At 54.8% G+C, this 52,083-nt stretch carries 55 protein-coding genes, 1 tRNA gene and 2 pseudogenes (1 of these 58 only partly in view); 33 read left to right on the top strand and 25 right to left on the bottom strand.

Features of this window, described 5'->3' with window-relative positions; genetic code table 11:
• Nucleotides 1-8 precede the first annotated feature (8 nt).
• Nucleotides 9-85: transfer RNA gene (locus tag BOP96_RS02220), tRNA-Pro, on the top strand.
• A 170-nt stretch (nt 86-255) separates the two neighbouring features.
• Here BOP96_RS02220 and BOP96_RS02215 read toward each other — a convergent pair.
• Nucleotides 256-1,575, bottom strand: a complete 1,320-nt coding sequence (locus BOP96_RS02215; RefSeq protein ID WP_060765296.1) for a site-specific integrase — start codon at nt 1,573-1,575, stop codon at nt 256-258.
• Nucleotides 1,572-3,458 (bottom strand): MobH family relaxase, encoded by a 1,887-nt coding sequence (mobH, locus tag BOP96_RS02210; protein WP_060765297.1) that lies wholly within the window; start codon nt 3,456-3,458, stop codon nt 1,572-1,574. The genes BOP96_RS02215 and mobH overlap by 4 nt, the downstream gene beginning before the upstream one ends.
• Nucleotides 3,459-3,535: 77 nt before the next feature.
• Here mobH and BOP96_RS02205 point away from each other — a divergent pair, with 77 nt between their 5' ends.
• Both BOP96_RS02205 and BOP96_RS02200 read left to right on the top strand, forming a co-directional pair.
• Entirely contained in the window at nt 3,536-4,153 is a 618-nt protein-coding gene (locus BOP96_RS02205; RefSeq protein WP_170949786.1) for a hypothetical protein, read from the top strand.
• Between the two features lie 238 nt (nt 4,154-4,391).
• A complete protein-coding gene (locus tag BOP96_RS02200) occupies nt 4,392-4,736 on the top strand; it encodes a DUF3742 family protein (RefSeq protein WP_060765298.1) in 345 nt (114 codons plus the stop codon).
• Nucleotides 4,737-4,779: 43 nt separating this feature from the next.
• Here the strand turns inward: BOP96_RS02200 and BOP96_RS02195 are convergent, their stop codons facing one another.
• Genes BOP96_RS02195 through BOP96_RS02175 form a run of 5 tightly spaced genes read right to left on the bottom strand, consistent with a single transcriptional unit; the run spans nt 4,780 to nt 9,449 of the window.
• Complete coding sequence (locus BOP96_RS02195; RefSeq protein ID WP_060766622.1) at nt 4,780-6,315, bottom strand: conjugal transfer protein TraG N-terminal domain-containing protein; 1,536 nt, start codon at nt 6,313-6,315, stop codon at nt 4,780-4,782.
• Complete coding sequence (locus BOP96_RS02190) at nt 6,312-6,692, bottom strand: hypothetical protein (protein ID WP_060765392.1); 381 nt, start codon at nt 6,690-6,692, stop codon at nt 6,312-6,314. Before BOP96_RS02190 ends, BOP96_RS02195 begins: the two co-directional genes overlap by 4 nt.
• Nucleotides 6,693-6,700: 8 nt before the next feature.
• The gene (locus BOP96_RS02185; RefSeq protein ID WP_373420025.1) at nt 6,701-8,086 is read right to left on the bottom strand and encodes an integrating conjugative element protein; all 1,386 of its coding nucleotides are present in this window, start codon (nt 8,084-8,086) and stop codon (nt 6,701-6,703) included.
• Nucleotides 8,083-9,024 (bottom strand): TIGR03756 family integrating conjugative element protein, encoded by a 942-nt coding sequence (locus BOP96_RS02180; RefSeq protein ID WP_057725835.1) that lies wholly within the window; start codon nt 9,022-9,024, stop codon nt 8,083-8,085. Before BOP96_RS02180 ends, BOP96_RS02185 begins: the two co-directional genes overlap by 4 nt.
• The gene (locus tag BOP96_RS02175) at nt 9,021-9,449 is read right to left on the bottom strand and encodes a TIGR03757 family integrating conjugative element protein (RefSeq protein WP_081088260.1); all 429 of its coding nucleotides are present in this window, start codon (nt 9,447-9,449) and stop codon (nt 9,021-9,023) included. Before BOP96_RS02175 ends, BOP96_RS02180 begins: the two co-directional genes overlap by 4 nt.
• 208 nt (nt 9,450-9,657) lie before the next feature.
• Between BOP96_RS02175 and BOP96_RS02170 the strand changes: the two genes are divergently transcribed.
• The 9 genes and pseudogenes from BOP96_RS02170 to BOP96_RS02130 all read left to right on the top strand — a co-directional run bounded on the left by BOP96_RS02170 (nt 9,658) and on the right by BOP96_RS02130 (nt 20,864).
• Nucleotides 9,658-10,086: a LexA family protein gene (locus BOP96_RS02170; RefSeq protein ID WP_060765465.1), complete on the top strand. Its 429-nt coding sequence runs from the start codon at nt 9,658-9,660 to the stop codon at nt 10,084-10,086.
• Nucleotides 10,076-10,414 (top strand): annotated as a pseudogene (locus tag BOP96_RS02165) (Y-family DNA polymerase); the annotation flags it as partial. The gene BOP96_RS02170 and the pseudogene BOP96_RS02165, both read left to right, overlap by 11 nt.
• Nucleotides 10,415-10,472: 58 nt before the next feature.
• Complete coding sequence (locus tag BOP96_RS02160; protein WP_060766620.1) at nt 10,473-11,786, top strand: site-specific integrase; 1,314 nt, start codon at nt 10,473-10,475, stop codon at nt 11,784-11,786.
• Entirely contained in the window at nt 11,779-13,515 is a 1,737-nt protein-coding gene (locus BOP96_RS02155) for a hypothetical protein (RefSeq protein ID WP_060766619.1), read from the top strand. The genes BOP96_RS02160 and BOP96_RS02155 overlap by 8 nt, the downstream gene beginning before the upstream one ends.
• Nucleotides 13,512-15,533 (top strand): hypothetical protein, encoded by a 2,022-nt coding sequence (locus BOP96_RS30375; protein WP_230957525.1) that lies wholly within the window; start codon nt 13,512-13,514, stop codon nt 15,531-15,533. Before BOP96_RS02155 ends, BOP96_RS30375 begins: the two co-directional genes overlap by 4 nt.
• Entirely contained in the window at nt 15,523-15,969 is a 447-nt protein-coding gene (locus BOP96_RS02145) for a hypothetical protein (protein WP_060765380.1), read from the top strand. The genes BOP96_RS30375 and BOP96_RS02145 overlap by 11 nt, the downstream gene beginning before the upstream one ends.
• A 260-nt stretch (nt 15,970-16,229) precedes the next feature.
• Nucleotides 16,230-17,789 (top strand): carbamoyltransferase C-terminal domain-containing protein, encoded by a 1,560-nt coding sequence (locus BOP96_RS02140; protein WP_196492182.1) that lies wholly within the window; start codon nt 16,230-16,232, stop codon nt 17,787-17,789.
• 102 nt (nt 17,790-17,891) lie between these two features.
• Nucleotides 17,892-18,725 carry a glycosyltransferase family 32 protein gene (locus BOP96_RS02135; protein WP_060765378.1) on the top strand — a complete coding sequence of 278 codons (834 nt, stop codon included), beginning with the start codon at nt 17,892-17,894 and terminating at the stop codon, nt 18,723-18,725.
• Between the two features lie 24 nt (nt 18,726-18,749).
• The gene (locus BOP96_RS02130) at nt 18,750-20,864 is read left to right on the top strand and encodes a family 16 glycosylhydrolase (protein WP_060765377.1); all 2,115 of its coding nucleotides are present in this window, start codon (nt 18,750-18,752) and stop codon (nt 20,862-20,864) included.
• 503 nt (nt 20,865-21,367) lie between these two features.
• Here the strand turns inward: BOP96_RS02130 and BOP96_RS02125 are convergent.
• On the bottom strand, nt 21,368-21,676 hold the full coding sequence (locus tag BOP96_RS02125; RefSeq protein ID WP_060765376.1) for a hypothetical protein: 309 nt from the start codon (nt 21,674-21,676) through the stop codon (nt 21,368-21,370).
• 260 nt (nt 21,677-21,936) lie between these two features.
• On the opposite strand from BOP96_RS02125, the gene BOP96_RS02120 reads away from it, so the two are divergent.
• The gene (locus tag BOP96_RS02120) at nt 21,937-24,339 is read left to right on the top strand and encodes an AAA family ATPase (RefSeq protein ID WP_060765375.1); all 2,403 of its coding nucleotides are present in this window, start codon (nt 21,937-21,939) and stop codon (nt 24,337-24,339) included.
• Entirely contained in the window at nt 24,336-26,267 is a 1,932-nt protein-coding gene (locus BOP96_RS02115; protein WP_060765374.1) for a UvrD-helicase domain-containing protein, read from the top strand. The genes BOP96_RS02120 and BOP96_RS02115 overlap by 4 nt, the downstream gene beginning before the upstream one ends.
• Before the next feature lie 231 nt (nt 26,268-26,498).
• On the opposite strand, the gene BOP96_RS02110 is transcribed toward BOP96_RS02115, so the two are convergent.
• Entirely contained in the window at nt 26,499-27,089 is a 591-nt protein-coding gene (locus tag BOP96_RS02110; RefSeq protein ID WP_096143128.1) for a hypothetical protein, read from the bottom strand.
• A gap of 393 nt (nt 27,090-27,482) precedes the next feature.
• Between BOP96_RS02110 and BOP96_RS02105 the strand changes: the two are divergent.
• From BOP96_RS02105 to BOP96_RS02050, 13 genes and pseudogenes are all read left to right on the top strand, one after another.
• Nucleotides 27,483-28,451 (top strand): annotated as a pseudogene (locus BOP96_RS02105) (DUF4113 domain-containing protein); the annotation flags it as partial.
• Between the two features lie 26 nt (nt 28,452-28,477).
• Nucleotides 28,478-29,119 carry an SOS response-associated peptidase gene (locus tag BOP96_RS02100; RefSeq protein WP_060765371.1) on the top strand — a complete coding sequence of 214 codons (642 nt, stop codon included), beginning with the start codon at nt 28,478-28,480 and terminating at the stop codon, nt 29,117-29,119.
• A 52-nt stretch (nt 29,120-29,171) separates the two neighbouring features.
• On the top strand, nt 29,172-29,369 hold the full coding sequence (locus BOP96_RS02095) for a hypothetical protein (RefSeq protein ID WP_060765370.1): 198 nt from the start codon (nt 29,172-29,174) through the stop codon (nt 29,367-29,369).
• Between the two features lie 308 nt (nt 29,370-29,677).
• The gene (locus BOP96_RS02090) at nt 29,678-29,932 is read left to right on the top strand and encodes an AbrB/MazE/SpoVT family DNA-binding domain-containing protein (RefSeq protein ID WP_060765369.1); all 255 of its coding nucleotides are present in this window, start codon (nt 29,678-29,680) and stop codon (nt 29,930-29,932) included.
• Nucleotides 29,929-30,276: a type II toxin-antitoxin system ChpB family toxin gene (locus BOP96_RS02085; protein ID WP_060765368.1), complete on the top strand. Its 348-nt coding sequence runs from the start codon at nt 29,929-29,931 to the stop codon at nt 30,274-30,276. The genes BOP96_RS02090 and BOP96_RS02085 overlap by 4 nt, the downstream gene beginning before the upstream one ends.
• Nucleotides 30,277-30,379: 103 nt before the next feature.
• Nucleotides 30,380-30,601 carry a hypothetical protein gene (locus BOP96_RS02080; protein ID WP_060765367.1) on the top strand — a complete coding sequence of 74 codons (222 nt, stop codon included), beginning with the start codon at nt 30,380-30,382 and terminating at the stop codon, nt 30,599-30,601.
• 15 nt (nt 30,602-30,616) lie between these two features.
• Nucleotides 30,617-31,030 carry a hypothetical protein gene (locus BOP96_RS02075; RefSeq protein ID WP_060765366.1) on the top strand — a complete coding sequence of 138 codons (414 nt, stop codon included), beginning with the start codon at nt 30,617-30,619 and terminating at the stop codon, nt 31,028-31,030.
• A 113-nt stretch (nt 31,031-31,143) separates the two neighbouring features.
• On the top strand, nt 31,144-31,332 hold the full coding sequence (locus tag BOP96_RS02070; RefSeq protein WP_060765365.1) for a hypothetical protein: 189 nt from the start codon (nt 31,144-31,146) through the stop codon (nt 31,330-31,332).
• Between the two features lie 13 nt (nt 31,333-31,345).
• Nucleotides 31,346-31,486 carry a hypothetical protein gene (locus BOP96_RS30005; RefSeq protein WP_155717078.1) on the top strand — a complete coding sequence of 47 codons (141 nt, stop codon included), beginning with the start codon at nt 31,346-31,348 and terminating at the stop codon, nt 31,484-31,486.
• Between the two features lie 26 nt (nt 31,487-31,512).
• The gene (locus BOP96_RS02065; RefSeq protein ID WP_060765364.1) at nt 31,513-32,040 is read left to right on the top strand and encodes a hypothetical protein; all 528 of its coding nucleotides are present in this window, start codon (nt 31,513-31,515) and stop codon (nt 32,038-32,040) included.
• 58 nt (nt 32,041-32,098) lie between these two features.
• Nucleotides 32,099-32,614 carry a hypothetical protein gene (locus BOP96_RS02060; RefSeq protein WP_060765363.1) on the top strand — a complete coding sequence of 172 codons (516 nt, stop codon included), beginning with the start codon at nt 32,099-32,101 and terminating at the stop codon, nt 32,612-32,614.
• A 13-nt stretch (nt 32,615-32,627) separates the two neighbouring features.
• Nucleotides 32,628-32,879 (top strand): hypothetical protein, encoded by a 252-nt coding sequence (locus BOP96_RS02055; RefSeq protein WP_057710720.1) that lies wholly within the window; start codon nt 32,628-32,630, stop codon nt 32,877-32,879.
• A 337-nt stretch (nt 32,880-33,216) separates the two neighbouring features.
• A complete protein-coding gene (locus BOP96_RS02050) occupies nt 33,217-33,417 on the top strand; it encodes a hypothetical protein (RefSeq protein WP_060765362.1) in 201 nt (66 codons plus the stop codon).
• Here the strand turns inward: BOP96_RS02050 and BOP96_RS02045 are convergent.
• From BOP96_RS02045 to BOP96_RS01970, 16 genes are all read right to left on the bottom strand, one after another.
• Nucleotides 33,414-34,373 carry a tyrosine-type recombinase/integrase gene (locus tag BOP96_RS02045; protein ID WP_060765361.1) on the bottom strand — a complete coding sequence of 320 codons (960 nt, stop codon included), beginning with the start codon at nt 34,371-34,373 and terminating at the stop codon, nt 33,414-33,416. The genes BOP96_RS02050 and BOP96_RS02045 overlap by 4 nt on opposite strands.
• A complete protein-coding gene (locus tag BOP96_RS02040) occupies nt 34,370-34,921 on the bottom strand; it encodes a GNAT family N-acetyltransferase (protein WP_060765360.1) in 552 nt (183 codons plus the stop codon). Before BOP96_RS02040 ends, BOP96_RS02045 begins: the two co-directional genes overlap by 4 nt.
• A 207-nt stretch (nt 34,922-35,128) precedes the next feature.
• Nucleotides 35,129-35,737 carry a DsbA family protein gene (locus BOP96_RS02035; RefSeq protein WP_233477465.1) on the bottom strand — a complete coding sequence of 203 codons (609 nt, stop codon included), beginning with the start codon at nt 35,735-35,737 and terminating at the stop codon, nt 35,129-35,131.
• 53 nt (nt 35,738-35,790) lie between these two features.
• Nucleotides 35,791-36,087: a hypothetical protein gene (locus BOP96_RS02030; RefSeq protein WP_032877928.1), complete on the bottom strand. Its 297-nt coding sequence runs from the start codon at nt 36,085-36,087 to the stop codon at nt 35,791-35,793.
• On the bottom strand, nt 36,084-39,047 hold the full coding sequence (locus tag BOP96_RS02025) for a conjugative transfer ATPase (RefSeq protein ID WP_060765385.1): 2,964 nt from the start codon (nt 39,045-39,047) through the stop codon (nt 36,084-36,086). Before BOP96_RS02025 ends, BOP96_RS02030 begins: the two co-directional genes overlap by 4 nt.
• Nucleotides 39,047-39,475 carry a TIGR03751 family conjugal transfer lipoprotein gene (locus tag BOP96_RS02020; protein ID WP_060765384.1) on the bottom strand — a complete coding sequence of 143 codons (429 nt, stop codon included), beginning with the start codon at nt 39,473-39,475 and terminating at the stop codon, nt 39,047-39,049. Before BOP96_RS02020 ends, BOP96_RS02025 begins: the two co-directional genes overlap by 1 nt.
• Nucleotides 39,453-40,943: a TIGR03752 family integrating conjugative element protein gene (locus tag BOP96_RS02015; protein WP_060765383.1), complete on the bottom strand. Its 1,491-nt coding sequence runs from the start codon at nt 40,941-40,943 to the stop codon at nt 39,453-39,455. The genes BOP96_RS02020 and BOP96_RS02015 overlap by 23 nt, the downstream gene beginning before the upstream one ends.
• Nucleotides 40,933-41,835: a TIGR03749 family integrating conjugative element protein gene (locus BOP96_RS02010; RefSeq protein ID WP_060766616.1), complete on the bottom strand. Its 903-nt coding sequence runs from the start codon at nt 41,833-41,835 to the stop codon at nt 40,933-40,935. The genes BOP96_RS02015 and BOP96_RS02010 overlap by 11 nt, the downstream gene beginning before the upstream one ends.
• Complete coding sequence (locus BOP96_RS02005) at nt 41,835-42,488, bottom strand: PFL_4703 family integrating conjugative element protein (protein WP_060765275.1); 654 nt, start codon at nt 42,486-42,488, stop codon at nt 41,835-41,837. Before BOP96_RS02005 ends, BOP96_RS02010 begins: the two co-directional genes overlap by 1 nt.
• Complete coding sequence (locus tag BOP96_RS02000; RefSeq protein ID WP_008437403.1) at nt 42,485-42,865, bottom strand: TIGR03750 family conjugal transfer protein; 381 nt, start codon at nt 42,863-42,865, stop codon at nt 42,485-42,487. The genes BOP96_RS02005 and BOP96_RS02000 overlap by 4 nt, the downstream gene beginning before the upstream one ends.
• Before the next feature lie 13 nt (nt 42,866-42,878).
• Complete coding sequence (locus tag BOP96_RS01995; RefSeq protein ID WP_060765276.1) at nt 42,879-43,217, bottom strand: TIGR03745 family integrating conjugative element membrane protein; 339 nt, start codon at nt 43,215-43,217, stop codon at nt 42,879-42,881.
• An 18-nt stretch (nt 43,218-43,235) separates the two neighbouring features.
• Nucleotides 43,236-43,475, bottom strand: a complete 240-nt coding sequence (locus BOP96_RS01990) for a TIGR03758 family integrating conjugative element protein (protein ID WP_032877922.1) — start codon at nt 43,473-43,475, stop codon at nt 43,236-43,238.
• The gene (locus tag BOP96_RS01985; protein WP_230957537.1) at nt 43,472-43,786 is read right to left on the bottom strand and encodes an integrative conjugative element protein, RAQPRD family; all 315 of its coding nucleotides are present in this window, start codon (nt 43,784-43,786) and stop codon (nt 43,472-43,474) included. The genes BOP96_RS01990 and BOP96_RS01985 overlap by 4 nt, the downstream gene beginning before the upstream one ends.
• Nucleotides 43,787-43,937: 151 nt before the next feature.
• On the bottom strand, nt 43,938-44,249 hold the full coding sequence (locus tag BOP96_RS01980; protein ID WP_060765277.1) for a hypothetical protein: 312 nt from the start codon (nt 44,247-44,249) through the stop codon (nt 43,938-43,940).
• Between the two features lie 590 nt (nt 44,250-44,839).
• Nucleotides 44,840-45,466: a LysE family translocator gene (locus tag BOP96_RS01975; RefSeq protein WP_060766615.1), complete on the bottom strand. Its 627-nt coding sequence runs from the start codon at nt 45,464-45,466 to the stop codon at nt 44,840-44,842.
• An 84-nt stretch (nt 45,467-45,550) separates the two neighbouring features.
• A complete protein-coding gene (locus BOP96_RS01970) occupies nt 45,551-46,264 on the bottom strand; it encodes an autoinducer binding domain-containing protein (RefSeq protein ID WP_060765279.1) in 714 nt (237 codons plus the stop codon).
• Nucleotides 46,265-46,653: 389 nt separating this feature from the next.
• Here BOP96_RS01970 and trpC point away from each other — a divergent pair, with 389 nt between their 5' ends.
• The 6 genes in view from trpC to BOP96_RS01940 are tightly spaced (at most 10 nt apart) and all read left to right on the top strand, a layout consistent with a single transcriptional unit that may run on beyond the window.
• Nucleotides 46,654-47,442: an indole-3-glycerol phosphate synthase TrpC gene (trpC, locus tag BOP96_RS01965; RefSeq protein WP_060766614.1), complete on the top strand. Its 789-nt coding sequence runs from the start codon at nt 46,654-46,656 to the stop codon at nt 47,440-47,442.
• Nucleotides 47,443-47,447: 5 nt separating this feature from the next.
• The gene (locus BOP96_RS01960; protein ID WP_073451716.1) at nt 47,448-48,497 is read left to right on the top strand and encodes a Gfo/Idh/MocA family oxidoreductase; all 1,050 of its coding nucleotides are present in this window, start codon (nt 47,448-47,450) and stop codon (nt 48,495-48,497) included.
• Between the two features lie 10 nt (nt 48,498-48,507).
• The gene (locus tag BOP96_RS01955; RefSeq protein ID WP_073451714.1) at nt 48,508-49,641 is read left to right on the top strand and encodes a DegT/DnrJ/EryC1/StrS family aminotransferase; all 1,134 of its coding nucleotides are present in this window, start codon (nt 48,508-48,510) and stop codon (nt 49,639-49,641) included.
• Nucleotides 49,638-50,753, top strand: a complete 1,116-nt coding sequence (locus tag BOP96_RS01950) for a DegT/DnrJ/EryC1/StrS family aminotransferase (RefSeq protein ID WP_060766612.1) — start codon at nt 49,638-49,640, stop codon at nt 50,751-50,753. Before BOP96_RS01955 ends, BOP96_RS01950 begins: the two co-directional genes overlap by 4 nt.
• Nucleotides 50,737-51,606 (top strand): sugar phosphate isomerase/epimerase family protein, encoded by an 870-nt coding sequence (locus BOP96_RS01945; protein WP_060765283.1) that lies wholly within the window; start codon nt 50,737-50,739, stop codon nt 51,604-51,606. Before BOP96_RS01950 ends, BOP96_RS01945 begins: the two co-directional genes overlap by 17 nt.
• Nucleotides 51,590-52,083: the start of a M20 family metallopeptidase gene (locus BOP96_RS01940; protein WP_073451712.1), read on the top strand. The gene runs 781 nt beyond the window's last position; only the first 494 of its 1,275 coding nucleotides appear in the window; its start codon is at nt 51,590-51,592; its stop codon lies beyond the right edge, outside the window. Before BOP96_RS01945 ends, BOP96_RS01940 begins: the two co-directional genes overlap by 17 nt.

Raw genomic sequence — 52,083 nt, 5'->3', positions numbered from 1 at the left:
GCGCATTCCGGGGTATAGCGCAGTCCGGTAGCGCGCCTGCTTTGGGAGCAGGATGTCGGGAGTTCGAATCCCCCTACCCCGACCATATTTAATGAAAAAAGGCGTCTTTATGGCGCCTTTTTTTGTGCCTTGAGCAAAGTCGTGCCGTTCGTCGGGAAAAAATCCGGATTTCGACTTGGTGCTTTATTCCGGGCATGCGAAAGCCTCTGGCCAACCAGAATTCCCTATAGCCAGTGCGCTTTGATTATGAGCGTACTAGGGCGATGCTCTGGAAAATGATGAGCTTCGCATTGAATGCTCAGTTGAGGTGCGTTTCCTGAATGTGCCGACACCAAGCCCGCTCGCCATTAGCGTCAATAGTAGACTCTGCTCTACTTGATCTACTGGTGGTTCCATAGAGCATGTCATTGACTCGCGATGCAGTTGCGCAGATGCGAGCTCGAGAGCCTTCTGTAGCGCGCTTCGGCCAGTCGACTTGGTCCGCCGATCAATACTGACCTCTGTGCTGCTAGATTGTTGTGGAGCTGGCAGCTTCTTGGGCTCTGGTTGAGCGGTTTCCTGTGAATGCACACCTATTTTGGCGGGTAAGGGGGCAGAGGGTGTGCCACTTGGATCAACCCGCCTCACTCGGCTCAGAGCGCCCTGAGTCAGACTCCGCTCATGCAGAACAGCACGCATATGGTCGTAGTCCGCCTCGATGTAATTCATCGTTGTCGCTAGATTCGAGTGATTCAGCAGGCTTTTCGTGAGATGAATGTTTCGCTCAGGCTGCTTCATCAGGTCTGTTGCTAATGTGTGCCTGAAGCGGTGAGGGGTCATGCGCACGCCGATCTTATCGGTGAGCTTGCCGTACATTGACTCCACCTGGTCGATGTTCATTTCCTTGCCATGGAAGTGACGAGAGAATCTGTTGACGTTGAACAGCTGATCGTCTGGTGAGAAACCGATTTTCTCGGCCTCTCCCAGGATCCTGGATAAGTGTGGAGCGAGTCCTTCCATAATGGGGAGGAAAAACTCCCGATGGGTCTTCTCTGTTTCACCTCGGACCAAGATCATCTGGCTGTCCCAGTCGATATCTTTGTAGCGCAGGCACAGCAGGGCATTCAGACGTATGCCTGTGTAATAAAACATCTCGAAGACGCTGAGCCAGAACCAGGCAGGTGTGATCTGGCTACGTTCATGCGTACAACGTTCTTGGCCTACAAGGGATATGAGCCAGTTGCGTGCTCGTTGGATGGCGTCTCCATTGATTGTCTTGCTGGCTCGCTTTGGTGGGATAACGCTGGTTTTCTTGAATGGGTTGATCGTGGTATGGGTCATCAGGCCGTGTTCTATGGCGTAGCCCCAAACAGTTCGAAGGTGATTTGAATAGGTGTTCCAGCTGCGTTTGGATAACCCGCTCTCAAGGATTTTTTTTCGCCATGTCAGAACCGCACGATGATCGATCTCCTCAACTGAGGCCGTTCCGAAATGCTTAAGTAGTGCTTTGGTCGAGGCACGATAGATCTTTGCACTGGCAGGCCGCAGATCATGGGCAAAGATGTATTCCTCCGTCAGATTCGAGGGCGTCGTCATTGTGGCGGCTCCGTTACTTCTGACTTCAAGGACAGGCTGATATTGTCGAAGGGGACCTCAGAGAAGATTGTTCGCGGGTCTAGAAGTAAGTACCCCTTGAGCTGCTTGGATTTTCGAGGTCCAACAACGTCGCAGGTCCAAATATTCAGACTCTTATGTGTTTTTCGATGAAGTTTTTGTTTCTCGAAACTGCGCTGAACAAGCTGCCAGGCGCTGACTTGCTGTACCTTGGCCTGCTGTTCGATGTGGGGGAACTCAAGGACGTAGCGCTTGAATATTCCAGGCGTTACCAGCATAGCGGTCCCTGCTACGGTATGAACTAGCGCTTTGGTGTCGTTGATAATGATGGTCCGGGATGCGATGCCTTTCTTAAGCCATTCAACAAATCCCTGACCGATCTCGGTGTTATTGCTAGGCATCGGAGTGACTTCTTCGATTATTGCTAAAGGCGCACCTCCTTGATTGGAGGTTTGGGAAGGCTGGATGTCATCCAGTTTCGGAGGCGCGGTATGTGCCGCTGAGACCTCTTTATTTTTGGTGTCTTCTGATGGCTCATTGATATTACCAAGGAGCGCCAGTAGCTCGTCAAATTCATCGGTACTGCTCGAGGAATGCTGCGGGTGGTCGAACGGTGATGGCTGTGCCGGTGCTAAAGGCGCCGGCACAGGGCTGGATTGAATGTCCGAAGGCAATTTTTTTGCCGGTGTGGCGATGTTATTTTCAGCTGCAGAGTCTTCTGCCGGGTTGCCAGCTTCCACCTCAAGAGTCCCAGCGTAAGCTGCGGGCCGATCACTTGGATCATTCCAGATCAGTGCCGGTGAGAGCTTCAGCAGGGTGAAGGTGTTTCGCCAGCCACGACCATTGTCTATCGTGGCTTTCCAGATTGCCTTGTCTTGGGCATTGGTTTGGATTACCCCCTGATCTTGCAGCATGTTGAAGAAAGGCGCATTCGAACTGGGTACACCTTCAACGCCTTGGGTCAGCAAATAGGCTCGCAATTGATCAGCAATAGGCTTACTAACCAGCCAAAGAGCATCCTGTGTCAGCCAACCATCTGACGGTCCATCGGGTTGATTCAGTTTGAATGTATCTCGGACCAGGTGACGCAACCCATCTGCCAATTGACGCTGCAAAGACTGTTTGGGCGCGGACAGCGCGCGGGCTGGATTTCCCCCGAGTTCCTGTGCGACGGACGCCTGATCGGCCTTGACCACGATCTCTCCCAAAATGCCGGCATGTTCGTACTGACCAGCCAAAATGAAGATTAACTGCGACCACACTTCGGGGAAATTACTGAGCCAATCTAAGATTTCTGAGGAGAGGATCTGCGCGTAGATCAGTGCGGCAGCGGCTCCGTGAAGTTGGTAGTTGCGTCCTTTCACGTAGCGGAATCGATAGGGACGATCGATTGGACCGTGCCAGGGGTGCCAGGTTTTACCTCCTACCAGCTCGACGTGCACGTCGACGGCGATCTTGCCCAGGTCGTGTATAAGAGCGCCATAAGCCGCGGCGGCAGTCCAGGCCTCAGCCTGCGCTGATTGAGACTCCGGCGGTGCGCCTATAGGTAGCAGGTAGCTCTGTCGAATTTTCAAGGCATAGGCGACGATTTCAAGCCCGTGATCAAGCATGCCGCCAGGGTGCGCATGATGGTGGTTTTGCGAAGCTGGGAGCTGCTGGACCAACTCCGCGTAGCGCTCAAGTGGACGCCGATAGAGTTCGACAAACTGTGAGCGAGATAACGATGCGCGCTGCCAAATGTTCTCCAGTAGTTTCTGACGGCGTGGCGATGCCAGTAGTGCTTGGCTAGAGGTCGGCTGTATAAAACCGTTAGGGGAGGGGCTTTGGGCGGGTAGCCCTTTATTGCGGCGGAAAATAGAGAACATCGCCTGCTCCGTAAATGATTCATGGGGCAGGCTTTTCTCCTATCAAAGGGGGAGCGAGCAAGGGGAAAGGATCACTGGTGGTCTCGGGTATTTCTTTTGGCGAAGAGCCATCTTTCTATGGTGGTGACGGAGAAAGGAATGCAGAATTATCGTCGTTTCGGTCTAAGGGCACGGTGCCGCAGATCGACCATGTGAGGAAAAAAATGATGGTTTCACTTCGCTACGCTACGAAATCAACCTCAGATAATGTTTGGGCACTTTGTGATTTGATACGTGACAATAAGTGTGACGAGATCATTCTTTTTGCTAGCGTAGGGAATGATATTGAGGATGAAGAAGCAAGGTGGAACAACAACCTTCCTCTGGTTGTCGCCTTAGCTAAATATATTATTCCTCACGTTGATAGCGTCTTGGTCGTTTTTGATGGAGTGTTTCTAACCGCTGCGCGTTCCGCTCGTTATGGTGAAGTACGTGAACTGCTGGATGTAGCTATTGCGTCTGACAAGGTTTATTACTCTGGGCAGAGAGCCCCACTTACTAGCGAAATGACGCCTGATCAGGCAGTTTCAACGCTTCTCCATTTAGGTCCTATCCAACCCTTGACGTCTGAATCCAGAGCCGTTTACTTTTCTTTGCTTAGTAATTTGACAGAAGCCGAGTTAGTTGAAAATTTTCCGACTCGGGAGATGCGTTGATGAGATTGGACCTTTTTCCCGCTGAAAGCGGCCCTTTCGGGTAAGGCTTTTACCCTTGTGAACCATTCCATTCGCTTCTACAGAACCCTTTACCTTTTGGGCCATTTCTGCAGCGAAAATGGGACGGCGCTAGGTGCCAAGGGTAACGGCCGTTTGTCTCATGATCTTGCGGCAGAGAAAAAACGGTATTATAAGTAATGTCATATCGCCCCTAGATGGGGTTAGAAGGAGACGCACCATGACCACTCAGACCTCTCAGGGAGTAGCAAGTCGCTTAGGCTATGGCCTGGGTCAGGCTGCGCGCCTCGTTTGGTGCAGTCAGAGCCGCACGTTGCGTTGGGTCAAGCGTTTGGCGGTGGCGTTGGTGCTGTTGTATTTTTCAGTGGGGATGTTTCATTGGATTGCCAGTGTATTCATGGGTGTCCTGGCCACAGTACTGATATTGCTAGCAATCGTGAAAGGGAATTTTTCTGTCCTAGAAGGTCAGCCTGGGGCCGTTGAGTCGGAAGATGGCTTTCGATACGGCCTATCTGGTTATGGTCAATATTCGAACGGTGCACGGATTGACTCTGATGATGAATAGTTGAGGATGCCGCTAACACATCCTCACTAACTTGACCAATCTTCTAAGTTTTTTTGCTTGAAATGTCACCCAGGGCCTGTTTCGCTAGTCCACCCCCTTGGGAGCCAGCTTTTTGAACCCCATCTGTACCTGTTTGTAGCCCACCCAGTACTGAGCCTGCCTTAATTCCCGCCCAACCTAGGGCGCCCATCCAAAACACAGGCAGAATAATGAACATTGCTCCCATCACGAAGTTTAAAATTGCATCCTGAGTGGCAGTGTTCAATCCCATTACAGGATCAAATGAAAGATATGGTGATCCTGCTCCATACAATGCATCGAGTATTGTGCTGTCTACCCATCTTGCTAGTTGAAACCAGAAGTCTACGAAGATCAGGGCAAAAAACGTCACGGTCAAGGTCATAGCAACTTGAAGTTGGTAAGCTCCGACGATTAATACCAACGGAATGCAGATCACCATCGCCATTTTCAAAAAAGCCATGACCATCGGTAGCGCTTGGCGAACCATGTCCATCGCTGGGAAATAGGCCATAGATCCTAATGCAACTCCAAGAGTCCCCGCTGCCCGGGCTGCTCCATTCCACACGGTTCCGTTGATTTGCCCCCCGTAATCCGTATAAACATCCCCTTTCACCTGGTTCGACGGCGAGACCAGTTGCCGAACAAGCGAGTCAGTCACATCTTCCGGGGATAGCCACTTTGCCCAGCCGAGCATTTTGGTCATGAGGTCCGGCGACACTTGAGCCTTGATACGATCCCGCAGTCCCACTCCGCTATCCGACCACCATTGTTTGCAAGTTGGATAGCCTCCACCTCCACTCACTTGTGGTAAACCCACATCGCGAGATGCGCTATAGGGCCATGAGGCCCTTGGAGTTTTGGAGTAGTCTGTGTCGTAATACCCCGAGGTGTTCAATAAATAGTGCGAACCAATCCAGCTGAGTTCTTTTGCAAAACGAGGGTCATTCCCTTGCGCTCCCAATTCGGGTTGGCGCATGAATAATCTGGCACGGGAGGGACCGTAGCAATCATGCGTGAAGTCGCCAATTTCCTGAGCCAATAGCGGGTTGTTGATCTTGGTGTTGCTAACTTCCATGCGTACTTGCCGTAGGTCAGTTCCGCAGGGAATTGCTGCTACAGCGCCACTGGTTAATCCCTTTGATAAAGCGTGCATTAATGCCCACCACATGGGCATCTGGGCACTCTTTCCTGCCAGTGAGCTGAATGTAGTGTTCCAGCCTGTGTCTGTGGGTTTAGGTAAGTTGTATTGACATTGCTGAGCTCTACTCTGGTCAAATGCCAAGGTATCAAAACTCACATTGACGGCTGGTACAGCGAAGAATGCGACCACGATGTAGCCAACGTAGATATTGGTCTCGATACGTGCCAGTGAGAGAACGCCTTTGTTACCCTCATCGGCTCCCTCACCACGGACTTTCAGCCACTCTCGAATAACGATGATGCAGAAGGGGAGGGCGAATAGACCGGTATCTGAAATCATCGCCCAGATACCATTGTTGATGATCCAGCCGACCAACGTCAGGTAGTACTCTAAATAGTCATTGGTGTAGAGCGTCACAGAACACCCCCTACCTGATACAACACCTTGCTCAGTTCAACCATCAGAAATAATAAGATCACCATTATCTCGATCTTTAACAGTCCTTTGCGCCGTTTCGAGCGTTCTGAGTTCGATAACCGTGCCTTGAATTTGAACCAGGCAACGGTCAGTGCGATATAAAGCATTAGGCGCCAGGTAAAGAGCGGCCAATAGTGGTCGGTGCGCCAGGCTTGCCATTGCTCGGCGCTGTCGAACATGTTCATCAGGACAGCGCTGAGTAGCACTACGAGGGCGGCAGTCGCGAGCAAAACACCCAGAACAAGCAGAATGCTCCTCCCGGTTCGTCGAACCAGCGAGCGGTTGGGGGCGGCGACAGGCTCCTGCATTTTGGTCATGGCCTTTCTCACTGTTTGTTCTGTGCGGGTGACTGCAACTGGTCCAATCGATCCGTTTCTGGGGCTCCCGGGGACACACCACGAGAATCTTCGGCCCGTGCTTTGCTACGTTCAATGATGGTCAGAGGCGAGTTCTTCGCGAGCTGCTGACGCATGTCCAGTTCCATTTTGAGGTTGCCGATCTCCTGTTGCAGCGAGGTGCTCTGCTGGCCGACTGCCTGGACGGCGAGGTCATTAGCCGCGACGTTCGGTTCCCGGCTGCCCGCCATCAACGTGCGCTGCAGGGTCAGGGCTTTCTCCAGCACATCGGACAACGCGACTTCGGAAGCAAGCCGGCGAGCGAGTACGTCCTGGTCGCGCTCATCCTTGAGTGCTGCTACAACGCCTCGGGTGATGGGTAACGAGTTGCTGCTCGCTGCTTCCAGGTTTTCTAGCGACAGCGTTTTGCTTCCGCTCAGCAGTTCCTGCAGGGCCTTCAGCTTGGTGTCGTATGTTTCCTGGATCAGGGGCGTGAGGCCGACGCCTGCGGCTGTCACAGTTTTAGGGCAACTGTCACAGGTCTGCTGTTGTTGTTCACCCAGGACACGATTGGCAAAGGTGGTGGCTTCCTGGGGCGATGACCAGACATTGCACACCATGCCGTTGTTGCAGTTCGCTTTGCTGATGGATGCGGTGTCGCCGGCCGCGCGCTTGTTTAGGAGGTTGTAGCCCGCCTTGGTGACGTCGCCTACGATACGAATAGGCTTCTGACCGGAACCACCTGCTCTATCACCACCAACCCAAGTGACGCCATCGTTGCCACCTTTCTTTTCGACTTGTTCCACCGCCGATACTGCGTCCGTGTTGGATGTTAGCGCCTGACTCATAGCCTGACCTTCAGCAAGCTTGCCCCAGCCCATTTGGTTACCGGCGATATCCGCCATCTTTTCGCCAATGGCGCGGCAGGTGCCTTTGGAGCGGTCGAAGTCCAGGCGGGCCTGCAAAATGCCGTTGGTGATGAGGTTGTACAGCGCCGGGTTCGCACGTTGAAGAATCAGTGCCGGCAGCGAAGCCACGGCGCTGGTGGCGCTCTGTACCACCGAGCTCATGATGTTTTTGAAGCCGGAAGTGGCACCATTCAATTGGTTTTCAAGGGTTGTGCTCAGGCTCATGTTTCCGCAGATTAGATTGGTATTCCAACCGCCTCCCACAGAAATACTATCCATGTTGCCTGCGCTCCCCATGGTGACTGCGTTGCCGCCGCCAATGCTATACAGCACGTTGTCCCCGATGACGCTTCCGGAGGATGAGACGTTGATTGGATCAGCCGAGAGCGCTATTGCGCTGCTGAGGCTGCAGGCGAGCCCTATCGCCAAGGTAGTGAGTTTCATGCTTTGCTCCGATCGCTGTTTCATTGGAAGTCCGTACTGCCGAGGAAGGTCTGGCCACGACGCTGGCAACACGAATAAGGGCGCCAGAGTGCCCAGGCGTAGCCGCCATCCTGCGCATCGATGTTCGGACCGATGGTGGGAAAGGTTGCGCAAGTCGGGTTGAGGACTGGGGTGAGCTCTTGCCACTTACCAGTGGAGGCGTCACCTTCGCGTAGCGGCCCTGCAGGCCAGTAGCCGGGGTAGGGAAGGGCGAGCATCGGCAGGTAGACATGGACCTGGCCCGGGCGGGTAACCACGTCGCCGGCACGCTGCGCAATAACTGCGCCCGTTTTGTAGTCGTCGGTCTGGTTCAGAAAGCCGCTACGCGGGTAGACGTTCCCCCAGCTGCTTGCTGAGAGCAGGCTACCGACTTCACGCATGCCCGGAATGAGCGCTTCGGGATATACGGATTCCGGGACGCCGTATCGCCAAGCAATGGGGTCAAGGGTACTCAGAAAGTAAGGCACAAGCGGTAAGGTTGCGCCTTTGCATACATAGCCCGAGGCGCTGGCAAACTGACTCAACGCCGCTCCACCTGGATGGCCGATGACATCGGCTTCCTTAAATTTGATGATGTTGTTCTCGGCAACGTGATTGGTAGTGCCGTCGTTACCCGCTTGGGCCATCGGATTCGGGGTGCCAAGAGGTGACATCTCTATCCAGGGGTTCATCCCGGTATTCGCATAAGCAGACACCACAGCGTCCGGTACGTAGTGACGAACCTTGGTCGAGGTTTTGACTTTGCATCCGAATGGCGTGCAGAGCAGCCAATAGCAGATGCCGACCACTTTGTACTCCAGGCAGGTTGGTGACAGGGTCGAGGCAATAATCGCTGCCGAGTTGATCGCAGCCGATGCACTGAATGACAGGCTGAAAGTGATAGCCAGCGACAAAGGCCGGATCGCAAAACGTGAGCGTCTCATCGTGACAGGCTCCGTGCTCGTTCAATCAACGCGACGGCTTTAGCTACGTCAGGCTCGCCGTACACGACGTAGCTCCGATCTACGACCACGGCTGGGAGTTTTTCGACTCGCAGGCTCCAGGCGTCTGTGACGCCCTGCTGGGCTTGGGCCAGCTCGTTTTGCAGATGCTTCCCTGCAGGGCTGACCAGGTAGCGTTGAATGACCGCTTCTGCCTGGCGTGGATCGGCGGGTAGTTGGTTGGAAAGTTGTTCTTCAAGGCGCTGCTGATCATCCAGGAAGATGACGCGAGCGCCAGAAGGTGCGGATACTGGATGTGCTCGGTTTGTAATAACCCACGTCTCCGCGTGGGACGCAGTGGACAAGAACAGTAGCAGTGAAAACAGCCAGCGCCGCGTTTCGCTAAGGTGGGTAAGGATCTGGAGCATGGCACCGTACCTGATATGGATTCAGGTACAGAAGACCGGATGGCTGTCTTGAGCGCAGTAAGAAATAGGAATTTGGAAGCTTTGGGTATTTGAGAGCGACAAATTCGTGTGGGTTGGATTAGAGATGGCACTTGGTCGGCTCAAATTGACGACGCAGTGAGTACGCAGTTAACTGGCTATCCATACAGTAACTATTCAGGCCAAGTTTATGAGCGCGACCCTTCTTGGTCCCATCGCCGGCGGTGGCCATTCCCTGCCGATGTACTCCAATCCTGTCTCGGCTGGATTTCCATCGCCGGCGGCTGATCATCTGGAAAAGTTGATTTCGCTGGATGAGCTTTTTGAAATCCGTGCACCACACGTTTACCTGGCTAAGATCCAGGGCGACAGTATGCAAGGTATCGGTATTTTCAGCGGTGACCTGGTGATCGTTGACCGAAGCAAAACAGCCCGTCATGGCGATATCGTTATTGCGGCGCTCAATGCCGAGTGCGTGTGCAAGCGTCTGCACTGTCGAGATGGCCAAGTGATTTTGATGGCTGAAAATCCTAGATATCCCCCCAGGTACGTAATGGAAGGCGACGAGCTTGTGATTTGGGGTGTGGTCAACTACAGCGTGCGCGACCATGAGCGTTAAGGTCGACCTCAACCCTGCCTTGCCAATTTTCGCGCTCGCGGATTGCAACAGCTTCTACGCCAGTTGCGAGCGTGTCTTCCGACCGGACCTGGCCAGCACGCCCATCGTGGTATTGAGTAACAACGATGGTTGCGTCATCGCACGCAGCTATGACGCGAAACCTTTCGTCAAAATGGGCGCGCCCTATTTCCAGATCAAGGACACGTTGCGACGCCACGGCATCATGGCGTTCAGCAGCAATTACGCGCTGTACGGCCAAATGTCGGAAAGGGTCATGACGCTGATTGAATCGATGGTGTGTGACAGTGAGGTCTACTCCATCGATAAGAATAAGTTGCATACTGTGGACGCCCAAACGTAGATCTTGTCCCCATGGACATTGACGCTTGCTCTTACAGAGATTCCACTTGCCTACCGTCGAACACATTCACTTCAGTCCGCATGACCTTTCTGTCAAAGACCGCCTGATTACCTACTCGCTGAATAGCTCCCGTGTAGTGATCGAAGGTCTACCACAAATATTCTGGGAAGACGGCTTGCCTTGGAGAGAAGCCAATCTCTGGGCTATGGAGAGAGTCACCAATGGTGAGGCACTCCTTAAGACCGTTTCTAGCAACCTGAATGGGCTGTTGAACTACGCGAAGTTTTTGGAGAGTCGCGGGCTTCAGTGGTTTGAGTTTCCGTCTCGAAAGGCTGATCGATGTCTTGTTCAGTACCGTGGGGCGCTTATCAAGGCTCGCGATGCTGGTCATATCAGTCCCGCTACGGCCTCCGAATACATGCGTAATTGCATCAGTTTCTACAGGTGGGTTAGGAGGCGTGGCCTTCTAAGCCCGTTATTGCCGCTGTGGAAAGACAAGCGCTATTTCATCAAATACTTTGACCAGGTCGGCTTCGAGCGGACGCTAGCTGGCACCACCACCGATCTTGGTATTCCAAACCGAAAACGCATTGGGGTCACTTTGGAAGGTGGGCTATTTCCAGTCTCTGCGGTTGATCGAGACACCATTCTTGATTTCGCAAAACAGAGCGCCTCACCCGAGCTTTACCTGATGTTGGCTTTAGGTTTCTTCACGGGTATGCGACTGGGAACGATCTGTGACCTTCGTATCGATACGTTGGAGCGTGCCCTACATGATCCGTCTGCTAAAGGTCTGCTTCTGCTATCCGTAGGGCCAGGTGCGTCCCCGCCCGTGCATACCAAATTTGGAGTAACTGGCCAGGTATGGATTCCCGAAGCTTTGTGTTCAGAAGTCTTGGAGTACGCCAAGGGTCTTCGCAGGTTGACTCGCGAGGCACTTGCTGCTGGCGAGCATCAAGACTTGGTGTTCTTGACACGTTTCGGAAACCCTTTTGGACGTCGCAACAGTGATCAATCTTCGGCCATAAACGTTGAGATGTCATCGCTTAGAAAATTAGGCATCGCGTCGGGCATCAAAACGCTCAGGAAGTTTCGCTTCCACCAATCCCGATGCACCTTTGGAACTGAGTTAGCTAGGCTCGCTTTAGCAAATTGCACTGATGTGGCGATAGTGATTGCTACTGTCAGCAATGCATTGCTTCACGGTCGAAATTCGGAGGCTACCACCTTCAAATACATCAAATTTGTGCAAGCCGCACCTGCTAAGCAGGCCATTGCGAACAGCTTCATGACTGCGTTTACAGGGATTTCTTCAATGCAGGGAGCAAGCGATGAATAATCTGACGTTTTCAGACCTGACGTTTCCAATGCTTGAGTACGCGAAAAATCAGACGCCCTGGGATATGGCACCACTTTTATACAACGGTGGTGCTAAGGCAAAAGTGAAGACTGTACGCAGTGAAATCACATCAGGTGCTTTGGGTGATCCCTTGCTGGAGCGGGTAGAACTTGTGAAAGGGCTCCATGATTGTTTGACCGATGATCTTGCCGGCGGAGGAAGCCGCTTTTCGGCGAATAACAAGATCGGTGCGTTGAGGAAGTTTTTTCAGTGGGTGGATCAACGCGGGCGTCCGTTGAGTGTTGATTCGGTCGCGGAAGCATACCTGGGGTGGGCTGAGCATCTTCTACAGCGTCACCGCGTGGAAGAATATCTAACCGCCGGATCGTTATACGACACGGCAAGTTTAACCGCGACAATGCTCGACCGAGTTCTGGGTCGAAGCTCGACGCTTCTCTACAGCACCCGAATTCGCAAACCAAGAGGCAACGGAAGGGCAGGTAATGGGAGTACTGGTAAGCAAAGCTTAGAAGATAGCTTTTTATTCGGTCAATTCATTGCCGACCTCTGTATGGCCCTTACCTATGAAGTCGTGACGGGGCCACTTCCCATCCAAGTAGAATTGCGGTCGGGTTCCACGCTACCTATCTGGTGCCGCCTGCGCGATACAGAGAAGGATGCGTCACGAGGGATTCGACCTCGAACCAAATTCCAGATTGCGGACATCCTACGAAACCGCGAACTTCGGAACTCTGACGTTTCAATCGAGACTCGATACCCGGCAGTGAACCTACGAATTGAAGCCGAACTGCTTATGTTCATAGCACAAACTGGCATGAATTTGTCACAGGCGCATCAGCTTCGAATCGACCAATACCATTACACGAGTCATCTTGACGGTTACCAAGTCAGGTCTTACAAAAAGCGCCGCCAGGGTGAAGTGCTGTTTGAAGTGTTCTCAAGCTACAAGCAGTGGTTCGAACGCTACATCGAGTGGCGAAACACGTGGTTTCCAGACGATCTAGAGGGACTTCTTTTCCCTCTCGTCCGTCTTGGGGGACGTCTCGTTCTAGAAGCTCCCCAGTTCACAGCTATCACGCGCCTCTGCACATATTCCGGTATTCAATTCGTTCGGCCTCGTAAGCTCCGGGGTGCGCGTATCAACTGGCTGTTACGTGAGTCGCAACGCCCCGAACTTGTGGCAGAAATCGCACAGCACACCGCTGAAACTTTGATTCGTGTTTACGCCGAGCCCAATCCGCAAATTGCTATGATTGAAATCAGTCGATTTCACCGGCAAACAGATCCCGTCGTTTGCTCGCCTGCTCCAGGTACTTGTGTGGCGCCGGTTCCAGAATCGGTCGTGGATGCTCCAACTAATGCTCCTGATCCCGATTGTATTAATGCAGCGGGTTGCCTTTTCTGCGTCAATCATCGGGATATTGAAAGCGAGGATCACGTCTGGTCTCTAAGTAGTTTGCGAATGCTCAAGAGCTTGGAGCTAGTTAGGTATCGTCCGGCGTGCACGGACAGATCTGAAGAGGCTGATCATCCAGCGATGCTTGCGGTCGAGCGTCTGAGTGCGAAGCTACGGTTCTTTCATGAAAGTAGCGAGGTGCGTCGGCTATGGGTTGAAGAGGCACTGGCTCGCATAGCTGAGGAGGACTATCACCCAGCTTGGGACGGATTTATTCGACTTGCGGAAGTTACAGCGGGGCTTTCCCTATGAATATGCTCTCGACATTAGGGCTTTCTATCGAGTCGCCTCTCGCCGTTCCTGGGGCATCGAATTACCGTCCAGAGAGCTGGCCTCCGCCGCCTGATTGGCCAGTCGTAATTGATGCGCTGGGTAACGTCGTAAGCCGCTGGGGCGATCCAATTTGGAGGCTTGATCCATGGGCCAAGAAGGCAGTGACCCTGAATTTTGGTGATGGACCAGCTAAAAAATCAGCGGCGCCAATCAGCTCAACGAACGCAAATTTGCTTCGAGTCATCACAGGCTGGTGGCTATACGGGCCGTACGGCGCTCGTGGCTACAGATCTCTTAAAACGCGTTTCGATCAGATGCGACGGCTGTTTGTTCTTTGCGAAGAGGCAGGAATCCTTGCCAGCGAACTAAGCCATTTTCCAAGCGTATGCCAACGGATACCTGCCTTTCTTTCTAGCTCAAGAAAAACCGAGTTTCTTTCGTTAATGCATGAGCTTTACGCGTCCAGAGATTCCGTAGGGTTTACGCTGCTGGATCCAGGCTCTCTAACCCGCCTGGCTGCGCTTTTTCCAACTCACCATACAACTCAAACACCTTACATTCCTCCACGCATTTGGCGCTATCAAGTGACTAGGCTGCGAGAGTGCCTTGATAACTTCCTATCCCATCGAGAACAGGTTGAAGCTTGTTACCGGTTCTGCTTCGCGGCTTACGAACATAACCAGAGGGTTTCGGAGAGAACGGCGTGCGTAAATGCCCCGCCTTTTTGCGGCTATAACATGCAGTTGTCAGGCACTAAAACGGGGCTTCGTTTTCTCGGCGCGTTTGCGGATACCGCGAAACGCTTCGGCATCTTTGAGCTACTTGAACGTTGGGTAGGGCGCAGTGGTGACTTGCAAGTAAGAGCGCTGACTAGCTATCTGAAACTGGTCAACGGCGTGGGATTGGCTTACATCCTTAACTTCAGTCTCATGCGGGTCGAGGAAGCATGGAATCTTCGAGCCGGGTGCCTTGACATCGAGCACGACAAGAGCTTCGGTGACATTTTTTTGTTACGTGGGCAGACGACAAAAACGCTCTCTGATAGGGACGCCATTTGGGTCACATCCCCATCTGTGGCGGTCGCCGTGAAGGCGATGGAGGTTATTTCTCTGTTTCGCTCACTACACGCACCTCACGAAGCCGAGAGAGTTCTCGCCGGGCGTTACTTGACCGATTTTTCTTACGAGCCCTGGAGTTCGTTGCGCAATAAAGGTAATCACTCACTGAGGCCGAGCATCCAGTCATATTCCGACTTTTTGGGGCGGTACGGGAAGCTCTTCGACTTAGAACGTTTGCGTATCACGACTGAGGATTTGAAATTAGCCCGGCTAGCTACCCCTTCATTGCCGGAGGAGTATCAAGCGGGCGCTGTGTGGCCGTTGGCTTGGCATCAGCTGCGTAGAACTGGGGCAGTGAACATGCAAGCTTCCGGGCTCGTAAGTGATGCTTCGCTTCAGTACCAGCTCAAGCACGTCACACGAGCGATGAGCCTTTACTACGGACAAAATCACTCGCGGATGCGTCTAGAGGAAAAGGCTCACACTCTGTACGTTCGCACAATGTACGAGACGCTTGGGAGAGAGTTACAGCAGCTTACGAGTGAGCGTTTTATCAGTCCCCATGGAGACAAACGAAAGGCTGAGATTGTTCGGCTGATTTCGCCAGAGGATGCGAAGAAGATGATTGGTTTGGCAAAGAAAGGCGCAGTCGCCTGTCGCCCGATCATTCTTGGCGTTTGTGCGAGTCGAGAGCCTTGTCCGTACGGCGGAATTGACAACATTGCCCATTGCGGCGGCGGTGATTCAGTGGATGCAAAACCTTGCCCTGATGTGCTGTATGACTCAGAAAGATTGGGTACGTTGGATGATCTTGAACATGTACTCAAAGAACGGCTTGCTACTGCTCAGGATGGGAGTCCGCTAATGGAATCGTTAATGGCTCAACAGCGAAGCGTAGAAAGCTTTCGTCGTGTCGTAAGGAGCGCAGATGGACGTTAAACTCCCTGCTCGCCGCAGCGCGGCGGATCAATATCGTGATGCTTTTGAGCGCCTGAAACTCAATAGGCCACAGCTTCTACCTAAGGGGACACCGGTCACTCAGAACAACGTGGCCAAAGAGGCCGGGAGCGACCCGTCGGCGCTTAAGAAATCACGTTTCCCGAGTCTCATCGCAGAGATAAAGACCTACGTGGAACAACATGCGGAGGAGCGACCTCCTTCGTTGAACAAGGTAAATCTTCTCGCTCGGCAGAAAAGCCGCGCCCTGCGTGATCGGATTGAGCAAGTTGTCCGGCAGCGCGATCAACTCGCAAGCTTATTGAGCGAAGCAGATGCAAAAATCGTTGAGCTGTATGACCGTATCGCTGAGCTTGAGCGGCAGTTGCCTGCGTCAAATATAATTTCGTTGGATCCGCGCGGGTCGAGAAAGCTTTGAGATAACAGCGCTTAGGGGGGTGTACCTCAAGCTTGACTAGTGACCACATCGCGATGTTAGGAGAGTTGGCATAACTAAAATTGTGGTACGGTCCTACGCTGCTGCATAAAGGGTGCATGGAGCGCTCACCTCAACAGAGAGGGAGCGCCATCATGCAAGTAGGTGTTTATGGATGACGGGATTGCCACCGCGTGAAAATTCTCTCGTATAACCCGGGCCATGATGGCGCCATTGTACTGCTTCAAGATGGACATTTGATAATGTCTATCGAAGCGGAAAAAAATTCGAACTATCGGTATTCATCACTTGCTATTCCGGATGTTTTGGATGCGATCGGTGAGCTAGAAGACATCCCTGATGTCATTTGTGCCGGGGGGTGGTGGCCTCGTGATCATGATGAGTATCTATATGGCTCCAAAACGAATGTCGGATATCGTGGTGTATCCGATAACGATGTCATCGTAAGCCAAAGACGTTTCCTAAAACGAGATGTGAAGTACTTTTCATCCTCACACGAGCGCGCACACTTACTTTGCGCCTTTGGCATGTCTGCTTTCCCAAAAGGAACTCCTTGCTATGCCTTAGTGTGGGAGGGCGGCATCGGTGCTTTTTACGAGATTGATTCAGAACTGAACATCACACTGGTTGCCGACGTTCTAGGTCAGCCGGGTAATCGATACGGTCTGCTCTATGGCCTAGCCGATCCGACCTTTCCAAAAAATGGAGCGTATCCCCGGAACTCAGATGCGGGGAAACTCATGGCGCTGGCATCATATTCGAATCGGAGCACGCCTTCCGTTGAAGAGAAGAAGTTGCTTAATTTTCTATTAAGTGGCCCGTACCAAGCACTCGACTCTTACGAGGGCATTGAAAGCGCGCCTCACTTCAATGTCGGCCTGGAAGACCATGAGTTTAGAAACTTTGCAGGAATTTATAGCGATGCGATATTCGATATCTTCTATCGGTTCGCGAAAAAACATTTGAAAAAGAAGCTTCCACTAGTTATTTCCGGTGGATGCGGGTTGAATTGCGACTGGAACACGAAATGGAAGGAGACTGATCTTTTTTCGGAGATATTCGTGCCTCCGGTCGCCAACGATTCTGGCTCCGCCATAGGCACGGCCGTCGATGCGCAGTTCCGCTTTACTGGTAATCCTAAGATCGAATGGGATGTCTATGCTGGGTTGGCGTTTGGTACGCTCGGCGCATTCAATGCTGATAGATATGACATCCGAAATGTCGATTCCGCTGCAATCGCCGATATGCTGGCGAGCGACCTCATCCTCGGATGGGTAAGCGGCCGATACGAGATCGGCCCACGCGCACTTGGCAACAGGTCCATCTTGGCTGCCCCGTTCCGAGATAGCACTCGAATCCGACTGAACGAGATCAAGCAGCGCGAACAGTTCCGTCCGATTGCACCTGTATGCCTCCAGGATGATGCTGAGAGATGGTTCGGATGCACACACGAAAGTCCGCACATGCTTTTCACTCATCGTGCAACGACGAAAGCTCTAGCAGCCGTCACGCATGTGAACGGGACGGCCCGTATCCAGACCGTCACCTCTAAAACCAACAAAAGACTTTATGACTTGCTTGTTGCGTTTAAAAATCGCACTGGGTACGGAGTGTTGTGTAACACGTCCCTAAATTTCAACGGGAAAGGCTTCATCAACAACATTGCTGATCTCGATGCCTACTGCGTTGAGCACGGATTGGACGGGTTCGTGGTTGAAGGGCGGGCATATCTGCTAAAGGTTTCCCAGCGATATCAAGCATACAAGGCGGTCGCGGACTCTTCAGTTTTGACGACCCGCTAACTGGGCGAAGACTAGCGGTAGTTGCGCCACGCGTCACGCCGGAAGGGGCATCAGTCGGACGCTCCAATCCGATGTATGCCCCTTACTGAGTAAGCGAACATTATGGATTCATACCCACTGGGATTCGAGGAGGACGATCGTCTGCGATCCGCCTTTATCCGAAACCTCACGCTGCATCAGCTGAACCGCTCGGCAACTTCGAATGTTACCGGATCGAACCTGGCTTCGAGTATTCCGAAGACACTCGTACAGTACTGGCACGATCCGCATGATGTGCCGGAAGACGTTCAAGCCTGTATTAACAGTTGGAAGAGGCTAAGCGCGGAGGGTTTTGCATTCCGGATGTTTAACGACGTATCCGCTGCCGAGTACATTACTGAGTGGTATGGAAAGTCGGAGCAAGAGGCATTCGCCCGATGTCGCCATCCGGCAATGCGCTGCGACTATTTGCGGATGTGCGTCTTGGTTGCAGAAGGTGGACTTTATGTCGATGCAGATGACGTACTGCTTGGAGACAACTGGAGAGACCTTTTCCATGACAGCGCGCTTAAGGTCCAGCCGCTTTGCTACGACATCCCATCTAGCAGCATGGTGCCAGCGTCAGAGATCTGGCGAAGTGATCTGCCGACAGACGAACGCATCTTTTATGTCAACAACGATCCAATAGCTGCGCCAGCCCATCACCCCGTACTGAAGCGAGCGCTGTCTCGCTCGACCGAGAAGCTTTTAGGCAAAGCTCGTTTCCCAGAGATCCAAGAGACGACTGGTCCCGGAAATATCACCGCTTCTTTAGCCGCGCACGCACGTGATCTGATTATTAGGGGGGCACCTCTCGACTTCGAATTGTTAAATGACTGGGAGTCAATTGCGCAAACACGTTGGGACCTTTCCTACCGTAACGACGCCCGCAACTGGCGCAACATGGACTCCCATTGAGGCTATCTGGAGTAGGAAGTTTCGATGAATCTTAGGGACGCCTCGGGCATATTGCGTGGGATAGCATTTCGGTTGCTACGTGCCATTGCTAGCATTTTTCCGGGTGGGAAAATCTCGGCTTTTGGTACGGGCGAAGGACTGATCAACTCGATTTTAATCATCAACCTTGACCGGCAACCGCGGAGATGGCGGCGTGTAGTCCGAGAACTCAGGCGGTTCCGCACGGCCGACGATGTTTCCCTTGCCTCTATAGCTCGACGATTCGCGGCAGTGGATGCTCGCGACGGCCGCGCCGTCGCCGCAACTGCCGATGTCGACTCGACATACCGCATTGGTGACCAACTATACGTCCAGCCGGATGCAAGGCTTGAGGAGTGCTTTCCCATCAACGAGCCGATAAAAATGACGCGGCAGGAAATTGCTGTAGCGAGGTCGCACGTGGAGGTTTGGAAGACCATCGCATGCGGGGCAGACAATTATGTGCTGGTGCTCGAGGACGACGTTTGGTTCACAACAGGTGCAGCGGCAGCAATCTCCTGTGGCTGGCGTGCCGCCATTCAACACTGTTGGGCAGAAGGAGGTCCGCGTTTGTTGTATCTGTCCTATGAAGATGCCGGGGGAACAGCAGAACGTGTTGACCTCTGCGATGCTCTTTTCCGACCGGTGCGGGGACTTTGGTTTCTCTCCGGCTACATCTTGTCGCGTGAGGGTGCGGCAGCGCTGCTACGGGCAATGCCCGTTATTGGCCCTGTGGACATGTGGTTAAACTATCGCTTTGGTGAGCTCGGTGCACTCGCCCTCTCCTCGCCTGTGATATTACAGCGACAGGACAGCGGCTCGGACAATTCCTATTCCGTGCTTCCTTACCTAGCGCGAGCGGGGATTGTTGATGCAGGCTCGGGCCCTATGGCACCCGAACGGGCGGGGGCGTTGTCGGTGTTGGCCTGGACCACCCGCGGTGAGCATGAACCGCTCGCAATGGCTTTGTCGATGTTGGGGTTGCGAGTGCGGGTGTTCGATGGTGATGAAGACGCAATTCGACCGCAAGACTTGTTGGAGCTTTTCGAGATGTTCGACGCTCTCGTTGACGCTCCACTAACGCCGGAGGCCATGGAAGCCATGACCGCAAGGACTGACGTAAGATTTCTTATGGAAGCGAAGGCAGTGTTTCGGTGCGAGACACGGCAGGGGGCTCTACCGCCTTCGCGCACCGCGATTCTGTCGTATGACGAGTCAGAGAGTGGATTGTGGGAACCGATCTGCAGTCTTCTCAGACTCACCGAGCCCGTGCAGTCTTTCCCGGTTGGAACACCACGGAGCCTGAGAATGTTTCGAGTCGGTAGAGAGGACGGCGCGCACCGGATTGCCCCGTCGCATCCCCAGCAGATTTCTTTGCTAGATGAGTCACCTTGGGTCCTCTCGGCAAAATATGGGTGGCAGCCGAAAGTACCCTCGAATCGCCCCATAACACCTGTAGAGGAGCTGCTCGTTTTCTCCGAAATGACTACAGCGACCTCGTCTTTTTCCGCGCTCATCGAGACTTTTCCGGGGAATTTGGTCTCGTTTTCGCAGGATGCTCTCGTTCATGATAAGGACGGTGCCCATCTCATCGTCAGCAAGGTTGCCAATGGAACCAGGCAGTACCGTTCGGGAGCCTTCGCGTCAAAACGACTGTTCGGATACGGTCGCTTTGAGGCTGAGATAAAAGCCGCCAGCGGATCTGGCCTCATCACTGGTTTTTTCCTTCACCGAGATGCACCGAGGCAAGAGATTGATGTAGAACTGGCAGGAGATGATCCTCGAAGCATGCTGGTAAACGTCTACTTCAACCCAGGTGACGATGACGCAACAATGAACTTCGGCTATAGGGGTTCGCCTTGCCGTATCGACCTCGGCTTCGATGCTACTTCGGACTTCCATGTCTACACGGTTGACTGGCGACCGGACCGTATCACATGGTCAGTGGACGGCCATGTCGTGCATGAGCGTGTAGGCTGGGACCCCACTCCAATTCCACATCTTCCAATGCGACTCCACGCAAACCTCTGGGCTCCTCGGTCCGAAGAGCTCGCAGGACGACTCGATCCCCATCTCTTGCCAGCGATAGCGCGTTTCAAAAATGTCTCGGTGTGGGCGTGACTCAAATCGTAGTTACACGGTGGCGTGTGCAAAGTGAGGTTAAAACCCTCTAGCTGGAATTAGTCGCACCAGGTCCACCCAAGCCCCCCATACCCAAGGATGGATTCTGACCTAGGAGTTGCTGTGTATGCGTGCGTAATTGCATTCCACTTGACCACCCGTTTGCAATGCCACTGACCAGTCAATTGCATTCGACCTGACCAGGCGGATGCGTTGGACTTGACCAGCACGCTAGGAGTCTTTCACCGGCAGAAGTTGGCCGATTGTGTTGAAAAAGTCGGCTTCGGTTTCCACTGTAGAAAAGTTCGCACCCGAGATTGAAATCTGTGTTTTTGGCAGAAGGTTCACGACTCGGATTTCACGTAGCAGCACGCAAAACAGGTGTTTTATCTATCTGTATCCGAGCGCTTTGGACAAACCGACTTTTTCAACACAATCGGCCAAAAGCGGACAGTTACGCAAAGTTAGCAACCCTTCCTTGAAGCGTGATGGCGTCTACGAAACTAGGGGCGATTCACACCCTTATCCTCAATCATCTCAAAGTAGGTGCCGCAGGGGCTGATTTTGGTTACAGCTCCAGACAGCAATGTTCCGTCTGGTAGAATAATTTGCGCATGACTGATAGCAGGCGATTTCAGCAAATCCACACCTAAGTTAGCCACCTGGACGCTCGTTTTTTTGGCTAGTTCTCGACAGATCAAAATCGGCTGGGCCGAGTACTTCGCCTGACGGCCGAGACCAGGGGCAATACCATAGGTCAGCGTAAGGTCGACCTCGCAAGATATTTCTGTTGGTAACTCGTTGCTTTTCATCATTGTCTCCTACTTCTTCTTGATTGGCATGGCCTCAAAATCGCCGCTGCTACGATACGTGAAGTGATGTATGTATGGGTAAGGTCGTCGTTATTTCGACGTTGATGTGCTGACTGGAGGTTTAGCATGGCGTGCGCTATATAAGTTTCCTCTCGGCATCCGAACATAGATGCTGTTAGATTCACGAACGCTCAAAGGAAAGCAGCCGGCCTGTGTGCTCAGCACCAAGTTGTCCCGGCCACACTTAGGAAGAGGTGATCATGAAGCTACAGGCATATCGGCTGCAGAACTATCGCCGACTGCGCGACGTCGTCATTGAGCTTGACGATGAGATTTCCATCTTCGTTGGCGCCAACAACAGCGGCAAGACGTCTGCCGTACAAGGCCTGTACTCGATGCTCCGTGGCGAAGCGAAGAAGTTCGAACTCTTCGACTTCAGCGCGGCGTTGTGGGCCGAGATCGACGCCATCGGCAGGACGCCTCCAGGCGATGAGGACGCGCCCAAGCAGTTGCCGTCCATTCTTTTGGATCTCTGGTTCCGGGTCGGTGAAGACGACCTCGCCACTGCAATGTCGCTTCTTCCGAGCACGGAGTGGGACGGTAAGTGCGTCGGGATCCGGGTGGCGTTCGAGCCTCAGGACGCCCATGCACTCGTCCGGAAGTTCCACGAACTGCATGAAAAGGCCAACAACGCTGCGAACGCACTGGTGGCCAGACGCAGTGTAGGCGCGGAGGCAGGTGCGGAAAATGCGGCGGCGGTGGTAGCGGATCCCGGCGAGTACAAGCCCTGGCCGGAAAGTCTGACGAAGTACCTCACAAAGGAACTGAGCAAAGAATATACGTTCCGCTACTACGTGCTCGATGAGCGCGCATTTGTCGGCTATCAGCCAAAGGAAGTTGATTATGCGCCGCTGCCCCTAGGCAAGGAACCGGGTGGCGCGGCGATTCTCAAGTCTCTGGTGAGGGTGGACTTCCTGCGCGCGCAGCGGCACCTCGATGACCCGGATGCTGGCAGCTCCGACCGCGCCGAGAGCTTGTCGCGGCGTCTGAGCCGTTTCTATCACCGCAATCTGGAGAAACGTGGCGACGACCATGCAGCGCTCAAAGCGCTCGATACCTCGGAGAAAGAACTGAACTTCCACCTGAAGGAAGTCTTCAGCGACACTCTCAAGCGCCTCGCCAAACTCGGCTATCCAGGCGTCAACAACCCCGAGATCGTGATTCGGGCGGCCTTGGATCCGACCACCGTCCTGGGGCAGGATTCCAAGGTTCACTACGTGGTTCCTGGTGCGATCACCGCGCAACTGCCCGACAGCTACAATGGCCTGGGGTTCAAGAACTTAGTCTATATGGTGGTTGAACTCCTCGACCTGCACGAGCAGTGGAAAGCCGAGGAAGACAAGCGAGCGCCACTGCATCTGGTCTTCATCGAGGAGCCTGAGGCGCATCTGCACGCTCAGATCCAGCAGGTCTTCATCAGGAATGTTTTGCGCCTCCTTGAGGATGCCAACGATCACGCAACGTTTTTCCACACGCAGCTCGTTGTCACCACGCACTCCCCGCACATTCTCTATGAGCGCGGATTCTCTCCCATCAGGTACTTTCGCCGTGTTAGCGACCAGTTGGACCATAACACCGAGGTAAGGAATCTTTCGCTCTTCAAGACGGGCGCGGCCGACGCTCCAGCGCGCGAATTCTTGCAGCGGTATCTGAAACTGACACACTGCGATCTCTTCTTTTCCGATGCTGTCATCCTGGTGGAGGGCAATGTCGAGCGCCTGCTCTTGCCAGCCATGATCGAGACGGCGGCCAAGCGCCTGCGTTCCTCCGCCCTAACCATCCTTGAAGTCGGTGGCGCGTTCGCGCATCGGTTCCAGGAATTGATTGCCTTCGTTGGACTTACTACGCTGGTCATCACGGATCTGGACAGCGTAGCGGTCAAGACGGATGCCGAGAATGCCGCCGAGCAAGACACAGGAGCCGGTGCCGTCGACGGAGATAACGAGGAAGACGACCTGAAGCCCTTCGAGCTCGAAGACGACGACGAAGCAGCACCGGGCGGAAAGAAGAAGTCCAAGAAGCGTGGCAGCACCTGCCATGCTCACGTGGAGGGTGCGTTCACGTCCAACCAAACCCTTATCAGTTGGATCCCTAAGAAGCGGTTGGTTGCCGAACTCTGGGAAGTCACGGCGGAGCAAAAAACGCTGTCGCTTGCCGAGGGGACCAGCGCTGAGGTTCGGGTGGCCTATCAAACCAAGGTTTTGGTGACGGTGGGCGCCACGACCTCGCAGCTCTGCGGCCGCACGCTTGAGGAGGCCTTCGGTCTTGAGAACTCCGACTGGTGTCAGGCTGAGGCTAACCGGGCGGTCGGACTCAAGCTGAAGCGCGCACCAAACAGCCCTGAAGAACTGGCTGAGAAGTTGCACGAAAGGGTGATCGGCAAGAACTTCGACAAGACTCGCTTTGCGCTGGAGGTCCTCGCAAGCGGGCCGCTCAACTGCTGGAAAGTCCCCACGTACATCGCCGAGGGCTTAGCCTGGCTCGAAACCAAAGTGGCCCACGAGATTGAGGCGGACGCGGCTATTGCCAACGAGGTCGCGACAATTGAGCCGACTGCAGCCGGTGTTGTCGCCGTTATTGCAGGCGCGGGGCAGACGACATGAGCAGACGAATTGATAGCCCAGACACCGGCGCCGACCGCGAGATCCACGCGTGTATTACCGAGACCCCCCCGCAGCCGTTCGTGGTCCGCGCCGGCGCAGGTTCCGGCAAGACCACCTCCCTTATCAAGGCGCTGGACTGGGTGATCTCAGAGCACGGCGCCAGCATGCGGGCGAAGAAGCAGAAGGTCGCCTGCATCACATATACGGACCTCGCCGCCAAAGAAATCTTGGCGGATGTCAACGACGACCCGCTGGTTCATGTCTCGACCATCCACAGCTTCTACTGGTCTATTACCAAGACGTTTCAGGCGGACATTAAGGTTTGGCTACAGAACGACATCCGCAGGCGGATCACCGAACTGGAAGAAGAATTCAAGAACTACAGCTCGCGTGTCCGGCAGACTACACGCGACAGGAACAAGGCTGACCAAGAGCGTTATGCCCGAAGCCTGGAGGCTATTGCTGGCGTCAAGACTTTCAACTACGGCGTGGGCAGTGACTACGCGAAGGGCGTCCTCGGCCACGAGGACATCCTTCAGCTCGCCGATTTCCTGCTGCAAAATCGCCCGCTGTTCCGACGGGTCGTAGCGCTGAACTTCCCGTTTGTGTTCATTGACGAGAGTCAGGACACGTTCCTGAGCGTAGTGAAGTCCTTCAAGGAAGTGGAAGCCCAGATGCGGCGCAAGTTCTGTCTCGGTTTTTTTGGCGACCCGATGCAAGCGATTTTCATGAGAGGGGCGGGGGACATCCCGCTTGAGGACCATTGGCGGGCCATCACGAAACCAGAGAATTTTCGCTGTGCCAAGCAGATCCTTGACGTTGCCAACGCCGTGCGTGCGCAGGGCGACGGCATGGAGCAAGTCCGCGGGCTGCACGAAAGGGTTGATGGAGAACTCAAGCCGGTGGAGGGCTCGGCCCGGATGTTCATCCTGCCGAACACGCTGAACCGAATTGAGGCCCTGGCGAGAGTCCGGGCGTGGAGTGCGGCGACGAACAACGACGAGGGTTGGACGACCCCAGACATCGCGCTCAAGATTCTTGTCATCGTGCACCGCATGGCCGCAAACCGGCTCGGCTTCGGTGGCATCTACTCGGCGCTGAACGATAAGACATCGGAGGGCATGAAGCAGGGGATGCAGGATGGCACCGGCTGGCCCGTTCGACCGTTCCTAAGTTTTGCGCTACCGATCGTTGCCGCCGTGAAGGCCGGCAACGAGTTCGCGGCGATGAACCTGCTCCGGAAGTTCAGCCCGCGTCTGGCGCCAGGGGCTCTTACCGGCCGACGTGCCGCGGCTGTATTGCGAGAACTGCACGCTGCTATGTCTAGACTTGTCGCCATGCTGGACGAGGCAGGGACCACCATTGGTGACATAGCACTCCATCTCTGTGACACGGGTCTTTTCGAGTTCGACGATCGCTATGCGCGTGTTCTCGGATTTGTCAGGGATGTTGCAGACGCTGCCCAGGAGCCCGAGGCTGCTGATGCAGTTCCGGCCGAAGGACTATCCTCAGATGCGGCAATGGCCAAGTTCTTCAAGTGCTCTGCACAAGAGCTTTGGCCCTATGAGCGCTATGTCTCAGAAGGGTCTCCCTATGCTACACAGCACGGTGTGAAGGGAGCGCAGTTCGAACGCGTCATGGTGGTGATGGACGAGGAAGAAAGCGACTACCGAACGTACAACTACGAACGTGTCTTCGCGAGCGCTGAGGCCCGTGCTGCAGATCGTGCACGAGCACTAGGCGGTGATGAAAACACTTGGAGCCGAACGCTGCGACTGCTTTACGTCTGCTGCACTCGCGCCCAGCGGGGGCTGGTACTAACGTTCTTTGTCGCCGATCCGACGACCACCTTGGAAAATGTCGTGGCGAGCGGGATCTTGCCGCGAAGCGCAGTCTTTACACAGGAAGTTCTAGCTGGATGGCCATAGACAAATGATTGCCTGACCTACTTGAAGCAAGAGCCGAGCGGTAGGCTCCCGCCGTGGCAAGTGGTAGCTGCCGGGTGGTAACTCTGCGGGTGTGATCGACAGCAATTGGCCGTTTTCTGCCCGTCGTGAGAGTCAGAAAACGACCCAAAGCTGCCCGTCACGGATTACAGCAATCGGTTTGGAGCAGACATTAAGGCTAGGAAAAATAACCCTACACTCCATTTTCTAGGATCAAAGCAACTGGAGCGAAACGACAGTGCGCTCAATGTGTGAATGAGTTTCTAAAAGCTCTGCTGCTGACTTTAAAACGCCGCATGCTAGTCCGACCACCGCAACACGATTCCATAGCGCTGGCGGCACAGGTTGATCATTGAAATCAGCATCATCCCGAGCCACTTCGTCTGAATAGGCGAAGTATTCGCCGATGGTCTGAGAGGCAATTAGCTCCTCCACTGGCCCCAATCCACCCGGTAACCCTATGCCATATTGCAGCCTGGTAGGCTCATGGGTCTCGATGTCGAAGCCAGCGAAGACTGGGCCACCAAGCTTAATTCCCCCAGCCTGAGGAAGCGCAACAGCTGCATCGAAAATTTGCCCCTGGACCACTACCCAGGAATGATCAAACCGGTAGCCATCACAGAAGACTTCACCAATCATGATTTCCGAATCAATCCCATGCTCTTTGAGCAGGATGCTTAGCATCGCGGAGCTTGAATGGCAGGCCCCACCCCAGCCGGTTCCATAGATGTGTTCCAGTACGCAGCGAAACACACATTCCAGCGCTATTGTTGGGTCTACAGTCTTCGGGGAAAAGTGATCCATGATGTCCTTATGTATAAACCTGATCGGCCTGGAATGGCTCGCACGATAAATGGGGGCTCCTTCGCGCTTCTGCAAGGCTGTTGACAATACATTTGTGGGGCTGCCATGGCCGATTTCTGCCGGTCAAGGCTAACCAGTGTGCTGGTCAAGTAAATGCAAACAACCGGTCAAGTCCATGCGATTACGCATATGCGCAAGTGCTTAGGGACGTCAGCTGAAAAAAGGTCAAACGCGATGCAGCTAATAGAGGGTTGGATCAATGCAATGACGTATGGGCACCCCCTAGATTTTTCGCGGGAAAATGGAGGTGAAGTATGGACATCAGAGATCAGAGTCAACAGCAGACCATGACTGCTCTGTGGCTATGTCCATAGTTCACAATCTTTCCTTTACATCGACGAGATTTTTTGTGACCTGACCGGCATGCCCGGCGACCTCACAACTTTTGGGCGGCAAATACGAGCCAAGGTCCTGAAGTACACGGGTATTCCAGTTGGCGTGGGCATTGCCCACACGAAAACCCTGGCAAAACTCGCCAACCACACGGCCAAACGCCTGCAGGCGCAAACTGGTGGCGTGGTGGATCTGTGCGATCCCTTCAAACGCGATTGGGCTCTGCGTAACACCGCAGTGGAGGAAGTATGGGGTATTGGCCGCCGCATGACGGCGCACATGCATGCCTTGGGCATCCACTCTGCAATGGACCTGGCTAAGGCCGACCCGGCCCTGCTCGGGCGCAAATTCAGCGTCGTTCTAGAAAAAACCGTGCGCGAACTCGCCGGCACCTCGTGCTTAGCCCTGGAAGAAGCTGCACCGGCAAAGCAGGAGATCTGCTGCAGCAGAATGTTTGGCATACGGCTGGAAACAATTGAGCCAATCAAGGAAGCGGTTGCTACCTATGCGCAACGGGCTTCGGAAAAACTTAGAGCCCAGCATTCACTGTGCAAAAAGATCCGCGTCAGCATTCGCACCGGCATGTTTAACCCCGAAGAGGCTCGTTACGCTAACGGTGTATTGGTGGAGCTTCCCTATCCCACCAATGACGTGCGTTTAATCACTAAGGCGGCAACACAGGCGGTGGAACGCCTGTTCCGCCCAGGGTTCCGATACAGCAAGGCTGAGATTTTGTTGATGGATCTTCGCCAACCAGGTGAATTCACTGACGACCTGTTCGCGCACACGCAACCAGCTGCAGCGGACAAGGTGATGAGCGTACTCGATGAAATCAACAGCCGATGGGGCCGTGGAACGCTGCGCGCTGCAGCGGTGCCTGCTGCACCGGCCTGGGCAATGCGTCGTGAGTTGATGAGCCCGAACTACACCACCAGGCTTGATCAGCTCTGGACGGTAAATGCCAATTGAGGCGTCAGGATTGAGGGAGTTTCAAAATGTGCAGTCATTACGAAGCACCGGCGCCGCAGCGGGTAGTTGAAACCTTCGGCGTTGAACCTTATGAACAGGGCAAGCTGAATCTGTGGCCAGGCTACACCGGTCCATTCATCCGCGGCGTGGAACACGTCGACCTCGAGGCAGAGTCGCCGGTGCCGAATGAAGTACTGGCAGGCTCGTTCGGGCTGATCCCGTCCTGGAGCAAAGACACCAAAATCGTACGGCACACCTACAATTGCCGATCAGAGACTGCGAGTGTGAAACCATCTTATCGCACCGCCTGGCGTCAGGCCCGCCACTGTATTATTCCAGCAGTGGCCATCTATGAGCCTGACTGGCGAACGGGCAAACCGATTCCCACGCGTATAGTCCGGTCGGATGGGGAATTGATGGGAATTGCCGGTCTGTGGGAAAAATGGCATGAACCGGGTACCGATAGGATCCTGCATAGTTTCACGATGCTCACGATCAACGCGGATGACCATTCCTTCATGCGCAACTACCATAAACCCGAAGATGAGAAACGAATGGTGGTTATCCTTCCCAAGGGACTTTATGGCGATTGGTTGAAAGCCTCGGCTAGCGATAGTATGGAGTTCATGCGTCAGTATCCGGCTGATCGCATGGTCGTAGCGATGTGATACGGCGCTGCAGATGATGCATAGTCCGCCAGATGAAAACGAGAGTGACTGTATGAACCGAGACGAAATGCTTCAACAGATACAGGAGCGGTTTGAACTGCATCTGCAAATCACCCCCTTTTCTGTGAAACTTTTGCCAGCAGAGCCGGAGCCCGAAACGAAACCTCGCAATAAGGAATCGAGCCAGCTTGATCAGGCGTCTGCCCAAGACCTGGCTGATATTGAAAACGCACTTGAGGCCAAGGGCTAATTTGAACTTGGTCCGCAACCATCCGTGTCTGGACGTAGGCCGGAGCCACTCGCACCACCGGCATGCGTGATTCCAGGCTGGCCTTTCTGGTGATCGCTGGCGTGCCAAATCCCAATGGTGCGTTAAAAGCCGGGTGTATCTACGCGCAAATATCACCAAGAGCAGCCGGCCGCTCAATCTTATTTGACGGCCAATCAAGCCGCTATACGAAGAGCTTAGGAGCTGAAAATGTAGATACAATGTATCTACGAAGCTCTGGCGTTTTTTACGGGGCGTATATACAATGTTTCTACATTGTGAGGTGATTTATGGAAGTGAAAATTCAGCTGTGGGGAAATAGTGCAGCGATTCGCCTGCCTGCAGCGGTACTTAAGCAAATGAGTCTGGCCAACGGCGACGTGCTGATGCTTGATGCATCGGAAGACGTAATGACGCTCAAGCCTGCTAAAGCCAAGCTGCATTATCGGCTAACCGATCTGATGGCCAGGTGTGATTTGAATGCGCCGGAGCCCGCAGAACTGGCCGAGTGGAACGCCATGCAGCCAGTAGGGCGTGAAGCTTGAAGCGGGCCAAATTCAACCGGGCGGATATTGTGCGCTTGAACCTGAATCCAACCGCTGGCCGCGAGCAGCAGGGTGATTATCGTCCGGCGCTGATCCTTACACCTGCGGTTTATAACGCATCTGGCCTCGCGGTCATTGCGCCGATCACGCAGGGCGGCGATTTTGCCCGGTACGCCGGTTTCGCGGTGCCGTTGAGCGGATCAGGCAGCGAAACGCAGGGGGTTGTTCTGTGTAACCAAATTCGCACCGTTGATCTTGAGGCCCGTGGAGCCAAGCGCATTGAGTCGGCTTCAGAGGTGGTGATTGACGATGTGCTGGCCCGCGTCCAAGCGCTCTTTGAATAACCAAGGAAATCCCGCAGTACACTCAGTAAAGGTATGCCGGGTTGGCCGGCACACCGCAAGGCCAGGATGCTCCTCGGCTTTCATATCAATTAAGGACGACGATATGTCCAGCGCTGCAATGAAGTACGTGCCAAATAATGCGAAACCTTTGATCGTAATTGCTGCTGTAATCGCGCTCGCGGTCATTGTTTATATCGTCCAGCGTGACGAGGCTCAACAACTTGCGGAGCGTGATGCTCGATGCCAGCAAGAGCAGGCCAATCCTTCTGTCACCTTTCAGAAGTCCGCAGATTGCATCATCTGGCGAAAGCCGGGTAACTATTAAAGGATGGGCTCCGATATGAACGATAAAACGACCCCCGAAGAACGTCGTCACACAGAACTGCTAAAGGCCATTGACTCGGTCAAGGCTCCTTTGTCAGTAATGGCACTAATAGGTCTTCTCGATGAACTGTATTCGAAAGAAGAACGAAAAGTGTTGTATTCTGAGTATGAAGCGCTATGCAAAGCAAGCCATGCTGGTTATGAGGCCCTTATGGCCGCAGGCGCGACGGTGGAGCCTGGCATAGGCTGGGACGCGCGCGTTAAGAAATACGGCGAAGCTGCTGCAACTGAACATATGCGCCCCCATATGGAAGCGCTCGAAGCAAAAAAAGCAGTCGACCAAAAACTGACAGACTTCCAAGTGAAGCATCCACAAATCAAGCGTCTATTTTGGCTAAAAAAAGAAATCGGGAAAGGCGCTTACGAATAAATAGGCGCCCGTGCGAAGAGCAGACTAGATGGCGAGTGAGGACTTCAGCGCCGGGCATAGGCCCGGAGCCTTGCGTGAAGTTGGCATTACCGGTCCGATTGAAGGGAAAGCTTATGAATCGGGAAATTGATGACCTGCTGCAGCGGGCCTTGAACAGTTCAGCCAAAGCTAGCTCGCTGATTCGCAAGCTGGCAACTACCTCGCCGCACGCTTCCCTGGAGGTACTGGAAAAACATGTGGTCGCGTTGCAGGCCGTCCGTAATGAGTTAGCCGACCTAACCGGCTATAGCGCTCTGGAATAGGTAGGAACATCAAATGACTGTTCAATCCAAAGGAGCATTGCTAGTCCTCATTTTTGCGGTACTGATAACTTGGATGATCTCAGGTATGTTCAGTGGCATCGAAAAATTGAAAGCTGCTCCGCCTGCAGTCAAGCAGCAGGCGCTCAAGCCCTAAGGTGAATAGTTCGAGGAAAAGCCTCTATGAGTGCGCTGAGCAACTACAATCGGCAGATCCATTTGATGCGTCAGATTCACGAAGCCAGTTACTACATAAGCAAAGCAGAAGAGCTTGGTCACCCTCATCTCTGGAATTCATACTTCGCGATCCTAGACTTCTTGGGATACTTCAAAAGTGCACTCAATTCGTATGCGAAATGCTTTGTGGAGGTAGGGAAGGGGCGAAGCAAGCTCGAAGCGTCCTCAATTTTTAAATCGGAGCCAGCGTACCTGGAACAACACAAAAAAATTATGGATTTGCGCCACACCTACGTAGCGCACAATGACGAAAACGAGTTTGAATCGGTGACAGTTCATGAAGAGGACGCGCCAGGAGAGCTTATGCTTCACCTGCAATACAAAATTTCTTTTCCTTTTGATCGCCTGTATGAACTTCGTAAGTTGATCCGGATAGTAGAGCTTCATATTGTTGACCGTCAAAAGGGACACCTAGCTGCGATTGGGCGCGAGGTTGGGAAACCAGTGCGAGTTTTAGAAGGAAATGAGTTGTGAAGAGCGATCTCTAAATAGAGCGCCCACCTGCAAGTCGAAATGAATAGGAAATGACGTGATGAAAGTGAAAACGCAAATACCTGTTTTCAAAACACCACGCGATATCGCGCTTAAGCTGTTTCGCGAAGCTGGACGGGTGTGGAACGCGCCAGATTTGCAGTCCATGGGTGACCACCTCTTCAATTTTTGTGTGACTAACTCGTCGCTTCGAGATTGGTTACTGAAATCAAAGGGGATAACGGGAGACCACGTCTTTTTCGAATCTTGGCGCGCAAAAGCGAGCGGTTTGTTTGGCGAGTGCGCAGACATAGCCAATGCTTCCAAGCACCTTGTTGTGAAAAAGACTGAGGTTACAGCCGTTACGGAGAACCTGGTGGGTCTCGGTCCGAATGGAGTGATTGCAGGTTCAGAGCAGACCAGGGAGACCTTCAACATTGTGTTGAGCAGTGGCATTACGATTGATTTGCTTCTTTTCATTCACAAAATTTGTATGGAGTGGGAAGGAGAGTTTCGTTCTGATCCAGACCAGAATCCGCTGCCGCCCCACGGCAGTTTTCTACTTACTCAGGCCTAAGAAAAAATCCCCCATGACGCAGCTGATCGAGGCGCTACGCGCAACTGCCACCAAGTGGCGAGCAGGCAACAAAGAACACCCTGATGGTGTTGTGCTGGTTTGGGAAGGTGAGGTCTACGGCTGGAAAAACGAACTGCGTGATCCGGCAAGCGAACGCCCAGGTTCATACGCTGTAGACATGACCGGCTTGGTCTTCAAGGCCGAAGGCGGCGACGACTACAACGGTGCGAAAGCGTGGATAGCGGTTGACCCTGACGCGCACTAGGAAAGCTTAAGCAAGCTCAATGATTCGCAAGCTGACAACAATCTGGCCGCACGCTTTCTCAGAAGCACTGGAAGAGTGCATATAGCTGCGTTGCAGGCCATTCTAGATGAACTGATCAACCGTGCCGGTTGTAGCGCGCTGGAATAGGTAGGAAAATCTCACCATGGAATATCACAACCAGTAGGAGAACTATATATGAATGGGCTTCTTGAGAATGGAGTGATTCCGCTGTGTATAGGACTACTCCTGTTGAGCGGTGCTTTGTGGGTCTTTCAAGTCGCCATGGGCTAAGTACTGCACCAGCGTCGACGTAACAAACGTTAGCGGAGATAAGCACGTGCTCAACGCCCCTCAAATCAAACAGCAGCTGCAGGTGATGGGTGACCTCATCCAGGACATGGCCAACGTGCTGGAGGATGGTGCCGATGATGCGCCCTTGGCCTTCTTCGAAGCCTGTGAGGATCTGCAGCTGCAAGTCACTCAGTTGATGCACGCGACGTTCCTGGCTGTGCAGCAAAAGCCAGAGCCTAAGCTTTAGTACTTCACTTTGTACGTCGGTGAATCCTCCGGCCGCTGACCACGTCGGTCATACAATCGGGTGGTGCTGATATTGGCGTGCCCCAGCCACACCTGGACCTTGGCGATATCGGCGTCATGCTCCAGTGCATTGGTTGCGGCCGTGGCACGCAGACCATGCACACCCAGCCCGTCGACTTGGATGCCTGCAGCCTTAGCCCACTGCGCAACCACCTTATAGATGCCATCGGCGCAGATCCCGGTACCGGTGGTGCGACCGCGGATCGAGCGAAACAGGGGGCCATTGCCCGGTTCGCGGGTGATGTCCCGTTCCAGATACGCATGAATGCGCTCGGCCGCGACCGGGTGCAATGGTAAATAGCGAGTCTTACCGCCTTTCCCTCTTACCTGCAGGTGCTTGATACCGCGACGGTCCTGCAGGTCGCCGGTCATCAGCTTAGCCGCTTCCTCGCGGCGTAGGCCGTGGTACAGCAGCACGGCCAAAATAGCGCGGTCACGCATGCCCTTGAGCGTCCAGCCATCCGGCGCGGACAATAGCAATTTAGCCTGGTCATCCCCGAGTGCCGGCGTCTTGCCTTCGTTGGTTTCAATCCGTGGCCGTTTCACGCCGTGCACGGGATTGCCGCCGGCGACTGCATTGTTCTCCAGGAGGTGATCGAACAGGCTGGCCAGCGCGGCCAGTTTGCGCCGGATAGTGGCCCCGGCCAGGCCCCGGGTTTCCAACTGGGCGCGCCAGGCCAGCACGTGCGCGCGGGTGACCGCGCGGAATTCCTCGGCACCGGTGAGCCCGACAAAGCCGCAGAAGTCTTCCAGGTCATTTTGATAGGCGCGGCGGGTGCGCGGGTTGTCGATATTGGCGAACCATTCCACCGCTGCCGGCACTTCAGCCAGTTGCTGAAACTCGACGACGCTCAATCGGCGTTCGCTGGGGTTGGCGTGGTGGATCAGCGAGTTCATAGGTCTTTCCAGGTTTCGAAGCGCGCCTGAATCTGGGGCCATTCCGGTGACGCTTTCAGCTCCCGTATCAAGCGTTCATGCTCGGGCTCCGGCACCAGGTGCTGCCAGCGTTGTTGTTCCAACTCCATTTGATCTACGCCGCGCAGCTCGTCCTTTATCACGGCGCCGGCCGCTGCAAACCGTCGGCGCACCCGGTACCAGAATCCATCGGATGAGGTGTATTGATACAGCGGAACAATCGGCACCTGGTGTGTGCGCCACAGGTGCCACAGCACACCCAGGCCGAGACCCTGCCGCTGATGTGTAGGGTTGATTTCCAGCATGTTGATGTACAGCCGATCGCCGAGGGGGTTGATGCCGTAATCGACATGGCCAACGCACTGGCCATCGACCTCAATATCGTCCAGGTAGTCGGTACCGGGAAACACAAAGTTGCCCCGAGGGGATTCTTGCCGGCGATTGACCAGGTGCACGCGTGCAGCTGTGTCATTCAGGGTTTTTACCGCACGTCTTCGAAAAAAGTCGCGCAGCGGCTCAAAAATCGACATACGGGCACCCCTGTTGAAAAGTCTTGATAACGTATTTTATCACGACTTATCGGACCATCGAGCGGCGCGGCATAAACCTGTCAAAAGGTGACTGACAGCGATCATTTGGTCGCGAAAGAGGTGGAAGTTTTGACATCGTGGAAAAGGCCCGCACGTGCGGGCCGTCGAGTATCGAGAGGGAGCGAGGCTCGACTGATGCAGTGTAGTTCAGCGCGGCGTCATCGATTCAGAGCGCCGCTGCTCATTTTTTTGAGCTAGCCAATCAATGGCTGATAACAACAACACCCCGTCAGCTGGTCCCTCAAGCTTTACGGAGCTGCCCGTCGTGTTGTTTGTAATTATGACAGTAGGAGTGGCCGTAACCCCGGCTTTGACGGCCTCCTCGGCCTGCTGGCCGACACGCTGGGCGATCACTTTGTCGGTGGCTGCACAGGACAACAGGGCCTGGTTAGTAACACCAACAACTTTCAGATGCCCATCGAAACCCTCACCGTTGCTACGGGTCCGGTCAAAGATCTGGTCAATGGCTTGCCAGAAGGCAGGTGCGCCACCAAGCGCCCCCGCACATTCAGCGAGCTTGGCTTCGTGTACTGCGGTGGGACCGTGCACATCCAGTGGCAGATGATGCCACTGCAGGTTTACATCCTTCTGCTGCTGTATCCAGGTTTTCAACGCAGGTGTGTACGTCTTGCAGTAGGGGCACTCCAGATCCGCGAACTCAGTCACAGTCCAGCGTGCTTTGGAAGGACCAAACAACCACGGGCCTGTGTTGTGCGGGGATGGTATCTCACTTCGAGTGAGGGCTAAGCAGGCCATCGATGTGCCTGCCAAAACGCACCCCAGCATTAACCAATATTTGCGAAGGCCTATCATGCCCGAGCCTCTGCTGGCTTCGATGAAAGCAGCGCTTGTTTACGAAGGGCCTCAAGAAGAGCGTTCTCAGCATTCTCGGGTTGTGGGTGCTGTCGCAGCCAATTGGCTAACACCGCGTGAAGTTGGGACTCGATGTCACGACGATCCACCGCACGAACCAAAACCTGTTGCAGTTGCTCTATCAAAACGGGGGCACACACCTCAAGGGTTTGAAGGGCGTCTTCACCCGGTTGTTCAAGCAGCTGGGTCAGACTTTCTATCAGGTTCTGGGTCAGGGAATTCAATGCTCTCATGCTTGGCGCTCCAAGGCCGTGACTTGCTCGGGGAAAGTAATGATGTGAGGTTCGATACCGCGATAGCGGTCAAGCGTTGCAGCAACTTCAATGGCCGCATCGAGCTCGCTGCAGCCTTTGGCTTGCATGATGTCGAAGCGTTGCTTTTTCTCTTCCGGCTCGGTCATGGCCAGGGCCAGATACAAACTCGGTGGTACCGCCCGGAATAACATTTCCATGCTTTTGGACAACACGACGCCCTCGGTGAATTTGCCGCTTTCTTTACGCGCTGACAGCATCATCGACTTCTGTGCAGGAGTCAGTTCACGAAACCGCGCGATCTTCTCCACCTCATCAGGCGGCATGTTTAAGCACATCCACCATTCGATCATGTTGAGCAGGGCTGAGGCCTCTGGCGGCACGTCGTCAACGTTCTGGGTGGCCATCCAGAACCAGGCGCCGAGCTTTCGCCACATTTTGGTGATCTTGACGGAGTAGGGGGATAGGAGTGGGACCTTCAACTGGATGTGGCCTTCGTCGGTGAAGCAGATCAGCGGGCGGCCTTTAAACTGGTCACGCTCGGCGATGTTGTTGACGGTGTTGAGCAGGGAAATATAAGCAATGGCCATCTGTGCGCTATAGCCTTCTCGCGCATAGGTGGCCAGGTCAACAATGGTAATGTCCGCTTCTGGCCATGGGGTGCCAGGACGGTTGAACATGTCGCCTTCGGTGCCCATACAGAACATGGACAAGGCTTCCGCCATCTCCAAGAATCGTGAGCTTCGGGCGTCTGGAATACCGGGCTCGAGTCCCATTTCTCGCAGCGCTTCACGGATATCTTCCGGCAGAACGATACGTTGTTCCGTCACGCATTTTTTCGCTGCATTCAGTATGCATTGGCGGATGGCGCTACGGTCGGCACGAGTAAGACGGGCATCCTCTTTTTCTTCACCACCGGTGATCATCAGCCTGGCCGCAATTTCCATCTCGCCCAGGATGTCGCGTTGTTCATCCTCGGTCTGGCTAGTCAGATGTTCGTCCGACGCCTCAAGATCATCAGCTTTGATAATCTTCACGTTTTGGCTGGGTTCGATGAGCTTCACGGCATCAGCGAATGGCGCGAGGCTGACACCCGATCCAGGTGCAAGTCGAACCCGGTTTACCGTCAAACCCAACTTTTTGGCGAAATCGCCGAGTAAGCCGAAGCTGTTGCCAGCCTCCACAATGAACAGACGTGGCCGATAAATGGCAATGATTTGGCTAAGGATGTTTGTCGCGCTGGCCGATTTACCTGAACCCGTAGGCCCGAAAATGAACAAATGCGCGTTCATCTGCCGGTCCAGCTTGTTCAGCGGGTCGAAGGTTATCGGCGCTCCCCCACGGTTAAACAGGGTAATACCCGGGTGCCCGGTACCGGTCGACCTACCCCAGACGGGGGCCAGGTTCGCAATGTGTTGGGCGAACATCAGTTGTGCGTACCACTCCAGTGCTTTGCGCGCATTGGGGTCGAAGTTACCGGGTAGCCATCTAAGATAGGAGTTCAGCGGTGCCACTTCATCCCGAGGTTCCACCGGCTCCATGCCCGCACCCAGCAATGCGCTGCTGAGTTGCAAACTGCGTTCGTGCAGCTGGGCATCGTCTTTACCCCGCAGGTAAAACGCTACGCTACCTCGGTACAGCTTGTGCTTGCGCCCGAGCAACTGACGGGCGGTGGCGACGTCTTCGCGTGTCAGGATCGAGGCCTGAGTGTCTCCAACTGCCTTGCGTGAGAGCTGTTCCAGATGCCCTTCGAGAATGTCCTGCGGGGTGATCACGAGAGTGATACAGAGAATGGTGTCCTCTGGCATTTTGTCGAACAGCGCGTTGAGCGCATCACCGCCCTTTCGGGTTTCACCGGTTAAGTGCCCGGTCTTGGGAGCATCCCTCAAGCGGTCAAGCATCACCACCTGATGAGGAAGGCCGTCGAAATACCACAGACCTTTCTCGATATCTGACAGTGGTTCGCGATAAAACAGGTTTTGCGAGAAGTCAGTGCCGCTGGCGAGCGGCAGCTCGCCCTCTGCAGCACCAGGTGCTTGCTTGCACACCAATTCGTAGAAGCGGCGAATATCTGCATCGGCAGGGCCAAGATGATCGGGACGTGGATTGAACCAATGAATCAGCCAATGGCGAATGGCGTGGCCATCCATGCGATGGGTTTTAATGCCGGCGTTCGCCAAGCCGCCCACCAAGCGATCACAGATGATTTTCAGGTAAGGACCTGGCGCCTGGCCTCGCACATCCGCTTGCGCGCCTTGGGTACGGCGGTAGACAACAACACGGACGCGGCGCTGCTGGCCCCTCCAGGGCAGTTGGCTGACCTTGGTGTCTTCAAACAGCCCGCCTGGTTTGGAGATGGATTCCAGGTGTTGCTTCATCAGCTTCAAATAAAGCTCGGTGAATGCACTGCCTTGTGCGCGTGGTTGAACGTAGTCATGCAGTTGCTGAAGGTAATCGTCCCAGCTGGTTTCGTCCTGGGCATAGAGCTGAACCACCCAGGGTGAGGTTTCAAGCTCGTCGAAGGAGTCCTGAAGGGCGTTTTCCAGGGCGTCGCGGGCCTTGCGTAACCATTCGGGATCCCGACCTTCGGTACCAATCGGTGTCAGCTCAAAAAAGGCAGCGCGTGACACGCCGTCTTCCAATAGCATGGCTTTTTCTGCAGGCAGGTAATCCACCCAGGGCAGTAGGTCTACGAAGGAGGGGTTGACGTCGTAAAGACGGTCAGCATCAGCGGTTGTGGCTGGCTTTTTCTTTGGGTTACGCCAATCGCTCGGCGATGGAATACCCATGGCAGCAAGGCGTTCGTAGTAACGCTCTGTCGCAGCCTCAAACGTCTCGGTGGCTGGTCCCTGCACATCGTCAGATGACGGCGAACCTGGTGTTACGCCAGGTTCCACACGCTCTGTCGCCCGTCGCGTTTTGAATCGTTCAAAAAAACCCATCAATATGCCTCCGTGCGTTCGCCAGGCATGGCGTATTGCACCCGCTGATACAGCGGAAACACCGTGGTGTAGCCTGGGATCGGTGCCGGGTCTGAACCCGCTAAATGAGGAAAGACGTACATCACCAGGTCGGGATTGGGTAGGCGTTTAAATTGGCTGTAGATCTCGTTTTGTACGGTACGTGTGAACATGGTGCTGTCTGTTTCCCTCGTCTCCAGAGGCCGAAGAAGATCTTGGCGTGCATCGAGCAATTGGCGGCTGCTCGAGCTGCTTGAGCCGCTGGAACCTTGATCCCAAACGTCCATCATTGTGCGGTCCCCATGGGGGAGCAATTCGTCTTTGTTGGTGGAACAGGCCGAGGCGAGTAGGGCGATGGCCAGGTATGCACCTAGTTTTAAGCCATGATTAGTCAAGCGCAGTCGAAACATGACGGGCTCCTGAGCGATAGTTGACCTTGCGGCCATTGAGTTCGTAATCGATGGTCAGTTGCTGGTCCAGGTGCACAGCTATCTTTGCCCCGGGTTGTACATACACCGCTGCGAAGGCTTGCCCGTAGAGTTTGTTGACCCAGCTGGAGACGTCATTGACGCCCTGGCCAATGATTTTGCCCATGGCTTCACTGCCCGAGCCGCCGACAGAACCGATGGTCCCGGACTGAGGGTTTATAAAAGAGCCGCTGTTTCCATCTGACTTGATGAGGGAGGCAGCACCTGCGCCGGCGGCGGTAATCAGTACCTGCGAGCCAATGTATTGCGAGGCGTTGCTTTTGCGGTCGCCACTGATACAAGGAATGCCATAGGCATCGCTTATCCAGCCCAGGCCACCCTGAATGGTGGTTTGGTTGCCATTGTTCTGGTTGTTACTATTTTGACTGCTATTCGTTTCTTCTTGAGGTTGTGGCAGCGTGCGCACAGTGCCGTCATTGAAGACGAACGTCAGGCTTTTTATCTGACCGCGTACGCAAGACAGGGTCCAATCGCCGGAAGCCGTTCCGCTGGCCACCGCGCCGGCGACGTCGGGCAAGTCGATGCCGTTGGCCGTGAGATTGTCCGGCCCAATCAATACCTTGAACGGGTAGGGGTCGTTGACAGTGCCGTCAATGGGTACCCGGCCGATCAGCGCGGACATGGCCACCGAACCCATCAATGTCGAGTTCTGCGGCAAGGTATAGACCTTACGCACCTGTTTGCGGGCCTCCTGTGGCGAGATTTCATTCGCAACACTTTGAGCGCCCGTGCGCAGTGCATTTTGTCCTCGGTCCACGGACTCGCCAAAAGAGGTCGGGAAGTTGAAGCCGCTTGCCGTTTGATTTGACCCTGCAGCGATGGGCTTGCCGTTGACATCGACCGGCGTTGCGTCCTGCGGCTCTATCCAAACAACGTCCGCGCCAGGTCCGCCTTTGAAGCCTTGACCGTCACCTGGCTGAACGCCGAAGCCGATCGGCAAATCAGATCCAGACTCATTGCCACTTCCCGATTTGCTGCTCAGGGTATTGTATTGCTGCTGCAGCGTGTCCAAGAGGGTTTGGCTCTGTTGTTGCGCCTCCTGCTTCATCGTTTGCTGAACGTTTTGCAATTTGTTATCGACGTTGAGATCGATGTTCTGCAGGCGTTTTTGCAGCTCGATGTTCTGTTGCTTGAGCTCGTCATTGTTCTTCAAAGCATTGGAGACTTGGTCCTTTAGTTGTCGGCTTTCAACAACAATGGTGCGCAATGTGTCGCCAGGCGTATCACCGTCAACACCCAGCTTCTTCGCCTCATCCGTACTGAGTGCGACTGTTTCTGGTGCACGGATTTGTTGTTCCGCACTGCCGCGGCTGAACAATTTAACCACGACGAAAATTGCTAGGATCGCGAACGGGATGACCAGGAATTTAATCAAAGGATTATTCTTCACGACGGGCTCCCTTCGGATCGATCTGGCTGATGGCTGCCGGCAACAACGATTCGGCTAGACCGTGGCCACGGGTCACCAGGTAGACCGTCGAGGTATCGCTGGCATCACCCTTGGCGCCAAGGTAGGGATGCTGAAAAGTCGCGGTGACAAAGTCACCCATCAGGTCACGCGGATCCAATGTGAGGTTTTTGGCGCTTGTGTTACGTAGCTTCACCGCCGTGACCCAATACTCGTCTAACCGCCACGACCCCAACGCAGAGGCTTCGACCGGCAATGTCGGCATTAGGGTGGTGAGGTCCAAACCGCGCTTCAGATTGATCTGAGCAATCCCCTCCACGGGCTCAACGGTGCGTAGGGGCGCGTAAAGCATCTGTGCGGCATAGCGTGTCATGACCACCGGAAGTGGGGTCTCACGACGCGGTTTCGGCTCGTCCTCATCCTCCTCGGCTTGAGCGCTAGCTTGGCCCGTGGAAGAAGTTGCATGGTTGCTTGTAGGTTTGGCGTTGACTTGGCCGTAACGCGGGGCGGGACTGTCCCCGGCTACAATTTTAGCCGGCTCGGGTGCGACCTGATTCGGTTTCCCTACCGTTGCGATGATATCCACGAGCATGATCTCACCGGAGTTCATGTTCTGCAGCTGTAAGCGAGTCGGTTCAATCGGCTCTTTCGCCAACAGGTAGAGGGCACCACCGGTGCTCTGCACGCGCAGTTTGTCGACGAGGTTACGAGGCAGACCCACCCGTACGTTTTGGTCAACAAAGACAATACGTTCCTGACCCACGATCAAGGGCAGTGCTATAGGGATTCGGTCCCAGCGCAGGATTTCGACGGCGTTGGCCAACCCGCAGAAGTGAAGGGCTAGAAGCCCGATAGTCAGTAGGCGGCGTTTCATCATTTGCCTCCTGGTCTTGTCGTTTCAGCGGAGACTTCGATGCGTTGTGGATTACTGCTATAGCAGTCCCAGGCCAAGCCGAAGGGATTTTTTTCGGGATCTACGTCGGATCGAATAATCCGTAACGGATAGCGAGCAAATGCCCTCTTTACGCGCTCCCCGCCGTAGTGCTCGTCAGCGGTGATATCCAGGTTGACGGTCCAGTCATTGATGCTGTGCTGCTCAATATGTTGCTCAGACTTATCGTCAATGCCTCTGCCTGGAATTTCAAATACGCCCCGCTCACGTTTGCGCAGTTCCCCGCTATTGCGACGAAGCTCGAAATCTTTTTGCAAATAGGCTTTGCAGCTGGGCGTCAGGTAGCCGCTCAAGCGGATAATGTTGTCCTCGTAGTCGGTTTCTCCGTCTACGGGCCAGCGGTTCATCTGCTGAAAAATGTACAGCCCGAAGGCATATACCGACTCGGGCGGGACATCCCACCACTGGCGGGTGCTACCTGAACGCAGGTCTGGCGGAACATGAATAGTTAGGTCACGCGGTGCGGTCTGCCAGCCATAAGCCATGTACAGACCCAGCGCAATCAGCAGGCCAATGACCAGACGCAGGCTGTAGATATGGGCTAGTTGGGCGTCTACTTTTTTACGGTAAGTCATTGAACCTCCGTTCGATGACAGGTCCACGCACCTGTACGAGTAATCAGCAGGGCTTTATTCCAGGTCGGAAAAAACCGCGCGATGTTCAATTGCATCTGGCGGTATAGCCATGTATCAGGTCGGCCGCGTTTCCACCGACGCAAGAAACGACTGGCAAGAAACAGCCCTAGGACAGCACAGAGCATGGCGGCGCCGATGATAAGTGCCCAAATCTGGGTCAATATCGCGGCCGGAATACCGATAACCAGCCCTGCGCCGGTACTTAACGCCAAGGTGGCCCACATTTCGTCAGCGGTAAGGCCGCCCATGATGACTGGCTGATTGTTCAATCGCACAGGAAGGAAAATCAGGGTCCCATCGTCTGAGAGTTCTGTCATGGCCACGGCTCTTTTAAAGAATATTTGAAGCCTTGGTGACCAGAAAAATGGCGACACCTAGGATGGCGACGCCAACGGCGGCTGTCGCCCCCAGATCTCCCCATTTTTTCTTGCCAAGTTGAATTTCGTGGTAGGTGCCGAAGGCATGCCAAGCAACGCCACTGAAAATGACGGCGCAGATGATGAGGCCAAGCAAAGTAAAACCGTCAAAGGCGTAGTTCTGCATGGTTTGCATCAGGTTAGAGCCTTCCCCTCGGGTAGGAGGCTGAGACTGCGGAAGAGCCGCCATGGCCAGTTGGGGGAGAGCAAGCAACCCGATCAGCATGCGGCCTGGTTTTAAGGATGAAGTCATGGTGTATCTCCCATAGGGTCAACTAAGAACAAATGTGGTGAGGATCATGCAAAGCAGTAGGATGCGGACGACCGAGGTGGAGGCAATCGTTCGATCAAGGTTGCCAGTGGCCCATCCTCGGTAGCAGCTCCAGATAGCCCAGGCGCCCCACATAAAGATGATGGCTACAGCGACGCCGACGAAAAACAGGTAGCTCGTCGAGGCAGGGAATCCTCCCGCCGCTTGAAACGCAGCAGCCTGAGCGCCGCTCATGCTCATGGCTTGCGTCCTTCTGTCGTGTATTGGCCTGACAGCTCAACAGGATCACGAGGCTGGGCTCGGGTTGGGGTTAAATAGCCCTCCAACCCATGACGAATTCGAGCGATATCACCTGCTAGACGCTGGTAATCGAAGAAGTAACGCTTGCCAGGTTCGTCGGCCACTTGAGCGCTACGACGTGCGGTGTCCTCCAGGGCATTTAACTGGCGGATCATCACGTCCAGGTTGGCCTGTTCGGAGGCTGAAGCAGCGGTCGCATGAGAGACAGGCAAGCTGCATCCGATAAGTACGATGAGGCCTGGCAAGGCAATTCGGCGAGTGAGTGCAGTGAGACGCGGGTACTGGATCACGGCTGGGCTCTAGTCATTCCTGATGCCGTCAGCTTGCCGTGATCAAGCTATGGTCGCCGCAAGAAAACCATATTCAGGACTGTAAGGATTTCTTCTGAAGGTAACGACACCATCAATCACAGTGGATAGGGCGTTTGAAGAACAGCAGATAGCCGGTGGGCAAGGCGAATCCGTAAGCCCAGCCTTGGGCGTTTTGATTGCCAACCTTGACTTCTCCTTTGACCACGGGCTGGACGCTGACCAGCTCCCAGCCTTCGCTGCCTAATTGAGCAAGGCGGTTTTGACGTTCAGAATCTTCCAGAAAACCCTGGGTGTCGGGTTCAGTGGTGGGCTCTTCGGACTTGAACATGACGAGCTTTTTGGTTCTGACAACGTATTGAAAGGGAGAGAGCTCAGTGTGATATTCAAATGCCTGACGACTCATGGCGACATCCTCGATGTATGGAGTCGCAAGGTTTTCAGTATCGAGGATGTGCAATCAACCGGAAATGGTCACCCACTGGGCTTGTGATTTCTGTTGTTCTGATAGTGCGAAATTGCGATTTAATTAAACACACATTTGCAATCGACCTGGATCAGAGAGTCACGTACGATATGATCTGGACTACCTACTACGCCAGCTTTTACATGTACGCCCCATAACCACGACCGGTTACGATTAAAGCTAAAACATTTAGAAAATAATGGCATAGAACTGCGTACAGGTTATCTGTAAGTGCACACGCCATGTCTTGACTTTGTGGAGGGAGATGACTTAGCCGGGCGTATACACGTGAATGGCGCGGTTACGAGAGCAGACCAGACATGACGCGTCAGAATGCTTGGAGAGTTTGGGATAATCCCCCACGGTTCGATGGGCTACTCATCCATAGATGCTCAGCATCCGCGTTTGAAGTCCTACAGGGCGCGAGGGAGCCGAATGGTAGAGCCGCTTCAGCCAAAGATAACAGGTACGCCAGTTTGCCAACACCAAAACCATAAAGTTTCGATGGGCAGACAAGCTGAATTAGCACGTTATTTTTGGGGCAGGGTTGCTATCGAAAGACCGGAAACAACGAAGGTCAGTCCTGCCCCCACATTTAACCCGTTGATCACTTTGGGCTTGCGTTGCAGCCACGTCGAAAGGCTCGTCGCAAAAATCCCCATGAGGGCAAAGCCCAGTGCGGTCAAACCCGCGAACCAGGCGCCATACACCATCATTTGCACGGTGACCGAGCCCAGCTTGGGGTTGACGAACTGAGGAATGAAGGCAAGCACAAAGAGGCCCGGCTTGGGATTCAGTGCCGCAGACAGAAAACCGGTTAGGAATATTTTTTTCAAGGGCTGGCGCGCGGCAGGCTGAAAGTTGATCAGGCTACGCGAGCGCAAGACTTTGATACCGAGCCAAAGCAAGTAGCTGGCCCCGATCACCTTGACGATCCAGAAGGCCAGCACTGAGGTCTGCATCAAGAGCGTCAACCCCAGGGAGGCGGTTGTCACGTGAAACAGGATGCCGGTGCCCGAAGCCATGCCTGAGATGGCAGCCGCCAGTCTGCCCTGGCTGAGCCCCCTGGCGATTGCCAGGAGGTTATCCGGCCCGGGGGAAAGCACCAGTAACAGACAGGCGGCGGTATAGGTCAGCCAAATATCCAATGGGAACACAATTATTCTCCTTTTGTGTTTGGGTACCCGCCCGATGCTTTCGGGATGAGCGCCATGCGGCCTGATGAGAGGATAGCAGGCTCATTAGCCCAGCACGCCCAGAACGGTCGCTCTCACCACGGCTGCGGTTTTATTGGTAGTGCCCAGCTTGGCGATAGCATTTTTACTGTGAAACTTCACGGTGTCGAAAGATACCGAGAGAATTTGTGAGATCTCGCACTGGGTTTTTCCGTCGGCTGTCCAGCGCAGGATCTCGATTTCCCGGGCGGTCAACCGCCAGTAGGATTCCTCGAGTTCCTGCGGTTTGAACAGGCGGCTCAGTGCAACGTGAGTGGCATCGGCCAGCCAGCGCATTTTCAGCTCTTTGTCATTCAATTCGCTGATGGTGAGCGGCTCTTCGTTGCGGGCGAGCGTCAACATGCTGAAGGTGCCGCTGCTGCTGATACTGGAACATGTCCAGCCCACCCTCAGGCCCGCGTCACCCGCTTCCTTCCAGAAGCAGGGTTCCTGTTCGAGCAGTGTACTTTCCCAGACAAAGGGCAGTTGGGTCAGCCGCGCCTTTTTGACGACCGGGTCCAATTGCACATAGTCCATGTCGCGATAGCGTCGCTGCCATGCCTTTGGATAATTGCTTGCAAAGGCGATGACAGGCTTGGAAATGGGGAGGGGCGGTTGGACGTGATAGCTGCACCATTCAAACTCCAATGACTGTGCAAGCTTGCATGCCCTATACAAAAAATCATTTTCAGACTCGACCTGCCCAGCCCATTCAAGCAGGTCATTGTACCAGTTGCGCATCGTTATTCCTTTATCTACTGGTTTCCCCTGAGAGTTTTATACCTAGATGAATTTCAAATGGGAAGTAAAAAAGCTCCCAATATTTTGACGTTTAAAAACTGACAGTTAGTTGGAGCTTTCGTGCTGCATTAAATGGCTCGTTATTCGTGTGGGATATTAAATGACATGGTGTCAATTGTATCTTGGTTGCAGTTTTTTAAAGGCTCAAGCGCCTACCCAACAAGGTAGGTAGACGGGGTGCTGGCTTTTCCTTTTAATTAATTTGCTGCGAAAAGAGTGGCTAGTTAGTTGTCGAGAATAACAAGGCGGGTTTGATTTCTCTTCTTGGGGCTTTACCCAATAATTTTTGTTGGGTGGCTTGTTCCATGACTGTCATGCGAGATAATTATATGCTTGAAGAGATCGTTGCGTTTAAGGCTGTTGAAACGGCCCAAAGGAAAAGTCATCACTCCCTGGGTTCCCTAGAGCGTCGTATAGCTGATGCCAGGGCGCCGCGGGCGTTTGCCCAAGCGATTGCGACCTCAAGCGTTGCGGTTATTGCAGAAGCCAAGTATCGCTCTCCTTCAAAGGGCGTATTACGTGCCGACTATGATCCTCTGGCCTTGGCCCATGCTTATCAGGCGGGCGGTGCCAGTGCGCTTTCGGTGCTGGCCGATAGTCGGTTTTTCGGCAACGCACCCTACGTGGTGGGGCTGTTGGCGAATGCGCCGGGCTTGAACCTGCCAGTGATGTACAAAGACTTTATTGTCGATGAGTTCCAGGTCTACGAGGCCCGCGCGCTGGGGGCTGACGCGATTCTGATCATCGTGCGGATCCTTTCGCCCGAAACGTTCCGGCGACTCTATACGCTGGCCCTGGAATTGGGGCTCGACGTATTGGTGGAAACATTTGATGAGGCTGATATAGACCAGGCCTTGAGTGTCGGCGCAGGGATCGTCGGTATCAATAACCGTGACCTGGATACATTCAAGGTCAACTTTGATCGCACCGCTGAATTGTTTGAGTTGTTACCTGGTCAGGTCATTGGGGTAGCCGAAAGTGGTATCTCCGGAGTTGCCGATTTTAATCGGATTAATACTATCGGGTTTCGTGCGGCGCTGATGGGTGAATATTTATTGGGTGCTGAAGATCCAACTCGGCAGTTGCGTTTTTTGACCGCGGGAGGCGATCCCAATTGACCCTGATGCACTCGATAATAATGGGCTATGGGCACTGCGGAAAGAACTTGCACCACGTATGCCTGCGCAAGTTACAGGTGTTGCCGACTCTGAGTGAGTTGTGCGAGCGGGTGCATGCCGTGGACCCGCAGGTTTCATCGCCAGCGTCTGCGCACCTGGCCAGTCATGAGCAACTGCTGCCACCCGACAGCATCCGCGAAGGTGTCGGGGTGGTGCATATATGCACGTCGCCCGCGTTGCATTTGCAGCATGTGCGGGAGGCACTCCACGCCGGGTATCGCTACATCATTCTCGAAAAGCCGATGGTGATCAGCCAGGCACAAGCCACTGAACTGTTGGCCCTGCAGCGTACTTTCAAGGCACACATCCTGGTAGTTGCGGTATGGGCGCACAGCTCACTGATCAAGCTCATGGCGCAGCGGCTCCAGGCGTCCGGTGGCGGCCTCGCGCAATTGCAGATCGTGCATAACAAGCCGCGTTTTTCGCGCACGTTGCAGCGCCATGGAGAGCACGTATTTGATATTGAAATGCCTCATCAGGTCAGTCTGGCGCTCTTATTGGCGGGAGACGAACTCAAGCTCGTCGACGCGCACAGCGAGCCATTGCACCTGGACGGTGAAACCCGGCCGTCGATGAAGTCCGGGTCTCTGTGCCTGGAGGGGCCACAAGGTGAACGAGTCCGATTGACGTCGGACTTGAGCTCGCCCACACGTGAGCGGCGCTTGTCCATGGAATTGGAGGATGGTGCGTTTTGCCAGGGCTATTTGCCCGTCAGCGCCGACGACAGTTATTCGCAGTTCGAGGCCTACTCCCCCTCGGGCGTGCGCATTGCCGGGCAGGTTTTGGCGGACGAGCCCCTTACGACCTGTCTGGAGGCGTACTACCGGTATTTTCTGGCGTGCGAGCGGGGCGAGTCGCCACTCCCGCCTCTTGGCAGCTCGATTGCCTTCAATCAGCGAGTCGTCGAGCTTCTGGAGCAGGCGCGCCATTTGGCCGACGCCGCCGCTGCCCGGGCTGTGGGTTCAATTGACCGACCGTACGAACTCAGAGCCTAGGAGGCCTCCCATGACAGTGCCATTTTTTGCCATGAACCAATCGTTTTCCAGCACTTTGCCGCTAATTGAAGAGAGCCTGGACGCTTTCGTCGATCAGGCCAGTTGGGTGAATGACAAACAGGTGCGCTTGTTGGAACAGGCGATCGAGGCCTACACCGGCGCGCCATTTGCGATCGCCACCGGTAACGCGACAGACTCGCTGATCATCAGTCTGCTGGCCCTGGGGATTGGCCCGGACGACGAAGTGATCGTGCCCTGCTACAGCTTCTTCGCGTCGTTGTCCTGTGTATTGCATGTGGGGGCGACGCCGGTGTTCGTGGATATCGAGCCCGGCAGCTACGGCCTGGATTGTGCGCACGTCGAGGCCTGCATTACGCCTCGAACCAAGGCGATCATGCCCGTCCATCTTTTCCGGCAAATGGTTGATATGCAGGCGTTGAAAGCCATCGCGCAACGGCATCGGTTGCTGCTGATCGAAGACAGCGCAGAAGGCATTGGCATGCGCTGGGACGGCGAGCATGCCGGGTTGATCGGGGACATTGGCGTGCTTTCGTTTTTCCCGACCAAGACCCTGGGAGCGTTGGGTGACGCCGGCATGATCCTGACCCGTGACCCGTTGCTGGCCAGCCGGGCAAGGCAGATCATGGACAACGGGCGCGATGCGGCGGGACTGGCCCAGCGCTTGGGGTACAACAGCCGCATGGATGATTTGCAGGCCTTGTGGCTACGCGCACGAATGCTGGAGCTGGAGCCCGACATTGCCCGGCGGGCAGTGCACTGTGCGCTATACGATAAGTACCTTGAGCCCCTCACACAGTGGGTGCAACGGCCGGTGACATTGGTCCGCAACTGTCCTCAGCGCACAGTCGACTACGTATACCTGATCGAAGTGCCGCTGCGCGATGCGCTGGCCGCCTTCCTTGCGGCACGCCACATCGGCACGGAAGCCTACTATCCGCTGCCACTGCACCTGCAACCGGTGTGTGAGCACCTTGGCTTTCAGGCGGGTGATTTGCCGGTGGCAGAGCGTGCCTCGACCCGAGCCCTTGGCCTGCCGCTTTATCCGGACCTGACACCGGCCGCCATCGGCCGGGTATGCGAGGCCATCGGTGAGTTTTACGCAGCGCAAGGAGCAGACCTATGATCAAGTACTACGACTACAGGCGCCGTCATCCTGATGCCCGGTCTGATATTTTGCAGATTATGGAGCATCAGGTTGGGCGGGGAGAATTCATCCTCAAGGACGCGGTCAGCACGTTCGAACGGGCCCTGGCCGACAAGGTCGGAGCCCGGCATGCCATCTGTGTCAGCTCGGGTACCTCGGCGATGACGCTGGGGCTGATTGCGGCCGGCATCGGACCTGGCGACGAGGTGATTACGCCAGCGTTCTGTTACGTGGCTGCAGCCTCGGCAATCATCCAGGCGGGCGCCACACCGGTGTTTGCCGATGTATTGCCCGAATGCTTCACGCTGGCCCCGCAATCTGTCGCGCGGCTGATTACACCGCGTACCCGGGCCGTGCTGGTGGCCCATGTCTTTTCCGGCTTGGCCAACATCGCCGCAATACGTGCGGTGTTGCCGGCCCGCGTGCTGATTCTCGAAGATAGCGCCACCGCGTTCGGCGCGCGGTATGACAACAAACCGGCCGGCACCCTGGGAGACGTAGGGGTTTATTCGTTTTTTCCAGCCAAGCCCTTGGGAGGTTTGGGCGATGGTGGTGCAGTGATTACCGAGGATGATGAAGTGGCTCGCCGGGTGCGCATGTTGCGCAACCATGGCCAAGACGGTACGCGTCGTTTCTATCACCAGATGCTCGGGTTCAACAGCCGGATGGATGACCTTAACGCCGCCTGGTTGAGCCGGCAGTTGTGCGACAACGACCGGCAATTGGCGCGCAAGCAAGCCATTGCCCTTCGCTACGATGCGGCTGTTGCACCGTCGGCGGGTTTCCTGACGGCGCAGCGTCGTGGCACAGCGGATTTTTCGCCCCATGCCTATGTGGTGCGCTGTCGTTCCCGCGACCGGTTTGTGCGGCACATGAACCAGGCGAATGTGCAGACAAAGGTCCACTTTGGCACCCTGCTGCCGGAGCAACCTGCCTTCCAGCAGTGGGCTGGCGCGAAGGCAGCGTACGCTCAGGCACGAGCCCTGGCGGGCGAGTGTGTGGCGATTCCGTTGTGCGCGGGTATGGACGAACACCAGGTAGCACGGGTTGTCGACAGCGTATTGGAGTTCGCCCATGAATCAGCCCTTTGACCTTACCGGCGTGGCCGACGAAGGCGCAAGTTCGATCGCCGATCAGATTGCATGTCACCGTGCACTGGGCTGGAACCACCTGGAACTGCGCAGCATTGACGCAGTGCCGGTTGCCCGCTTGGCGGATGAAGCCTGGAGGGCGGTGGTCGACCAACTGCAGCAACACGCCATGGCGGTGCCCGTGCTGGCCTCGCAAATCGGTAACTGGGGCAGCCGGATTGCCGGGGACTTTGCCGTCGACCTCGCCGAGCTGGATCGGTTGCTGGAGATCGCTGCGCCGCTGGGTACCCGGATGATTCGTATCATGTCTTACCCCAACAGTGGCTGGGAGGAAGCTCGTTGGCGCGCGGCGGTGATCGAGCGGTTATGCCGGCTGACAGAGGTCGCGCAACGGCACGATGTGGTGCTGGTTCATGAAAACTGCGCGGGCTGGGCCGGGCGCAGCGCCGAACACACCTTGGACATGCTCCATGCCGTTGGCTCGGATCACTTGAAGCTGCTGTTTGATGTGGGTAACGGTCTGAGCTACGGCTATCAGGCGCTCGACTTCCTGCGTGAAGTCTGGCCTCACGTCGCGCATGTCCACCTCAAGGATGGCCTGGGCAGTGGTCAAGGTGTGCACTACCAGGAGCTGGGCGAAGGTGAAGCGGGAGCTGTCGAATGCATCGATTTCCTGCTGCGAAACGGGTATGGCGGTTGGTTTTCCATCGAGCCGCACCTGAGCCTGATCCCGCATTTGCAGGTGTCCGACGATAACCCGCTGCGCAAGCAGGCTACCTATGTGGCTTACGCTCGCCGCGTCGAGCACATTTTGAACTCACGGCAAGGGAACGCCCATGTTATTCACGGATAGGTATGTGCAGCGCCTGGTACAGCTGCTGGAAATCGATACGGTAACGCCGATGGAAAGCCATCAAGCCTCACAGATTGCTCACGCTAATGCCGTCTTTGCCGATTGGGCCGCGAGCCTGGGCATGCGGGTGGTGTTTGCCGGGCCGGGAGAAGTGAGTGTCCACGACGACTACGTCACGCCCCGGACGGTCGAGCGCCTGTGCCACGAGCATGAGGGTTTCCTCGACTGGCAGCCTCACACGGTGCTGGAGATTGGGCACGGGCCGAAGCATCGAACCCTGATGTTCAATTTCCACATGGACACCGTTTCCCCCCATCTGCCGGTACTGCTACGCGAAGGTTGTGTACATGGCCGTGGTGCGGTGGATAACAAGGGGCCAGGGCTGGCCGTGCTGGCCGCGATTGAAGAGGTGCAGCATACCCATCCGCAGGTCCTGCGGGACATTCGCCTGTTGATCCAGGTCGTGGCGGGCGAGGA

This window comes from Pseudomonas sp. FSL W5-0203 (assembly GCF_001896155.1).
GTDB classification, from domain to species: Bacteria; Pseudomonadota; Gammaproteobacteria; order Pseudomonadales; family Pseudomonadaceae; genus Aquipseudomonas; species Aquipseudomonas paracarnis.
The sequence above is the reverse complement of the archived record's forward strand: the minus strand, read 5'-3'. Positions and strand labels throughout refer to the sequence as shown.

Excerpts from the sequence above, each read along its gene's own strand:
- BOP96_RS02145 (WP_060765380.1), top strand. The coding sequence starts at position 15,523 with ATGGACGTTAAACTCCCTGCTCGCCGCAGCGCGGCGGATCAATATCGT.
- mobH (WP_060765297.1), bottom strand. The coding sequence starts at position 3,458 with ATGTTCTCTATTTTCCGCCGCAATAAAGGGCTACCCGCCCAAAGCCCC.
- BOP96_RS02070 (WP_060765365.1), top strand. The coding sequence starts at position 31,144 with ATGAATCGGGAAATTGATGACCTGCTGCAGCGGGCCTTGAACAGTTCA.
- BOP96_RS02040 (WP_060765360.1), bottom strand. The coding sequence starts at position 34,921 with ATGTCGATTTTTGAGCCGCTGCGCGACTTTTTTCGAAGACGTGCGGTA.
- BOP96_RS02060 (WP_060765363.1), top strand. The coding sequence starts at position 32,099 with ATGAAAGTGAAAACGCAAATACCTGTTTTCAAAACACCACGCGATATC.
- BOP96_RS02135 (WP_060765378.1), top strand. The coding sequence starts at position 17,892 with ATGGATTCATACCCACTGGGATTCGAGGAGGACGATCGTCTGCGATCC.
- BOP96_RS02175 (WP_081088260.1), bottom strand. The coding sequence starts at position 9,449 with ATGCTCCAGATCCTTACCCACCTTAGCGAAACGCGGCGCTGGCTGTTT.
- BOP96_RS01970 (WP_060765279.1), bottom strand. The coding sequence starts at position 46,264 with ATGCGCAACTGGTACAATGACCTGCTTGAATGGGCTGGGCAGGTCGAG.
- BOP96_RS30375 (WP_230957525.1), top strand. The coding sequence starts at position 13,512 with ATGAATATGCTCTCGACATTAGGGCTTTCTATCGAGTCGCCTCTCGCC.
- BOP96_RS01945 (WP_060765283.1), top strand. The coding sequence starts at position 50,737 with ATGAATCAGCCCTTTGACCTTACCGGCGTGGCCGACGAAGGCGCAAGT.
- BOP96_RS02005 (WP_060765275.1), bottom strand. The coding sequence starts at position 42,488 with ATGACTTACCGTAAAAAAGTAGACGCCCAACTAGCCCATATCTACAGC.
- BOP96_RS02115 (WP_060765374.1), top strand. The coding sequence starts at position 24,336 with ATGAGCAGACGAATTGATAGCCCAGACACCGGCGCCGACCGCGAGATC.
- BOP96_RS30005 (WP_155717078.1), top strand. The coding sequence starts at position 31,346 with ATGACTGTTCAATCCAAAGGAGCATTGCTAGTCCTCATTTTTGCGGTA.
- trpC (WP_060766614.1), top strand. The coding sequence starts at position 46,654 with ATGCTTGAAGAGATCGTTGCGTTTAAGGCTGTTGAAACGGCCCAAAGG.
- BOP96_RS02075 (WP_060765366.1), top strand. The coding sequence starts at position 30,617 with ATGAACGATAAAACGACCCCCGAAGAACGTCGTCACACAGAACTGCTA.
- BOP96_RS02055 (WP_057710720.1), top strand. The coding sequence starts at position 32,628 with ATGACGCAGCTGATCGAGGCGCTACGCGCAACTGCCACCAAGTGGCGA.
- BOP96_RS02125 (WP_060765376.1), bottom strand. The coding sequence starts at position 21,676 with ATGAAAAGCAACGAGTTACCAACAGAAATATCTTGCGAGGTCGACCTT.
- BOP96_RS02110 (WP_096143128.1), bottom strand. The coding sequence starts at position 27,089 with ATGGATCACTTTTCCCCGAAGACTGTAGACCCAACAATAGCGCTGGAA.
- BOP96_RS02025 (WP_060765385.1), bottom strand. The coding sequence starts at position 39,047 with ATGGGTTTTTTTGAACGATTCAAAACGCGACGGGCGACAGAGCGTGTG.
- BOP96_RS02100 (WP_060765371.1), top strand. The coding sequence starts at position 28,478 with ATGTGCAGTCATTACGAAGCACCGGCGCCGCAGCGGGTAGTTGAAACC.
- BOP96_RS01980 (WP_060765277.1), bottom strand. The coding sequence starts at position 44,249 with ATGAGTCGTCAGGCATTTGAATATCACACTGAGCTCTCTCCCTTTCAA.
- BOP96_RS01950 (WP_060766612.1), top strand. The coding sequence starts at position 49,638 with ATGATCAAGTACTACGACTACAGGCGCCGTCATCCTGATGCCCGGTCT.
- BOP96_RS02045 (WP_060765361.1), bottom strand. The coding sequence starts at position 34,373 with ATGAACTCGCTGATCCACCACGCCAACCCCAGCGAACGCCGATTGAGC.
- BOP96_RS01955 (WP_073451714.1), top strand. The coding sequence starts at position 48,508 with ATGACAGTGCCATTTTTTGCCATGAACCAATCGTTTTCCAGCACTTTG.
- BOP96_RS02035 (WP_233477465.1), bottom strand. The coding sequence starts at position 35,737 with ATGGCCTGCTTAGCCCTCACTCGAAGTGAGATACCATCCCCGCACAAC.
- BOP96_RS02000 (WP_008437403.1), bottom strand. The coding sequence starts at position 42,865 with ATGACAGAACTCTCAGACGATGGGACCCTGATTTTCCTTCCTGTGCGA.
- BOP96_RS02095 (WP_060765370.1), top strand. The coding sequence starts at position 29,172 with ATGAACCGAGACGAAATGCTTCAACAGATACAGGAGCGGTTTGAACTG.
- BOP96_RS02200 (WP_060765298.1), top strand. The coding sequence starts at position 4,392 with ATGACCACTCAGACCTCTCAGGGAGTAGCAAGTCGCTTAGGCTATGGC.
- BOP96_RS02185 (WP_373420025.1), bottom strand. The coding sequence starts at position 8,086 with ATGAAACAGCGATCGGAGCAAAGCATGAAACTCACTACCTTGGCGATA.
- BOP96_RS02120 (WP_060765375.1), top strand. The coding sequence starts at position 21,937 with ATGAAGCTACAGGCATATCGGCTGCAGAACTATCGCCGACTGCGCGAC.
- BOP96_RS02010 (WP_060766616.1), bottom strand. The coding sequence starts at position 41,835 with ATGAAACGCCGCCTACTGACTATCGGGCTTCTAGCCCTTCACTTCTGC.
- BOP96_RS02080 (WP_060765367.1), top strand. The coding sequence starts at position 30,380 with ATGTCCAGCGCTGCAATGAAGTACGTGCCAAATAATGCGAAACCTTTG.
- BOP96_RS02065 (WP_060765364.1), top strand. The coding sequence starts at position 31,513 with ATGAGTGCGCTGAGCAACTACAATCGGCAGATCCATTTGATGCGTCAG.
- BOP96_RS02130 (WP_060765377.1), top strand. The coding sequence starts at position 18,750 with ATGAATCTTAGGGACGCCTCGGGCATATTGCGTGGGATAGCATTTCGG.
- BOP96_RS02140 (WP_196492182.1), top strand. The coding sequence starts at position 16,230 with ATGTCTATCGAAGCGGAAAAAAATTCGAACTATCGGTATTCATCACTT.
- BOP96_RS02020 (WP_060765384.1), bottom strand. The coding sequence starts at position 39,475 with ATGTTTCGACTGCGCTTGACTAATCATGGCTTAAAACTAGGTGCATAC.
- BOP96_RS02170 (WP_060765465.1), top strand. The coding sequence starts at position 9,658 with ATGAGCGCGACCCTTCTTGGTCCCATCGCCGGCGGTGGCCATTCCCTG.
- BOP96_RS02180 (WP_057725835.1), bottom strand. The coding sequence starts at position 9,024 with ATGAGACGCTCACGTTTTGCGATCCGGCCTTTGTCGCTGGCTATCACT.
- BOP96_RS02155 (WP_060766619.1), top strand. The coding sequence starts at position 11,779 with ATGAATAATCTGACGTTTTCAGACCTGACGTTTCCAATGCTTGAGTAC.
- BOP96_RS01990 (WP_032877922.1), bottom strand. The coding sequence starts at position 43,475 with ATGAGCATGAGCGGCGCTCAGGCTGCTGCGTTTCAAGCGGCGGGAGGA.
- BOP96_RS02190 (WP_060765392.1), bottom strand. The coding sequence starts at position 6,692 with ATGACCAAAATGCAGGAGCCTGTCGCCGCCCCCAACCGCTCGCTGGTT.
- BOP96_RS02215 (WP_060765296.1), bottom strand. The coding sequence starts at position 1,575 with ATGACGACGCCCTCGAATCTGACGGAGGAATACATCTTTGCCCATGAT.
- BOP96_RS02030 (WP_032877928.1), bottom strand. The coding sequence starts at position 36,087 with ATGAGAGCATTGAATTCCCTGACCCAGAACCTGATAGAAAGTCTGACC.
- BOP96_RS01960 (WP_073451716.1), top strand. The coding sequence starts at position 47,448 with ATGCACTCGATAATAATGGGCTATGGGCACTGCGGAAAGAACTTGCAC.
- BOP96_RS02090 (WP_060765369.1), top strand. The coding sequence starts at position 29,678 with ATGGAAGTGAAAATTCAGCTGTGGGGAAATAGTGCAGCGATTCGCCTG.
- BOP96_RS01995 (WP_060765276.1), bottom strand. The coding sequence starts at position 43,217 with ATGACTTCATCCTTAAAACCAGGCCGCATGCTGATCGGGTTGCTTGCT.